At 51.1% G+C, this 57,671-nt stretch carries 52 protein-coding genes (1 of these 52 only partly in view); 8 read left to right on the top strand and 44 right to left on the bottom strand.

Going from position 1 to position 57,671, the window contains the following annotated elements:
* The 3 genes from PsAD5_RS26705 to PsAD5_RS26715 form a co-directional block, all read left to right on the top strand.
* Positions 1–408: the 3' portion of a LysE family translocator gene (locus PsAD5_RS26705; protein ID WP_063294290.1), read on the top strand. Its footprint begins 204 nt before the window's first position; 408 of the gene's 612 nt are visible here — the last part of the coding sequence; its start codon lies off the left edge, out of view; it ends in the stop codon at positions 406–408.
* Positions 409–450: 42 nt separating this feature from the next.
* Positions 451–912 carry a methyltransferase family protein gene (locus tag PsAD5_RS26710; RefSeq protein ID WP_063294291.1) on the top strand — a complete coding sequence of 154 codons (462 nt, stop codon included), beginning with the start codon at positions 451–453 and terminating at the stop codon, positions 910–912.
* Between the two features lie 144 nt (positions 913–1,056).
* The gene (locus PsAD5_RS26715) at positions 1,057–1,389 is read left to right on the top strand and encodes a hypothetical protein (RefSeq protein WP_057463051.1); all 333 of its coding nucleotides are present in this window, start codon (positions 1,057–1,059) and stop codon (positions 1,387–1,389) included.
* Between the two features lie 92 nt (positions 1,390–1,481).
* Here PsAD5_RS26715 and PsAD5_RS26720 read toward each other — a convergent pair whose 3' ends face one another.
* The 6 genes from PsAD5_RS26720 to PsAD5_RS26745 all read right to left on the bottom strand — a co-directional run bounded on the left by PsAD5_RS26720 (position 1,482) and on the right by PsAD5_RS26745 (position 10,011).
* Positions 1,482–3,113 carry an ABC transporter ATP-binding protein gene (locus PsAD5_RS26720; RefSeq protein ID WP_063294292.1) on the bottom strand — a complete coding sequence of 544 codons (1,632 nt, stop codon included), beginning with the start codon at positions 3,111–3,113 and terminating at the stop codon, positions 1,482–1,484.
* A 17-nt stretch (positions 3,114–3,130) separates the two neighbouring features.
* A complete protein-coding gene (locus PsAD5_RS26725; protein ID WP_063294293.1) occupies positions 3,131–4,315 on the bottom strand; it encodes an ABC transporter permease in 1,185 nt (394 codons plus the stop codon).
* Positions 4,316–4,321: 6 nt separating this feature from the next.
* Positions 4,322–5,431 (bottom strand): microcin C ABC transporter permease YejB, encoded by a 1,110-nt coding sequence (locus tag PsAD5_RS26730; RefSeq protein ID WP_063286361.1) that lies wholly within the window; start codon positions 5,429–5,431, stop codon positions 4,322–4,324.
* Positions 5,432–5,446: 15 nt separating this feature from the next.
* Positions 5,447–7,318, bottom strand: a complete 1,872-nt coding sequence (locus PsAD5_RS26735) for an ABC transporter substrate-binding protein (protein WP_063294294.1) — start codon at positions 7,316–7,318, stop codon at positions 5,447–5,449.
* The gene (locus tag PsAD5_RS26740) at positions 7,318–9,183 is read right to left on the bottom strand and encodes an extracellular solute-binding protein (RefSeq protein ID WP_063294295.1); all 1,866 of its coding nucleotides are present in this window, start codon (positions 9,181–9,183) and stop codon (positions 7,318–7,320) included. The genes PsAD5_RS26735 and PsAD5_RS26740 overlap by 1 nt, the downstream gene beginning before the upstream one ends.
* A 279-nt stretch (positions 9,184–9,462) precedes the next feature.
* Positions 9,463–10,011 (bottom strand): c-type cytochrome, encoded by a 549-nt coding sequence (locus tag PsAD5_RS26745; RefSeq protein WP_063294296.1) that lies wholly within the window; start codon positions 10,009–10,011, stop codon positions 9,463–9,465.
* A 557-nt stretch (positions 10,012–10,568) separates the two neighbouring features.
* Here PsAD5_RS26745 and PsAD5_RS26750 point away from each other — a divergent pair.
* On the top strand, positions 10,569–11,459 hold the full coding sequence (locus PsAD5_RS26750; RefSeq protein WP_057463058.1) for a prephenate dehydratase: 891 nt from the start codon (positions 10,569–10,571) through the stop codon (positions 11,457–11,459).
* 83 nt (positions 11,460–11,542) lie between these two features.
* Entirely contained in the window at positions 11,543–12,553 is a 1,011-nt protein-coding gene (locus PsAD5_RS26755; protein ID WP_063294297.1) for an adenosine kinase, read from the top strand.
* A 106-nt stretch (positions 12,554–12,659) separates the two neighbouring features.
* Here the strand turns inward: PsAD5_RS26755 and PsAD5_RS26760 are convergent, their stop codons facing one another.
* From PsAD5_RS26760 to dapB, 5 genes are all read right to left on the bottom strand, one after another.
* Positions 12,660–13,268 (bottom strand): 2,3-bisphosphoglycerate-dependent phosphoglycerate mutase, encoded by a 609-nt coding sequence (locus PsAD5_RS26760; RefSeq protein ID WP_063294298.1) that lies wholly within the window; start codon positions 13,266–13,268, stop codon positions 12,660–12,662.
* A gap of 95 nt (positions 13,269–13,363) precedes the next feature.
* On the bottom strand, positions 13,364–13,915 hold the full coding sequence (locus PsAD5_RS26765; protein ID WP_063294299.1) for a pyridoxamine 5'-phosphate oxidase family protein: 552 nt from the start codon (positions 13,913–13,915) through the stop codon (positions 13,364–13,366).
* 28 nt (positions 13,916–13,943) lie between these two features.
* Positions 13,944–14,657, bottom strand: coding sequence for a DUF6065 family protein (locus PsAD5_RS26770; RefSeq protein WP_063294300.1), 714 nt, complete (start codon positions 14,655–14,657; stop codon positions 13,944–13,946).
* A 490-nt stretch (positions 14,658–15,147) separates the two neighbouring features.
* Complete coding sequence (locus PsAD5_RS26775) at positions 15,148–15,771, bottom strand: 2,3-bisphosphoglycerate-dependent phosphoglycerate mutase (RefSeq protein WP_057463063.1); 624 nt, start codon at positions 15,769–15,771, stop codon at positions 15,148–15,150.
* 215 nt (positions 15,772–15,986) lie between these two features.
* On the bottom strand, positions 15,987–16,802 hold the full coding sequence (gene dapB / locus PsAD5_RS26780) for a 4-hydroxy-tetrahydrodipicolinate reductase (protein WP_063286353.1): 816 nt from the start codon (positions 16,800–16,802) through the stop codon (positions 15,987–15,989).
* Between the two features lie 914 nt (positions 16,803–17,716).
* On the opposite strand from dapB, the gene PsAD5_RS26785 reads away from it, so the two are divergent.
* The gene (locus PsAD5_RS26785) at positions 17,717–18,601 is read left to right on the top strand and encodes a DMT family transporter (RefSeq protein ID WP_063294301.1); all 885 of its coding nucleotides are present in this window, start codon (positions 17,717–17,719) and stop codon (positions 18,599–18,601) included.
* Between the two features lie 66 nt (positions 18,602–18,667).
* On the opposite strand, the gene pnp is transcribed toward PsAD5_RS26785, so the two are convergent.
* From pnp to PsAD5_RS26935, 30 genes are all read right to left on the bottom strand, one after another.
* The gene (gene pnp / locus PsAD5_RS26790; RefSeq protein WP_063294302.1) at positions 18,668–20,806 is read right to left on the bottom strand and encodes a polyribonucleotide nucleotidyltransferase; all 2,139 of its coding nucleotides are present in this window, start codon (positions 20,804–20,806) and stop codon (positions 18,668–18,670) included.
* Positions 20,807–21,180: 374 nt separating this feature from the next.
* Entirely contained in the window at positions 21,181–21,450 is a 270-nt protein-coding gene (gene rpsO / locus PsAD5_RS26795) for a 30S ribosomal protein S15 (RefSeq protein WP_057463067.1), read from the bottom strand.
* Between the two features lie 309 nt (positions 21,451–21,759).
* On the bottom strand, positions 21,760–22,737 hold the full coding sequence (gene truB, locus PsAD5_RS26800; RefSeq protein ID WP_063294303.1) for a tRNA pseudouridine(55) synthase TruB: 978 nt from the start codon (positions 22,735–22,737) through the stop codon (positions 21,760–21,762).
* A gap of 98 nt (positions 22,738–22,835) precedes the next feature.
* Positions 22,836–23,273 (bottom strand): 30S ribosome-binding factor RbfA, encoded by a 438-nt coding sequence (rbfA, locus tag PsAD5_RS26805; RefSeq protein ID WP_063294304.1) that lies wholly within the window; start codon positions 23,271–23,273, stop codon positions 22,836–22,838.
* 107 nt (positions 23,274–23,380) lie between these two features.
* Positions 23,381–26,401 (bottom strand): translation initiation factor IF-2, encoded by a 3,021-nt coding sequence (gene infB / locus PsAD5_RS26810; RefSeq protein ID WP_063286348.1) that lies wholly within the window; start codon positions 26,399–26,401, stop codon positions 23,381–23,383.
* 7 nt (positions 26,402–26,408) lie between these two features.
* Positions 26,409–27,056: an RNA-binding protein gene (locus PsAD5_RS26815; protein ID WP_082596804.1), complete on the bottom strand. Its 648-nt coding sequence runs from the start codon at positions 27,054–27,056 to the stop codon at positions 26,409–26,411.
* A gap of 130 nt (positions 27,057–27,186) precedes the next feature.
* Positions 27,187–28,884: a transcription termination factor NusA gene (gene nusA, locus PsAD5_RS26820; RefSeq protein WP_063294305.1), complete on the bottom strand. Its 1,698-nt coding sequence runs from the start codon at positions 28,882–28,884 to the stop codon at positions 27,187–27,189.
* A gap of 118 nt (positions 28,885–29,002) precedes the next feature.
* Positions 29,003–29,593 (bottom strand): ribosome maturation factor RimP, encoded by a 591-nt coding sequence (rimP, locus tag PsAD5_RS26825; RefSeq protein WP_063294306.1) that lies wholly within the window; start codon positions 29,591–29,593, stop codon positions 29,003–29,005.
* Positions 29,594–29,836: 243 nt separating this feature from the next.
* A complete protein-coding gene (gene trmB, locus PsAD5_RS26830; protein WP_057463072.1) occupies positions 29,837–30,538 on the bottom strand; it encodes a tRNA (guanosine(46)-N7)-methyltransferase TrmB in 702 nt (233 codons plus the stop codon).
* A 66-nt stretch (positions 30,539–30,604) separates the two neighbouring features.
* Positions 30,605–31,789 carry a methionine adenosyltransferase gene (metK, locus tag PsAD5_RS26835; RefSeq protein ID WP_063294307.1) on the bottom strand — a complete coding sequence of 395 codons (1,185 nt, stop codon included), beginning with the start codon at positions 31,787–31,789 and terminating at the stop codon, positions 30,605–30,607.
* A gap of 148 nt (positions 31,790–31,937) precedes the next feature.
* A complete protein-coding gene (locus PsAD5_RS26840) occupies positions 31,938–32,345 on the bottom strand; it encodes a helix-turn-helix domain-containing protein (RefSeq protein ID WP_082596806.1) in 408 nt (135 codons plus the stop codon).
* A 240-nt stretch (positions 32,346–32,585) separates the two neighbouring features.
* On the bottom strand, positions 32,586–34,196 hold the full coding sequence (lnt, locus tag PsAD5_RS26845) for an apolipoprotein N-acyltransferase (protein ID WP_063294308.1): 1,611 nt from the start codon (positions 34,194–34,196) through the stop codon (positions 32,586–32,588).
* Positions 34,197–34,241: 45 nt separating this feature from the next.
* The gene (locus PsAD5_RS26850) at positions 34,242–35,393 is read right to left on the bottom strand and encodes a hemolysin family protein (RefSeq protein ID WP_082830462.1); all 1,152 of its coding nucleotides are present in this window, start codon (positions 35,391–35,393) and stop codon (positions 34,242–34,244) included.
* Positions 35,394–35,435: 42 nt separating this feature from the next.
* Entirely contained in the window at positions 35,436–35,942 is a 507-nt protein-coding gene (gene ybeY, locus PsAD5_RS26855) for an rRNA maturation RNase YbeY (RefSeq protein ID WP_063294309.1), read from the bottom strand.
* A complete protein-coding gene (locus PsAD5_RS26860) occupies positions 35,939–37,003 on the bottom strand; it encodes a PhoH family protein (protein WP_193778175.1) in 1,065 nt (354 codons plus the stop codon). The genes ybeY and PsAD5_RS26860 overlap by 4 nt, the downstream gene beginning before the upstream one ends.
* 90 nt (positions 37,004–37,093) lie before the next feature.
* The gene (gene miaB / locus PsAD5_RS26865) at positions 37,094–38,506 is read right to left on the bottom strand and encodes a tRNA (N6-isopentenyl adenosine(37)-C2)-methylthiotransferase MiaB (protein ID WP_063294310.1); all 1,413 of its coding nucleotides are present in this window, start codon (positions 38,504–38,506) and stop codon (positions 37,094–37,096) included.
* 157 nt (positions 38,507–38,663) lie between these two features.
* Positions 38,664–39,398 (bottom strand): lysophospholipid acyltransferase family protein, encoded by a 735-nt coding sequence (locus tag PsAD5_RS26870; protein ID WP_082831053.1) that lies wholly within the window; start codon positions 39,396–39,398, stop codon positions 38,664–38,666.
* Positions 39,399–39,488: 90 nt separating this feature from the next.
* Positions 39,489–39,914, bottom strand: coding sequence for a Fur family transcriptional regulator (locus PsAD5_RS26875; protein WP_057463079.1), 426 nt, complete (start codon positions 39,912–39,914; stop codon positions 39,489–39,491).
* A gap of 149 nt (positions 39,915–40,063) precedes the next feature.
* Positions 40,064–40,549, bottom strand: a complete 486-nt coding sequence (gene rimI, locus PsAD5_RS26880; RefSeq protein ID WP_063294312.1) for a ribosomal protein S18-alanine N-acetyltransferase — start codon at positions 40,547–40,549, stop codon at positions 40,064–40,066.
* Positions 40,546–41,226 carry a tRNA (adenosine(37)-N6)-threonylcarbamoyltransferase complex dimerization subunit type 1 TsaB gene (gene tsaB, locus PsAD5_RS26885; RefSeq protein ID WP_063294313.1) on the bottom strand — a complete coding sequence of 227 codons (681 nt, stop codon included), beginning with the start codon at positions 41,224–41,226 and terminating at the stop codon, positions 40,546–40,548. The genes rimI and tsaB overlap by 4 nt, the downstream gene beginning before the upstream one ends.
* Positions 41,227–41,357: 131 nt before the next feature.
* Positions 41,358–41,918: a NifU family protein gene (locus tag PsAD5_RS26890; protein WP_057463082.1), complete on the bottom strand. Its 561-nt coding sequence runs from the start codon at positions 41,916–41,918 to the stop codon at positions 41,358–41,360.
* A 116-nt stretch (positions 41,919–42,034) separates the two neighbouring features.
* A complete protein-coding gene (locus PsAD5_RS26895; RefSeq protein ID WP_057463249.1) occupies positions 42,035–42,529 on the bottom strand; it encodes a universal stress protein in 495 nt (164 codons plus the stop codon).
* Between the two features lie 93 nt (positions 42,530–42,622).
* Positions 42,623–43,927 (bottom strand): ATP-dependent protease ATPase subunit HslU, encoded by a 1,305-nt coding sequence (hslU, locus tag PsAD5_RS26900; protein WP_063286338.1) that lies wholly within the window; start codon positions 43,925–43,927, stop codon positions 42,623–42,625.
* An 11-nt stretch (positions 43,928–43,938) separates the two neighbouring features.
* Positions 43,939–45,000, bottom strand: coding sequence for a hypothetical protein (locus tag PsAD5_RS26905; protein ID WP_063294314.1), 1,062 nt, complete (start codon positions 44,998–45,000; stop codon positions 43,939–43,941).
* A 140-nt stretch (positions 45,001–45,140) separates the two neighbouring features.
* Positions 45,141–45,689, bottom strand: coding sequence for an ATP-dependent protease subunit HslV (gene hslV / locus PsAD5_RS26910; RefSeq protein ID WP_057463084.1), 549 nt, complete (start codon positions 45,687–45,689; stop codon positions 45,141–45,143).
* 124 nt (positions 45,690–45,813) lie between these two features.
* Positions 45,814–46,404, bottom strand: coding sequence for an NADPH-dependent FMN reductase (locus PsAD5_RS26915; RefSeq protein WP_063294315.1), 591 nt, complete (start codon positions 46,402–46,404; stop codon positions 45,814–45,816).
* A 159-nt stretch (positions 46,405–46,563) separates the two neighbouring features.
* Positions 46,564–47,169: a class I SAM-dependent methyltransferase gene (locus tag PsAD5_RS26920; RefSeq protein WP_208988855.1), complete on the bottom strand. Its 606-nt coding sequence runs from the start codon at positions 47,167–47,169 to the stop codon at positions 46,564–46,566.
* Positions 47,170–47,235: 66 nt separating this feature from the next.
* The gene (dnaJ, locus tag PsAD5_RS26925) at positions 47,236–48,363 is read right to left on the bottom strand and encodes a molecular chaperone DnaJ (protein ID WP_063294316.1); all 1,128 of its coding nucleotides are present in this window, start codon (positions 48,361–48,363) and stop codon (positions 47,236–47,238) included.
* Positions 48,364–48,716: 353 nt separating this feature from the next.
* On the bottom strand, positions 48,717–50,633 hold the full coding sequence (gene dnaK / locus PsAD5_RS26930; protein WP_057463251.1) for a molecular chaperone DnaK: 1,917 nt from the start codon (positions 50,631–50,633) through the stop codon (positions 48,717–48,719).
* Between the two features lie 292 nt (positions 50,634–50,925).
* The gene (locus PsAD5_RS26935; RefSeq protein WP_063294317.1) at positions 50,926–52,419 is read right to left on the bottom strand and encodes an FMN-binding glutamate synthase family protein; all 1,494 of its coding nucleotides are present in this window, start codon (positions 52,417–52,419) and stop codon (positions 50,926–50,928) included.
* Positions 52,420–52,555: 136 nt separating this feature from the next.
* On the opposite strand from PsAD5_RS26935, the gene PsAD5_RS26940 reads away from it, so the two are divergent.
* Complete coding sequence (locus PsAD5_RS26940) at positions 52,556–53,176, top strand: alpha-ketoglutarate-dependent dioxygenase AlkB family protein (protein WP_063294318.1); 621 nt, start codon at positions 52,556–52,558, stop codon at positions 53,174–53,176.
* Between the two features lie 8 nt (positions 53,177–53,184).
* Here the strand turns inward: PsAD5_RS26940 and PsAD5_RS26945 are convergent, their stop codons facing one another.
* The 3 genes from PsAD5_RS26945 to ubiE all read right to left on the bottom strand — a co-directional run bounded on the left by PsAD5_RS26945 (position 53,185) and on the right by ubiE (position 56,540).
* Positions 53,185–53,847 (bottom strand): TetR/AcrR family transcriptional regulator, encoded by a 663-nt coding sequence (locus PsAD5_RS26945; protein ID WP_057463089.1) that lies wholly within the window; start codon positions 53,845–53,847, stop codon positions 53,185–53,187.
* Between the two features lie 299 nt (positions 53,848–54,146).
* Positions 54,147–55,730 carry a 2-polyprenylphenol 6-hydroxylase gene (gene ubiB / locus PsAD5_RS26950; protein ID WP_057463090.1) on the bottom strand — a complete coding sequence of 528 codons (1,584 nt, stop codon included), beginning with the start codon at positions 55,728–55,730 and terminating at the stop codon, positions 54,147–54,149.
* 6 nt (positions 55,731–55,736) lie between these two features.
* A complete protein-coding gene (gene ubiE, locus PsAD5_RS26955; RefSeq protein WP_057463091.1) occupies positions 55,737–56,540 on the bottom strand; it encodes a bifunctional demethylmenaquinone methyltransferase/2-methoxy-6-polyprenyl-1,4-benzoquinol methylase UbiE in 804 nt (267 codons plus the stop codon).
* A 108-nt stretch (positions 56,541–56,648) separates the two neighbouring features.
* On the opposite strand from ubiE, the gene mutM reads away from it, so the two are divergent.
* Positions 56,649–57,551 (top strand): bifunctional DNA-formamidopyrimidine glycosylase/DNA-(apurinic or apyrimidinic site) lyase, encoded by a 903-nt coding sequence (gene mutM / locus PsAD5_RS26960; protein WP_063294319.1) that lies wholly within the window; start codon positions 56,649–56,651, stop codon positions 57,549–57,551.
* Positions 57,552–57,671 lie beyond the last annotated feature (120 nt).

Genomic DNA, 57,671 nt, shown 5'->3' on the forward strand with positions numbered 1-57,671 from the left:
CAGATCCTGAAGTATCTTGGTGTTGCTTATCTGCTTTACATGTCATGGAGCATCCTGCGCAGTGGTGGTGCGCTGGAAGTGAGTGGAGAGAAGCGCGAGAGAACTCTTTATCGCACTGCACTCGACGGTATTCTGCTTAATGTGCTGAACCCAAAGCTGTCTCTGTTTTTCCTCGCTTTCCTCCCTCAGTTCGTTTCTCCTGACAGTGAAAATGCAACATCTGCTCTACTCTTCCATGCCTTTGTTTTTATGGCACTTACATTTGTTGTTTTCATCGGGTACGGCGCAATGGCGTCGCTGGCCCGCGATTATGTGATCAACCGCCCAAAAGTTATGGCTTGGCTCAAACGAGGTTTTGCAGCTACGTTTGGTGCGCTTGGTGTTAAGCTGGCACTCTCAGAGAACTGATAGGCTTCCTGCATTTCTGGAACAACAAACTACTGGAACACAATGGAAAATTTAAAACTCAGGTTCCCGCCTGTGGCTGTCTTCTTTAGCTTTGCAATTATCATCTGGATGGTTGCAACACTGCTTCCCGGAGATATCAATCTGCATGGTGCAGAGACAGCATTTCTTGTGATTGGCATCGGAGCTGGCAGTTATTTTGGAGTGACCGGGCTCTCTGAGTTCCGCAGAGCGCGGACAACAACAAGCCCTACACACCCTGAAAATGCGAGTGCTATTGTTTCTGACGGAATTTACTCCAAAACACGTAATCCGATGTATCTGGGTTTGCAGTTCATCCTGTTGGGATGGGCCATCTTTCAGGGAAACCTGTTTGCTATTCCAGTTGCTCTGGGTTTTGCTGTCTATATCACCCTGTTCCAGATCAAACCTGAAGAAGACCTTCTGGAAGAGAATTTTGGTCAAGAGTACCTTGCCTACAAAGCACGCGTCCGGCGCTGGATGTAAGTTCTCCGCACGATGCACAAGCGCTTTGCCTTGAATGCTTCAACCTCCACTTCCTTTTGTTACCCTATGGTAAGAATGCACAAGTAGTGTCCCTAGCGTGATACTGGTCGTTGATCCAAAAGAAACAACAAAAGGGAGATCCTGATGGCCGTGCTTATGAAGTTTGATGATATCGATCAGGTTTACAAAGAAACCAGCAAAATCAAAGCAAGCCTGAAGAAAGCCAAGGTTGACGAAAAGACCGAGGATGCTTTCATGAAAGAGCTGAACCAAAAGAAGAAACGCGCGGAAGGCAAATTTTTGGATGAAGTGAACAACGATTCCAAAATTAAGAACTTCAAGGCTGAATCTTTAAAAGGGGACGGTGGCTTCACAAAAGCACTGAAGGAAGCTGCAAAGCGGACGCCAATCCAGCTGATGGAAGCGAGTGGTAAGGTTACGCTAAAAGTCGGCAAGGATGTTGTTGTCGGAACCTAGTTCCTTACTTCCACCGTAGATTTGCTATGACCATGGCCGAATGTTCGGCCATGGGTAAGTTCTTATTGCTCATTGAGCAGAGCAGCAGCACATCAAGAGCTGATGACGCCCTCAATTGCTTCCAGACGGAATGCAGCAGCCATCAGGGCCTTGGTGTACTCGGTCTGCGGATTGTCAAAGACTTCATCTGACGTCCCCGCTTCCATCACCTTGCCATGCTGCATAACGACCACATCATTGGCGAGTGCACGGACGACCTTGAGGTCGTGCGAGATGAACAGATACGCCAAGCCATGAGCCTTTTGCAGATCGCGAAGCAGGTCGACCACCTGTGCCTGAACGCTCATATCCAATGCTGACGTTGGTTCATCCAGCATCACAAACTTTGGCTCAAGCACCATTGCCCGTGCAATAGAGATACGCTGACGCTGCCCGCCTGAGAATTCATGCGGATAACGGAACCTTGTAGCTGCATCCAGTCCCACTTCTTCCAGCGCACCTGCAACCTTGGCTTCCCGTTCTTTGGCCGTGAGGTTGGGCATGTGGATCTTGAGGCCTTCGCCAACAATCTCCGAGACTGACATACGCGGCGACAGGGAGCCGAATGGATCCTGAAACACGATTTGCATATCCCGGCGCAGCGGACGCATCTGTTTCCAGGAGTGTTCCTGAATATCAGAGCCATTGAAGCTGATCTGACCGTTTGAGGAGATCATACGCAGGATCGCAAGGCCCAGCGTGGTCTTGCCTGACCCACTTTCGCCCACAATGCCCAGTGTCTGCCCAGCGCGAACGGTCACATCAATGCCATCAACTGCTTTGATGTGGCTGACTGTTTTACGCAGGAAGCCGCGTTTGACGGGAAACCAGACCTTGAGGTCTTTGGCTTCCATGACAATTGGCTGACTGGTATCGCCGGCAGGTGGATGCCCTTTAGGTTCTGCTGCCAGCAGATGCTGGGTGTATTCGTGCTGAGGGCTTTCGAAAATATCTTCGGTATCGCCGTGTTCGACAATTTTGCCTTGTGTCATCACACAAACACGATCAGAGATCCGGCGAACAATGCCGAGATCGTGCGTGATGAAGAGCATGGCCATGCCTGTGCTCTTCTGCAGGTCTTTCAGCAGCTGCAGGATTTGCGCCTGAACCGTGACATCGAGTGCTGTTGTCGGTTCATCCGCAATCAACAAGTCCGGCTCGTTTGCCAATGCCATGGCGATCATGACACGTTGACGCTGACCACCGGAGAGCTGGTGCGGATAGGACTTCAGGCGTTCTTCCGGATTTGGAATACCGACCTGATCCAAAAGTTCCAGTACCCGCTTTCGGGCATTCGTCTCACCGAGGCCACGGTGGATCTTCAGAATCTCCGCGATCTGCTGTTCGATGGTGTGTAGCGGGTTCAGTGAGCTCATAGGCTCCTGAAAGATCATAGAGATCTTGTTGCCACGCACACGGCGCATTTCACCTTCGGTCGCAGCTATCAGGTCTTCGCCCTGATAGACGATCTTGCCAGTTGGATGACTTGCAGCCGGATAGGGCAAAAGCTTGAGCACGGACAGTGCTGAAACAGATTTGCCTGAGCCACTTTCGCCCACAAGTGCGACGGTCTCGCCTTCCTTGATGTCGAAAGAGATCTGGTCAACGGCGAGATTTTCCTTTTCGCCTTGCTGGAAGGCGATGGAAAGGTCCTCAACAGAGAGGAGCGTTTGATTATCAGTCATATGCGATCCTCCCTTCTTCAGTTCATCGTTTTACGTGGATCAAAGGCATCGCGAACCGCTTCACCGATGAAGATCAACAGGCTGAGCATAATCGACAGGACGAAGAAGCCTGTCATGCCAAGCCATGGCGCTTGAAGGTTGTTCTTGCCCTGCTTGAGCAGCTCACCCAGCGAAGCGGAGCCCGGAGGCAAGCCGAAGCCGAGGAAGTCCAGCGCTGTCAGCGTGGAGATGGACCCATTCAGGATAAACGGCATGAATGTAAGCGTTGCGACCATTGCGTTTGGCAGCAGGTGACGGCGCATGATCGTACCATTGGACACGCCCAACGCTCGCGCGGCAGAGATGTACTCAAAGTTCCTGCCTCTCAGGAACTCCGCCCGGACTACGCCAACCAAGGCCACCCACGAGAAGGCGAGCAGGATTGAGAACAGGATCCAGAATCCCGGCGTCAGCACCGACGAGATAATCAAGATGAGGTAGAGCGTCGGCATTGCCGTCCAGATTTCAATGAAGCGCTGTAAGCCAAGGTCAACCCAACCACCGTAGAAGCCCTGTACGGCGCCGGCACCAATGCCGATGACGGAGGATGCCAGTGTTAGCGCCAGACCGAAGAGCACCGAGATGCGGAAACCGTAGACAAGACGAGCGAGGACATCACGGCCTTGATCGTCAGTGCCGAGCCAGTTCCAGTTGCCGATTGTACAATTGGGATCGTTCACACCCTCTGCATAACGCTCGCAGCGCAGTTCCTTATCCATCATCCAGCTTGGAGGAGCTGGTGCGGGGACCGGGATTTCGTTGTTTACCGTCTGGTAGGAATAACGGATCGGAGGCCAGAGTATCCAGCCGTTGGCGTCGATCTCTTCCTGAATGAATGGATCACGATAGTCCGTCGTTGCAAGGAAACCGCCAAACTTTTCCTCCGGGTAATCCGTAAAGACCGGCATGAGCAGCTCGCCCTTATAGGAAACCAGGATTGGGCGGTCGTTGGTGATGAATTCTGCGCCCAGTGCGAGCACAAACAGGACGAGGAATATCCAAAGGGACCAGTATCCACGCTTGTTGGCTTTGAAGTTTTGCAGGCGGCGCTGGTTAAGCGGTGACAGCTTTTGCCGCTTTTCTGGCGGTTGCGTCTGCTCTGGCAGCGGATTGATTGTTTCGTAGCCCTGATCCTGAAGGCGTTTTTCGAGTTGTGTGTCCATTGCTCGTTACACCTCCCGGCTTTCGAAATCGATCCGGGGATCAATCCAGGTGTAGGTGAGGTCTGAAACCAGATTCACAATCAAACCCATCAACGAGAAGATATAAAGCGTGGCGAACATAACTGCATAGTCGCGGTTGAGCGCTGACTCGAAACCTAGCAAGCCAAGGCCATCAAGCGAGAAGATCGTCTCAATGAGGAGTGAGCCTGCAAAGAACGCCGAGATGAACGCACCCGGAAAGCCAGCGACAACGATAAGCATCGCATTGCGGAAGACGTGACCGTAAAGCACCTGACGCTCTGTCAGGCCTTTGGCGCGGGCAGTCTGAACGTACTGCTTTCGGATCTCATCGAGGAAAGAGTTCTTCGTCAAAAGCGTTGTTGTTGCAAACGCGGAGAGTGCCATTGCAGTCAGCGGCAGAACCAGATGCCAGAAATAGTCGAGGATCCGTTGTGGCCATGACATATCGCTCCAGCCCTCTGAGGTGAGACCTCGGAGCGGGAAGAAGTCCCAGAAGGAGCCCCCGGCAAAGAGAACAATCAGCATGATTGCAAACAGGAAGCCCGGGATTGCATAGCCAACAATGATGATGCTGGAGGTCCAGACATCGAACGAGGTGCCATCTTTTACTGCTTTGCGAATACCAAGGGGGATCGAGATGCCATAGGAGATGAGCGTCATCCATAGGCCTAGCGAGATAGATACCGGCAGCTTTTCGACGATCAGATCAACAACAGCAATGTCACGGAAATAGCTTTCGCCGAAATTGAAGGTCGCGTAGTCCAAGATCAAGCGCCCGAAACGCTCCAGAGGAGGTTTATCGAAGCCAAACTGGACCTCGAGTTCCTTGATGAACTCCGGATCAAGGCCCTGTGCTCCTCGATATTTCGATCCTGCACTGTCTCCGCCGCCCTGATTGGCTGCGGCAGAACTTCCAAAATCACTTCCACCACCCGAAATGCGGCTGGTTGCGGATACACTATCCCCTTGCAATTGAGCGATAACTTGCTCAATCGGTCCGCCTGGTGCGAACTGAATAATGACAAAGTTGATTGCCATGATGCCGATAAGGGTCGGGATCATCAAAAGCAATCTACGCAGAATATAGGCGCCCATGGGCTTCTTTTGTCCCTAATTTTCCTTGCCGATGCGAGCGGCTTTTTCTGAATCCACCCACCACGTCGCTTCTACGGGGAAGGCATATGCCGGCATATCATTCGGAATGCCGAACATGTCCCAGACAGCTACTGTGTGGAAGGCTTTGAACCACTGCGGCACCCAGTAATAGCCTGCGCGCAGAACTCTATCCAATGCTCTGGCAGCGGTTATCATTTCCTCACGCGAGGATGCATTCAGCGCCTTATCCACCAAATCGTCGACAGCAGGCACCTTGATGCCCGAGAGATTGTAAGATCCGAAGGTTTCAGCAGAGGCCGATGTCCAGAAGTTACGGATGCTCGGCCCAAGTGTTGGTGTCAGAGAAAAACGATGCCCGACAATGTCATAATCGAAATCATCTACACGCTTCTGGAACTGTGCCGGATCAACGACACGGAAGCTTGCTTCAATGCCTAACAGTCTGAGATTCTTGACATATGGCAGCACAATTCGTTCGAAAGCAGGCGAGTTGGAAAGGAATTCCATTTGCAGCTGCTTTCCGTCAGGCCCGATCAATTGCTCGCCGCGTCTGTAGTAGCCTGCCTCCTTTAGCAGAAGCGAGGCTTCTCTGAGGAGTTTGCGATCCTGACCAGAGCCATTGGAAACCGGTTGTGTGATCGCTTCGCCAAAGACCCCTTCTGGCAGGTCTTTCTTGTAGGGCTCAAGCAGGGCCAGTTCGGCATCGCTTGGCAGACCAACAGCCTTCATCTCCGAGTTTTCGAAGAACGACTGGGTTCGGGTGTACAGATCATAAAACAGCGCAGAATTTGACCACTCAAAATCGAAGGCATAGCCGAGCGCTTCACGGACCTTGGGATTGGAGAACTTTTCTTTTCGCGTGTTGAGGAACCAGCCTTGCGCTCCTGATGGGAGGCGGATGGCAAATTCCTTCTTGGCAACACGTCCCTCTGTCAATGCAGGGAAGTTGTATTCCGTCGCCCAAGTCTTGGAGGAAAATTCCTCATGGAACGTTAAACGGCCTTTCTTGAAGGCTTCAAATGTTGCTTGTCGATCGCGGAAGAAGTCGAGACGAATGATCTCGAAATTGTGGTGGCCATTGGTTACTGGCAGGTCTTTTGCCCAGTAATTCGCTACCTTTTTGTACTCAATATACCGGCCAATCTCATAGCGTCCGACCATATATGGCCCCGAGGACAACGGCGGTGTCAGTGTTGACGCCTCGAAGTTGTAGCGGGTGTAGTACGCTTTTGAGAGGATAGGGAGAGTTGCTATCAATAAGGGAAGTTGCCTGCTGTGATTGCCTGAAAAAGCGACCGTGACAGTGTGTTCATCAGGTGCGGTCGCGGAGACCATTTCCTTGATGGACTGGCTGATAATCGGGTGCCCTTTTTCCTTCAGAAGGTTCAGGCTGAAAGCAACATCTTCTGCATTGAGCATTGATCCGTCATGGAACCGGGCTTCCGGCCTAATTTTGAAGGTGACGAAGTTGCCGTCTTCCGAGACCAGAGCGCTCTCGGCCACCAGACCATATACGGCATCCGGTTCGTCATAGGCACGCACCATCAGGCTATCAAAACAGAGCTCCATACGCGGTGGGGCATCTCCTTTGAGGATGAAGGTGTTGAACGTGTTGAAGGTCTGCGGGTTCTGATTGTAGCCCCAGCTCGGCGCAGTCATGGCGATTTTGCCACCAACCGGAGCTTCCGGATTGACGTAGTCAAACGCCGTGAAATCCTTTGGGTACTTCAGATCACCAAAGACAGAGAGGCCGTGGCTTAAGGTTCCCGCCTGAACCGGCAGGGCTCCACCGGGCACCAGAAAGGCTGCTGCAGTGGCCGCGCTGAAGTGCAGGAAGCTACGTCTACTGATTTGGCTAAGCGTCATCAATTGGCCTCCTCTATCTTCTTGGCTTTTTCTTCATCCCACCACCAAACGGTTGGGAAACCTATGGAGAATTCAGGAAGCTGTTTTGGGTGTGCGAAACGATCCCACCGCGCAACGCGGCTGAATGGAGATGTCCAACCAGGAACAACGTATTGCTCCCACATCAGGATACGGTCCAAAGCCTTGGTTGCTGCAACCAGCTCGTCACGATCATCAGAGTTGATGATGATATCAATCAGCTCGTCGATGGCAGGGTTTTTGATACCCGCATAGTTTTGAGAGGCTTCGCTGTCTGCTGCATTTGAGCCCCAATACTCTCTCTGCTCGTTGCCCGGAGAGAGAGACTGCGCCCAGCCGGTGTAAATCATACCGAAATCACGGCTGCGGACGCGGTTGACATATTGTGAGCTGTCGACGACGCGCAGCTGCAGGTCAATACCAAGCTTCTTCAGCGAGGCCTGATAACGAAGAGCTACACGCTCAAAGCGGCCGCCATTCATCAGATATTCGATTGTAAATGGTTCGCCAGTCTCTTTGTTGACGAGCTTACCTTGCTTTTGCACGTAGCCAGCGTCTTTAAGAAGGCCGATTGCCTTTCTCAGGTTGACACGCTCCTGACGGGAATCTTCGGATACCGGATTCTCGTAGGGCTCTGTAAAGACGGCTTCTGGCACTGGTGATTTCAATGACTTCAGAACTTCCAGCTCGCGCCCTTCTGGCAAGCCTGCAGATGCGAGCTTTGTTCCGTCGAAGTAGCTGGTGAAACGGCTGTATTGATCAAAGAAGATCGTGCGGTTCATTTCCTGAAAATTCAAGGCATAGTTCAGTGCCCGGCGCACGCGGCGATCCTGAAACTTCTCTTTGCGGGTGTTGAGAATAAAGCCCAGCATCAAGCCACTACCACGATACGTCTGCGGGAACTTTTCCAGCACCACATGGTTGGCTTTAACAGCAGGAATATCGTAGGCGGTTGCCCAGTTCTTTGCCGTGGTTTCCGTGCGCCAGTCAAAACGGTCAGCCTTAAAGGCTTCAAGCTGCACGGTTTCGTCGCGGTAGTAATCGTAGGCGATTGTGTCGAAGTTGTTGGAACCAACATTCACATTCAGATTTTGCCCCCAATAGTCGTCAACGCGCTCAAATGAGATTGAACGCCCAGGTACGACTTCTCCAATGCGGTATGGACCAGAGCCGAGAGGCACTTCCAAAGTGCTTCTGGAAATGTCACGCACATTTCCAGAGGCATCTTTCTCATTCCACCAATGCTTTGGCATGATGTAGAGCGAACCAAGGATTTGCGGGGCTTCTCTGTTACCCGGTTTATCGAAGTTGAAGCGTATCTCTGTCGGGCTCAAAATGTCATAGCCCGTAACATGACGATAATAGTATTTTCGGGAAGGATCTTGCGTGGTCCATTGATCGAATGACCATCCCACATCTTCTGTGGTGATTGGTTTGCCATCGTGCCAGCGTGCATCAGGGCGCAAGCGATAGACCACCCACGCAAAGTCTTCGGGATATTTCATCGCATCAGCGATCAAGCCATATTCAGTCGAGGACTCGCTCATTGATGGGGTCATCAGGGTATCGTAGATGAGGCCCAGTCCACCTGCACGAATGCCCTTTGATGCCACAAGGTTCAAACTGTCAAAGGTGCCCGTTGCCGAGAGCCGCACCCTGCCCCCTTTGGGAGCGTCCGGATTGACATAGGGGAAGTGCGCGAAACCTTCCGGCATCTGAGGAGCACTGATGAGGGAGTCTGCATACCGCCATTCAGGCTCACTGGTTTCAGCAATTGCTGCGGAGGATGTCAGACTTGCAATGGCAAGCGCCAAACCTGTCAGTGAGCTATATAGTCTGGTACGCACAGCATTCCTCCATAAATACAATCAGTAGTTCTAGCGTAGAAAAAACACCACGCGCTGAAAATTGAACTTTTCTTGCAGCTTTCAGCCAAACTTAAACTAAGATTACGGCTGAAAACACTTCCGCTACAACGTCTTTTGCCAAGATGACAAAAATTTAACTGGAAGAAACGAGGAAAAGGTTAGCATTCACGCAAATTCAGACAATAAAAAAGCCGGGATCAAATCCCGGCTCTTTAACAATTCTACCCTCACATATGTGGGAGGGATATCAATTCAATATTAATTGATCGGTACTGGGTTGTCTGAAAGTGAACGCAGGTAAGCGATCAGGTCAGCGCGTGGCTTGTCTTTCTTCAGACCAGCGTAGCCCATGGATGTACCAGAAACATGTTTCTTAGGTGCTTTGATGAACTCGTTGAGCTGCTCAAAGGACCACTCAGGATTGTTTGCCGCAAATTCCTGCATCGCTGAGGAATAAGAGAAGCCATCATGAGATGCAGGTGCGCGACCTACAACACCCCAGAGGCCCGGGCCAACTTTATTTTTTCCACCCTGATCGAAGGTGTGACAAGCTGCACATTTTTTAGCTTGTTTCGCACCAGCATCCGCAGAAGCAGTGGTGAGCAGCTCTTCAATTGAGACGACCTTGACTTCTTCCGCAGCTTCATCACCTGCGCCGTTGTCGGCACCAGCGACTTCAATCTCAAAACCGCGTTTCTCGTTTCCATGAGGCGCAAAGATGACTTCCGTCAAAACATTCAGGCCCATGAATACAACCAAGGCGAACAGAATTGCGCCGGCAATTTTGTTCAGTTCAAACGAATTCATAGCTCACACGCTCCGAATATTTGGTTAGGCTAGCCTTCATGCAGCAGGCACGGCACCTAACTCGATATGTGTATTTTGCTGGGAAACTACAGTTATTTTCGGGCACTTGTCCATAATTTAATTAGTGTTTTTCCTAGGTCTTTTGCAGTGATGTGGACCACAGGTTGATGTTTGAGAGCTCAAAAAACCAAGGAACACAACAACTCTCGCCGGTCAGCAGTTTAAAATGGCTATAAACTACTGATTTATTCGAGGATATCCCGCTCAGGCCAATTCAGATTGCAGTGAAGGCGCAGCGCAACCAATTTACCTGAACTCAAGAGAATGCGACAAAATATCACACCAGAGCGCTTTTAGATCTGGGGATTTCATTGCAGAGCACTCAACAGGACCGTAAACGCGTTCATTCTTGAGGTCTTTTCACCTTAAGTTTCGCCTCTGAGTATTATTAAGGTTTGCAATCCCTCACATCTAGGGCAATTTGTGCGAGGGGCTGTTTCGCGACTGTTGGCGAAGCCTCAAATGTATCAGGTTTCTAAATTGCCGTGAGTATAGTGATGTCAGATCAGCGCAAAGTCGTGTTTCAAGGAGAAGTGGGAGCTAACTCCCATATGGCGTGCAACGCCGTTTACCCAGAGTACCAAGCTATCCCTTGCGCGACTTTTGAAGACTGCTTCCACGCGATCGAGACCGGAGAAGCAGAACTTGGCATGATCCCGATCGAAAATTCGGTTGCGGGACGCGTTGCAGACATTCACCACCTGCTTCCTCGCAGCAATCTGCACATTATCGGCGAATACTTCATGCCGATTCGGTTTCAGCTGATGGGCATCAAAGGCACCAAGCTGGAAGAGCTGAAGAGTGTTCAAAGCCATATCATGGGGCTTGGACAATGCCGAAACTTCATTCGCGATCATAACCTTAAGCCGATTATTGGCGCTGACACAGCTGGATCCGCACGCCAGGTTGTTGAAGGTGGCGACAAAACAATCGGGGCCTTTGCTCCAGAGCTTGCGGCTGATGTTTATGGTCTGGATATCCTCGCACGTGATTGTGAAGACGCTGCCCATAACACGACCCGTTTCGTGATCCTCTCTCGCGAGAAAAAGCAGACTGCGAACACTGGCCAACCGATCATCACGACCTTCATTTTCCGCGTTCGAAACGTTTCTGCTGCTCTTTACAAAGGGTTAGGCGGTTTTGCGACCAACAACGTCAACATGACGAAGCTGGAATCCTATCAGCTTGAAGGTCAGTTTTTCGCCTCCATGTTTTACGCAGATATTGAAGGACACCCAGAAGAACCCAACGTAGCCCTTGCACTTGAGGAGCTGGCGTTTTATTCGACTGAACTGAATATTCTTGGGGTGTACAACGCTAGCCCGTTCCGCGAAAAAATTCGGGAACCTGAGGCTAACCGTGCTTTGCGTCCTACACCAGGGAAATAACAGTTGTAGGCCTTGCTCCAACGGTGAGTCACCTATGTATCGTTCCGGGCGCTTGTGATCCGGGCTAGTTACAAGGACTTTACATGTCTGAATTCAAGTTTGATGCATTGTGCATCGGCAATGCAATCACTGACGTCTTCTCTCATGTAGAAGATAGCTTTCTCGTTGAGCAGTCTTTGGTAAAGGGTTCCATGCGCCTGGTCGATACAGACGAAGCGCTGCGCCTCTATGACCTGATGGGTCAAACAACCCGCATCTCCGGTGGCAGTGCAGGCAATACTGCTGCTGGTATCGCTTCGCTTGGTGGTGCGCCTGCCTTTATCGGCAAGGTCGCAGCTGACGAAGTTGGAGACGTTTATCGCCATGACATGAACAGCATTGGCGCCCACTTCAACACAGGCCCGCTGCGTGATGATCTTGCGTCTGGCCGCTCCATGATCCTGATCACCCCGGACGGTGAGCGGACCATGAACACCTATCTGGGTGCAGCGACCAAGCTGACTGCGTTTGATATCGACCGCGACGTGGTTGCCAATTCTGCGATCACTTACATGGAAGGTTATCTCTGGGACGAAGAAGCGGCGAAAAATGCGTTTCTTGAAGCTTCCAAGGTTGCCCATGAAGCAGGGCAGCTGGTGTCGCTTTCGTTGTCAGACAGCTTCTGCGTTGATCGTTTCCGGGATGAGTTCCTGGAACTGATCCGCGATGACAAAGTCGACATTCTGTTTGCCAATGAGCATGAGCTCAAAGCGCTCTACCAGACCTCTGACATTGAAACTGCGATTGCGATGGTGCGCGAGGATTGCACACTGACCGCGCTGACATTGGGCTCAGAAGGCGCTATGGCGATTTCTCGCGAGGAAACTGTACATGTGCCAGCTTCCGCTATTATTGGCGGTGTGCGTGACCTGACAGGCGCTGGAGACCTGTTTGCGTCTGGCTTCCTCTTTGGTCTGGCGCGTGATTTCAGCCTGAGCGACTGTGCCGAGCTGGGTTGCCTTTGTGCTGGTGAGGTTATCAGCCACGTTGGTGCGCGCCCTGAAAAGCCGCTTAACCAGATTGCAGAGCAGACTGGCTTCACGCTCAAGGTCTAGCCCTTTATTTTCATGCGTATTCTTATCCGAAAACCGGGACCACTTTTCGGGAATACGCTCGAGCGAACTGAAAATATTAATTCAGGCGGCTTGCGGGCCGCCTTTTTTATTTGCTGATTTGCTGAATATCTTCTGCGCTGTTTATCTGAAAGAAGAGCGGCTGTGCGGTGCTGATGTGCATGCGCTCGGTCTCTTTTTGATTAAGCTTGCAAATCTTCGAGATCAGTCCTCGAATTGTGTTCCGGTGCGAGGAGATGATGACGTTTTTTCCATTCATCAGCTGAGGCAGAACACGGTGCTTGAACACACCATGGGCTCTGTTGGCCGTCATCTCCACACTTTCACCACCGGGCGGTACGGCGTGCAATGAGTGGCGCCATTGGTGCACTTGCTCCACGCCGTGTTCCTGAACCGCGCTTTCGATAGGAAGGCCTGTGAGATCACCATAGGCCCTTTCATTGAAGAGCTTGTCCTCAATGACATGCAGATGAGATTGCTCAGCTTCTTCGAGAATGAGATCCAGCGTTTTGCGGGCGCGCCTAAGGCCTGATGAATAGGCCAGATCGAACTGGATCGCCTGAGAGTGGAGAGTACGACCTGCGTTTCGGGCTTCTTCAATGCCTTTGGCACTCAGCTCAGGATTGGCTTGTCCTGAGAAAACCTTCAGCGCATTCCATTCGCTTTGCCCGTGGCGCACCAACACCAACAATCCCATAAAACACGCCTCTCAGATCTTCTTTGTGTGCGTGTCTTATATAGGTTCAATTGCAGCTCTAAACCCGACTTTCGTTAAAACATCCAATGATGATTTCAGGCAGGCTCCAGAATGTTGGTGGGCAGACCATCCAGACTTGTGGCGTTGTGCTTGCGCCAGTAGTTCTCCAACTCCTCACGATCCATCGTCTCGTAGTAGGGCAGGAATTCTTTTTCAACGCGCGTATCAACCAAATCCATGCGCGGGACTGTTGAGCCGCATGAGGTCTGAATGAGTTCGATATCAAGGTCGAAGATTTGTCTGCACCCCGGCAGGTCGGGGAACTGAGCGACCAGTTTGGCCCAGTCCTCATCTCTGGGATGAATGGCCTTTGCCGTTCCGAACACCCGAAGCGTGAGGCGCTGCTCGCCGAACGAACAGAACATGAGGGTCATGCGGCCATCATCTTGCACGTGGGTGGCTGTCTCATTGCCAATACCAGTCAGGTTCAGCCAGATGATGCGCTCGTCACTTAAAACCCTGAGGGTATCCATGCCTTTGGGGGACAGGTTGATATGCCCTGTGGCAGCAGCTGTTGCGACGAAGAACATTGATTGCTCTTCAATATGCTGACGAAATCTGCGGTTCAGTTTTTTGGCTACGATCATCGGCTTTCTGATGCCTTTTCAGGAGCGACTAGTCGGCGACTGCATATTGGGTGTTAATGCGGCGCTGTTCGCTGGCGTAGCTGCCAGAACGCTCCCCATTGCGTTTGTCGTAACTTCTTGCCCATGCCTGCCAGAACTCTTGGGAGCTGCTATCCATCTCAGCGATTTCCGGTTGGACAATCGGTGTCTTCGGCAGGATCGTGTTGGGCAACTGCACGACCTGCAACAAAGGCCGGTGGCGTGGGAAGCTGATTGGCACATCCTGTTTACGCAGCTTTATATTGATGAACAGCGGTGAACAGAACCAGCTGGAGTCAATCATCGCTTCAAAACAATCATAACCTGCATTGGACGGCAGGTTGATTGGGCCGCGGACCCAATGACACTGGCCTTCATCGCCGATCAGGCTGTAGCCAGCGCCGATCTGAACGATGTCACCTTCAGGGAACACATCCAGAAATGGGGGGTAGTAGTCCTCTAGCCCTTCCGGACAGGAGTTTTGGTAGTCTTCCACGAAGTCTGTAAGATACAACCGATCCAGCAGGGTCCACTCGCCGTCGGCGCCAAGCCGATAGAGGACCTCAGATCCGGTCCACATCAGATAAAAATCTACTGGCGGGTAAACATAGTAGCCCTGACGAGAAGCAGTAAGGAGGGGTTCACAATACTTCATTGCCCGGGCTGGCATCATGCCAAGGTTCGTTCCATCTGCCTTAACAACGTCCGGGGCAGATTTGACCATTCTTACAAACTTCACAGGAATTCCCTCGCAGATAAAACACTCTGCAAAAATGAAGCGAGGCAGCCTAAACTGCCTCACACATTAAATTATTTTGGTTTTTTCTCTTCATCTTTTGGAGCAAGGCCACCATTCAATTTTGCTGGCTTTGCTTGAGCAGATGCTGGGCGACCGTCGTTTGCTACTGAAAACTTCATAGGTTGTCCTCTCAATTAATATATTAATGCGGTCATACATTTTCTGTATGCATGGAGAGGCTTGCATCGAATCTTACGTAGCGCAAGGTAAATAATAATGACGCATGCATTATCTATTATTGATAATTTTAAGTGTATTTAATTTCACATACTTAGTATTTTAACAAAGACTATTTGTGTGAATAATATTTATATTTTTACAATTCTAATTCAGCCATTACAGAGCAGCTCAACTCAGCCAAATAAAAAAGCGGCCCGAAGAGCCGCTTTTTATGATTCTGAATTTTGAGGGTGGCTTAAACTTCTGCCAAGTCCTCAACAGAAAGAACCTTACCTTCTTCATCAAGGCGATAAACAACAGGCTTGCCTGTGCCGAGCTCGCGCTTGAGGATTTCTTCAGGTGAAAGTCCTTCAAGTTCCATGATGAGGGAACGCAGGGAGTTGCCGTGTGCAGCAACAATCACGCGATTACCTTCGAGAACTTTAGGAAGAATGTCAGAACGGTAGTAAGGCAGGGTGCGCTCTGCAGTCATCTTCAGGCTTTCACCGCCTGGAGGAGGAACGTCGAAAGAACGACGCCAGATGTGAACCTGCTCTTCACCAAATTTCTGACGAGCTTCGTCTTTGTTCATGCCGGTGATGTCACCGTAGTCACGCTCGTTCAGAGCCTGATCTTTTGATGTTGGCAGGTCTTCCTGACCAAGCTCACCAAGGATCAGCTTAAGAGTGTGTTGAGCGCGCAGCAGGTCAGAAGTGAACGCCAGATCAAATGTCAGGTTCATTTCTTTGAGTTTTTTGCCGGCTGTTGTTGCTTCTTCAACACCCTGTTCTGTCAGGTCTGGGTTTTTCCAGCCAGTGAACAGGTTTTTCAAATTCCATTCGCTTTGTCCGTGACGGACGAGAACCAAAAGGCGTTCCATTAAGCTCTCCTAAGGAGGTTATGTTTGCTTGAAAACAGTTGTCTTGGAAGGACTGTTTCAAGTCTCATTTCACATGTCTTGCTCATCGCTCATCAGAGCACGTCGCGTTCATGTACGTTTGCGCATCGCGCTCCAACATCTTTGTTGGAGCGAAGTCTTGTCATTTGATTGGACCCAATCAAATAGAACACGCTCTAGCAAGCATGCATTGTGTGTCACTCATCATTCAGGCCGAGAACATCAGCCATTGAGTACAGGCCCGGTTGCTGATTGTGCGCCCAGAGGGCTGCTTTCACGGCACCGCGAGCAAACAGTTGTCTATCCGTTGCGATATGTGAGAGATCTATACGCTCTCCCTCGCTCGCAAACATCACCGTATGTTCACCTACGACAGATCCACCTCGCAATGTTGCAAAGCCGATGTCGCCTCTTTTCCGTTCACCCGTAATGCCGTCTCGTGTGCGAACACTATGGGTTTCAAGATCAATCCCCCGGCCTTCAGCTGCTGCCTCACCCAACAGCAATGCTGTTCCTGATGGGGCATCAACTTTATGCCGATGATGCATTTCCAGGACTTCGATATCGAAATCTTCATCCAGAGCTGCAGCGGCCTTTTTAATGAGGCATGCGAGCAGGTTAACACCTAGGCTCATATTGCCTGATTTTACAATGCGGGCTGATGTCGCGGCGTGAGCAAGTTCGGTAGATTGGGCAGACGTCATTCCCGTTGTGCCGATAATGTGCGCAATAGAATGACGCGCTGCAGCTTCTGCAAATTCAACCGTTGCCTCTGGCACGGTGAAGTCCAGCACGCCATCAGCATCAGCAAATGCAGCCTCAAGATCATCGGTGATTGCAACGCCGAGTTTACCGCATTCTGCGAGTTCGCCAGCATCTGTGCCCAGAAACTGGGAGTGTTTGCGCTCGATCGCGGCTGACACCACAACTCCGTCCATTTCGGTCACTGTGCGTACCAGTGCACGCCCCATTCGGCCTGCTGCGCCTACAACAACCAGTCGCATGTCACTCATCACGTCCCCCAAGCCTACGAAAGCCCCTCAAATTATAGTGTGGAGGGGTATAGCAGGCGCACTAAAGAGTTTCAAACTCATATGGCAGTTGGTGTCCCAGAGTTTGCTCTATCTCGTGCAACTGGCGCTCGTTTCATGCTTGGTCATGTACGGCCTGTCCTGCGAAAAATCTGATAAAACTTATCCCCCTGCCCTGAACCACGCTTATTCTCAGTTTTGTGCTCACGTATTCGGGCAGCTGATGGACCGTCCATCAGTGCGGCGTGGGCTGGGCGGGGCTACCGGGTGAAGTAACGCATCACCCGGCGGGTTCGTTGAAACACCCCTTGAAAGTCTTTAGTGCAGGGACCAAGCGGAAGCTAGTCACCCGATGGGCGTCTACACTGGCAGGCGTTTAGCTATCACCGACAATCACATTTGCCTCTGGCCGGTGTGCTTGTTGCTGACAGTGCCTGCTCCCAATGCCTTTCGGAGGAGATCTTGTTTCATACAAAAACGCCCGGGCAAGGCGAGCAGCCAATGCCGAAGAAACTAATTTACTTACAATGCGCAGGCACTGCCTGCTCGCCTTGCTCACTCCCGAACTTTCGGGGTTCAACTCAACACCGCCGGCAAAGCCGCGCGGTGCTAAAACCGCTCCAGCTATGAGGAATTCTCAAGTCCACCGGAATAGAAACCCGCGTGAAACTCATATTCTTGCGCTAAGATAGCGGATAGCTTACTCAGAGTACGGTGTGTTCACACCATGCACGCATCAGACTCTAAATCTTTGTTTTAACGCGTACTCCTGCTCGAAAACCAAGATCTTTTTTCGAGAATGCGCTTTCATCTTTACAGAACTTAAAAATGCAGCAGGGTTGCGTTTTCACGCGTTTCCGAGACCCAGGCAGCTGCTCCCGCAAGGGGATACTATTATGGATAATATACGCGGCAGCGCCTGGATGGTGCTTGCAATGCTGGGGTTTGCCATTGAGGATACGCTGCTTAAGACGGCGACGGCTTCAGTGCCCGTTGGGCAAACACTGATGTTGTTTGGTATCGGCGGCACATTCGGCTTTTTGCTGTTGACCTGGAGACGCGGTGAACGGGCTTTTACGCCGGAAGCGTTGAAGGCAACACTTTACGCGCGTGCGATTTTTGAGATTACGGGGCGGCTGTTTTTCCTGCTGTCACTGGCGCTGAACACGCTTTCCAGCACCTCTGCCATTCTTCAAGCCACTCCAATTACAGTCACTCTAGGCGCTGCCGTGTTGTTTGGCGAGCGCGTGAACTGGCAGCGGTGGCTTGCGATCCTGATCGGTTTCATTGGCGTGCTGATGATTATCCAACCGAGTTCGGAAAGTTTTCAGGTGACTTCGATTCTTGCCATCATCGGTATGATTGGCTTTGCTGGTCGTGATTTGGCAACGCGAGCGGCTCCCCCAGCCCTTTCCAACATGCAGCTTGGTGTTTACGGCTTTGCGGTGCTTATCCCAACTGGTGCAGCTTACTCATTCTGGTCTGGCGGGTTTGTCTGGCCGGATCTCTTCAGCGGGTTGGTCATCGCAGCAGGCACACTCGTGGGCATCGGGGCTTATTACTCGCTTACGGTTGCCATGCGCACCGGGCTGGTGTCCGTCGTCACCCCTTTTCGGTACTCCCGATTGCTTTTTGGCCTCCTGCTCGGCTTCCTGATTTTTGACGAGACCGCAGACGCCATGACACTGGCAGGCTCCGCGATTATTGTACTGAGCGGGCTGTATATTTTGGCAGGTCATTCACGACTTAAGGGGCAGACCTCTAAGAGCGCCGCAGAGTGAGCTTGAAACAAGAAAAAGGCCGGTCCATTTCTGAACCGGCCTTTTTTTGAATTTAGCTAGAAAAGCTTAGTCTTTTGCAGGAGCTGGAGCAGCTTCTTCGCGAGGAATTTCCTTGCCAGTTTCCTGATCGACAACTTTCATGGAAAGGCGAACTTTACCGCGCTCATCAAAGCCCATCAGCTTAACGAAGACTTTGTCGCCTTCTTTGATCACGTCAGTTACTTTCGCAACTTTGCGTGGAGCCAGCTGGGAGATGTGAACCAGACCGTCGCGTGCGCCGAAGAAGTTTACGAATGCGCCGAAGTCAACAGTCTTAACAACTGTGCCTTCGTAGATTACGCCAACTTCTGGCTCAGCAGCGATGGAGTTGATCCAGTTGAGAGCAGCTTTAATCGCTTTACCGTCAGAAGAAGCCACCTTAACGGTGCCGTCGTCTTCGATGTTCACTTTCGCGCCGGTCTTTTCAACGATCTCGCGGATAACTTTACCGCCAGAACCGATCACTTCACGGATCTTGTCTACTGGGATCTTGATCACTTCGATGCGTGGAGCATGCTCACCCAGCTCAGAACGAGCTTCGGTGATTGCATTTGCCATCTCGTCAAGAATGTGAACGCGACCGCCTTTAGCCTGCTCCAGAGCGACTTTCATGATCTCTTCGGTGATACCGTCGATCTTGATGTCCATCTGCAGTGCAGTGATGCCGTTTGCAGAACCTGCAACTTTAAAGTCCATATCGCCGAGGTGATCTTCGTCGCCAAGGATATCGGAGAGAACTGCGAAGCGCTCGCCTTCCTTGATGAGACCCATTGCGATACCAGCCACAGGAGCCTTCAGAGGAACACCAGCGTCCATCAGGGACAGGGATGCACCACAAACGGAAGCCATGGAGGAAGAACCATTAGACTCAGTGATTTCGGAAACAACACGCAGGGTGTATGGGAAATCATGGTGTGCAGGCAGCATTGGGTTAACAGCGCGCCATGCCAGTTTACCGTGACCGATTTCACGACGTCCTGGGGAACCCATGCGACCAGCTTCACCTACAGAGTATGGAGGGAAGTTGTAGTGCAGCATGAATGCAGATTTGGTGGTGCCTTCGAGCTTGTCAACGAACTGCTCGTCTTCACCTGTACCCAATGTTGCAACAACCATTGCCTGAGTTTCACCGCGTGTGAACAGGGCAGAACCGTGTGCACGTGGCAGCATGCCAACTTCAGAAACGATAGAGCGAACAGTGGAAAGGTCACGGCCATCGATACGGGAACCAGTATCCAGGATACGGCCACGAACGATAGCAGCTTCTGCCTTTTTGAACAGGTCGGAGATGACAGTCGCGTCAGGAGCGCCTTCTTCACCAGTTACAAGAGCTTCAACAACTTTCGCCTTCACAGCATCAACAGCGTTTTTACGCTCTGTTTTAACAGTGATGGAGTAAGCAGCGCCGAGTTCTTCAGCAGCCAGCTCCTGAACTTTACCGAACAGCTCAGAATGATCTGGCAGGTTCAGTTCACGTGGCTCTTTAGCAGCTTTTTCAGCCAGCTGAATGATAGCGTCGATCACTGGCTGGAAGCCTTTGTGACCGAACATCACAGCGCCGAGCATTACTTCTTCGGTCAGTTCCTGAGCTTCGGACTCAACCATCAGAACAGCGTCATTCGTACCTGCAACAATCAGGTCCAGATCGGTTTCTTCCATCTGGTCAACTGTTGGGTTCAGAACGTATTCGCCGTTGATGTAACCAACACGAGCGCCACCGATTGGGCCCATGAATGGAACGCCGGAGATGGTGAGTGCTGCGGATGCGCCAACCATTGCCAGAATGTCTGGAGCGTTCTCGAGGTCATGAGACAGAACAGTAAGAACAACCTGAGTTTCGTTCTTGTAACCATCTACGAACAACGGACGGATCGGACGGTCAATCAGACGGGATGTCAGGGTCTCGTGCTCGGAAGGACGGCCTTCGCGCTTGAAGAAGCCACCTGGAATGCGGCCAGCAGCGTATGCCTTTTCCTGATAATTTACGGTAAGTGGGAAGAAATCCTGACCTGGCTTTGCGGTCTTCGCGGACACGACTGTCGCGAGAACTTTTGTCTCGCCGTATGTTGCGATGACTGCGCCGTCTGCCTGACGGGCAACCTTGCCGGTTTCAAGGATGAGCGGACGTCCGCCCCAATCTACTTCCACGCGATGTATATCAAACATATCTTTATCCTAACGTTCGCCTCAGTGCCTGATGGTCGTCATCAAACTTGAGGCTGTCATTTGCCGGCAATGCGCGCACCAACTCCTTGAGTACCAAGGGCGCGATGCCTTTTCAGGTCGAACGATTGCAGGCAAGACAGCGAGAAGCTTTTGTTTGATTGTGCGTACCTTTGACCAAAAACCGGCCTCCACTTTTGGGAGATACGCTGTAAGCTTCTGGCAATCCTGCCAGGTCTTCATTCGCCTGCGTTCATTCTGGAAGAGAACGATCTGATCCAGAATATACCTCTCGCAATTTCCCGAAATACCTTGGAAATAGGAGAGGGTAAGGAAAACGCGGCGAGCTTTCGCTGCCGCGCTTTGAATTCTTCGTCTTAGCGACGAATGCCCAGACGCTCGATCAGGGACTGGTAACGAGCAACGTCTTTACCCTTAACGTAGTCAAGGAGCTTACGACGAAGTGCAACCATTTTAAGAAGACCACGACGTGAGTGGTTGTCTTTCTTATGACCCTTGAAGTGGTCAGTCAGAACTGTAATGCGGTGCGTAAGGATAGCAACCTGTACTTCCGGAGAGCCAGTGTCACCTTCTTTGATCGCAAATTCTTTGATCAGTTCAGCTTTTTTTTCAGGCGTAATCGACATCGATTTTTCCTTATCTAATGGCAGTCATACTGCCTCTTATTAAATGCCCAGAAGGCATGCGCTCTTTTACAGAGCTATGTGTTGAGCTCGGGCCGTGCCAAGATGTCGTCTAGCAGGGTCAGGCCAACACATAATAACCGGGTAAGCAGTAGCTTCCCAGCGGCGGGACTATGACTGAAAAACTCTCAAAAAACCAGAAGAATCTTAAGGGGCTTGCAGCCATAAATCCCCTTAGAACAGTTTGCCTTTCAGCGATTGCGCCCCGCGATGATTTACATTCACGTGTGGCGCTCCACTTTCAGAAAGGCTTCAGAGATTGAAAACTCGCTTTGGCTTGAACTGACCTTTTGAGACTTCACCAAAAGCAATCAGCTTGCCTCCAGAAACCACATAGATTTCCTCGGGGCCTATCGGTGCATTTGCGCCACGTAGTAAAACAGGATTACCACGCTTTACCTTCGCCGCAGCATCAGAGGTGATTGGCACCTCTGCAAACTGGTGGAGTGCGACTTCAACTGGCTTGATGTGTCCGATCAGTTCTGAGTTTTCGTGGGGGTCGAGAACAGGTGGCTCTTCACCTTCTTCAACTTCTACCGCCATAGTTTCTTTAGCAGCACGAAGTTCATCCAGGGTAACCATCTGCTCTTCACCGAAGGGTCCTACCAGCAACCGGCGCAAGTCAGTGACATAGCCACATGTACCAAGGCGTTCACCAAGGTCACGGGCCAGTGAGCGAACATAGGTTCCCTTGCCGCATTCAGCTTCAAAAACCGCACGGTTTTCATCTGGACACTCGACCAGATCCAAGCGATGCACCACAATCGTACGTGCATCCAGCTTTACGTCTTCGCCTTCCCGGGCAAGATCGTAAGCGCGGTTTCCGTCAACTTTGATTGCGGAGAAAATTGGCGGAACCTGTTCAATGGCGCCACGGAACTCAGGCAGAACCACGAGGATCTCATCGTGTGTTGGGCGCACATCGGAGGTCTTGACCGGTTCGCCTTCAGCATCATCAGAGGTGGTTTGCGTGCCCCAGGTCACCTCAAAGCGGTAAACCTTTCGTCCATCCATGATGTATGGAACTGTTTTGGTGGCCTCCCCAAAGGCGATCGGCAGACAGCCGGTCGCAAGCGGATCAAGCGTTCCTGCGTGTCCGACTTTTTCAGGATGAAAAATCCTCTTCAACTGCCCCAATGCATCATTGGAGGTCAGGTTTAGAGGTTTATCCAACACAAGCCATCCGTTTACAGGGAAACGGGGTCTACGTCGCTGCTGTTTGCGCGCCATACTTCTCAGCTCTTAATTCTTTGCATGCGTTGCGCTTCTGAGCGCGTACTCTGGTCTGAAACCCACGACTTCATCTTTGGCATTATGCTCTGTAAAGCTTAGTCGCGGTCATCACCTTGATCATCATCGTCATCGATGCCGCCATCAGCAAAATCCTTACGGATGCCAGGCTCATGCAGCAGTCGAGTAATCAGATCATCATCGTCAAAACGCGTATCGGCTACAAAACGTAGATCACAAGTGTATTTCATTGTGACGCGTCGAGCGACCTGCCCACGAAGGTACTTCGCGTTGCGTTTAAGTGCAGCGAGGACAACATCAATATCGCGACCACCCATAGGCATGACGAGAACGTCAGCCCATCTCAGATCAGGCGACATGCGTACTTCCGGGACCGTGATAATAACACCGTCAAGTTCAGGATCGGTGATCCGACCACGTGTCAGAATGTCTGACAGTTCTTTGCGGACAATCTCACCTACACGCAACTGGCGCTGAGACGGCTGACCTGCAAATTCATCGCGTGCTTTTGCCATTTTTATCTCTCAATTTGCTTTGAGTTTGGAACAACAGAGCGCCGACGGGGATAAATCCGCGCCGGCGCTGCTGAATGTTCATTTCGCTCGTTTAGCTCTTCACTCTGTTAGAGGGAGCGAGCGATCTCTTCTACCTGGAAGCACTCGATGACATCACCGACGCGCATATCCTTGTAGTTTGTGAAGTTCATGCCGCATTCAACACCGGATTCAACTTCTTTGACTTCGTCTTTGAAGCGCTTAAGTGTACCCAGCTCACCTTCGTGGATGACGACGTTGTCACGCAGCAAGCGAACCTGTGCGCCACGCTGAACGACACCTTCGGTGACCAGACAACCTGCAACACGACCGATTTTGGTGATGTTGAAGATTTCTTTGATGTCTGCGTAACCGAGGAAGGTTTCGCGACGTTCTGGAGCAAGCATACCAGACATAGTGGACTTCACATCGTCGATGAGGTCGTAAATCACGCTGTAGTAGCGGATCTCGACGCCTTCGCGACGCGCAGCTTCCTGAGCCTGTTTGTTTGCACGAACGTTGAACGCCATGATTGGTGCTTTGGACGCAATCGCCAGAGTGATGTCGCTCTCGGTGATACCACCAACGGAAGCTGCCACAACACGCGCGCCAACTTCGTCGTTGCCAAGTTCTTCAAGCGCACCCTGGATTGCTTCGGCGGAACCCTGCACATCGGATTTGATGATGAGCGGGAATTCTTTTTTGCCTTCTTCCTGCAAGCCCTTCATCATCGCTTCCAGAGAACCACGAGACCCAGCAATACGTGCTGCCATCTTGTCGCGCTTCTGGCGGTGACGATATTCGGAAATCTCGCGAGCACGGCCTTCGTTTTCTACAACTGCAACCATGTCACCAGCGGATGGTGTCGCCTGGAAGCCAAGAACTTCAACCGGTTTGGAAGGACCAGCTTCCTTAACTGGCTTGCCATTCTCATCAAGCATCGCACGAACACGACCCCATTCGGAACCAGCAATGACAACATCACCAACCCGGAGTGTACCCTTCTGAACCAGAACGGTAGCAACTGGACCGCGACCTACGTCAAGCTTAGCTTCGATAACGGTACCTTCAGCGGCACGGTTAGGGTTAGCTTTCAGCTCAAGAACCTCAGCCTGCAGCAGGATCATTTCGATCAGCTTATCAAGGTTAGTGCCTTCTTTAGCAGAGACCTCAACATCGATAACGTCACCACCCATGGTTTCTACAACCAGATCTTCACGAAGAAGGTCGTTGCGAACGCGGGAAGGGTCAGCGCCTGGCTTATCCATTTTGTTGATCGCGATGATGAGCGGAACGCCAGCAGCTTTTGCGTGAACAATAGCTTCTTTGGTTTGTGGCATCACACCATCATCAGCAGCAACCACGAGGATCACAACATCAGTGGACTTAGCACCACGAGCACGCATCTGAGTAAACGCTGCGTGACCAGGAGTATCGATGAAGGTGACCTTCTGGCCATTCTGCTCGACCTGGTATGCACCGATATGCTGTGTAATGCCGCCAGCTTCACCGGAAGCAACGTTTTCCTTGCGGAGCGCATCGAGAAGGGACGTCTTACCATGATCAACGTGACCCATGATTGTAACAACCGGTGGACGGTTGGACAGATCAGTGTCGTTGTCTTCAACGGTGAAGAGACCTTCTTCCACGTCAGCTTCAGACACACGTTTTACGGTGTGACCCATCTCTGCGGCGATCAGTTCAGCGGAATCAGCATCGATCACGTCGTTGATTTTCATCATCTGGCCCTGCTTCATCAGCAGTTTGATGACGTCAACAGCACGTTCAGACATACGCTGAGCAAGGTCCTGAATGGTGATCACTTCCGGAAGCACAACTTCACGCGCTACCTTCTCACGAACAACCTTTTGACCCTTACGTTTTTCTTTCTCACGACGACGGCGCATGGATGCCAGTGAACGATTACGACTTTCATCACCACCAGTGGCGCGGGTAATCGTTAGTTTTGACTTACGGCGGTCATCGTTGCCTTTAGGTGTTGGCTTAGCAGCCACAACAGGCTTTTTAGGACGTAGCGCAGGCTTTAGAGCCTTTTTGCTCACTTCCTTACCAGTTTCCATGCTTTCTGCCGGAGCTGCAGAAATTCCACCTGGACGCCCGCCACCTGGACGAGGACCATTAAGGTTTGGCGGCTTGCCATCACGCATTGGTGGACGACCACCACGATCACCACCTGGACGAGGACCTCGATCCCCTGCCGGGCGTGGACCACGGTCACCTGCCGGGCGTGGACCACGGTCACCACCTGGACGAGGGCCACGGTCACCTGCCGGGCGTGGACCACGATCACCTGCTGGGCGAGGACCACGGTCGCCACCTGGGCGAGGGCCACGATCGCCACTGCGCTGAGGGCGATCACCAGAACGTGCCGGACGCTCTTCGCGTTGTGCTGGCTTTGGAGCTTCAGCAGCTTTTGCAGCCGCTTCAGCTTCACGCTTCGCTTTCGCTTCAGCTTCGGCCTTAGCACGTACAGCAGCTTCTTCAGCTTCACGCTTAGCGCGAGCTTCGTCTTCTACACGTTGTTTTTCTGCTTCTACAGCGCGCTGTGCAGCCAAGATTTCCTGACGCTTTGCTTCTTCAGCGCGGCGTTTAGCATCTTCGACTTCACGAACCTTAGCCATTTTAAGCGCTGCGAGACGTGCGTCTGCTTCACCCTTGGTCAAGGTTTTCAGAACGGCACCACCGCCCTGACCGCCACCACCACCGCGACGCTGACCGCCACGCTGGTTGTTATTGTTGTTACGGTTGCCACCGCGACCGCCGCCTTCACCGCGCTTCTGAGCATCACCCGCACCACGGCGAGCTTGCTGAGGACCGCGCTCTTGCTGCTGTCCCTGACGCTTTTCCGGGCGTGACTGGGAGGCTGCAGGAGTTGAAGAGGAAGCTGCAGCAGGTGCAGGTGCCGCGGAGCCTTCCTGGCCCGGCACAACTACACGGCGCTTCTTCTTTTCCACGACGACTGCCTTGGAGCGGCCGTGGGAGAAGCTCTGCTTAACAGTGCCCTTCTCAACACTGCCTCCGCGTTTGAGGCCCAGCGTTTTCTTTTCCCCGCCGGTGGGATTGTCGTGGTTGTCTTTGGTATCGCTCATATTGCCTTCAGTCCTGCGCCACTGCACCCTTTGTACCGTCGTCGTCAGCCATGACAGAAACTTCCCGGAATTGCGCAAGGCGTTGCGCGTGCTTCACGAAGTTTCTGCCTGCCTCGCCGGCCAGCAGTACAGCATGTATAACGTTATCCCGATCCAGATGCGTACTCATCTGTTCCGAGTTAAACAGGCGGATCACGCTGAGACGATCCACCTTGCCAAATCTAGAAGCGGCTAGGGCCGCCAACTTACGCACACCATCTTCAGAGGCTTCAGTGGCGTGCACCAGAGCAAGAACACTCTCCTTTTTGAGAGCTGCCTCGACTTTCGAAAAGCCAACATGTAGGTTGCCAGCTTTTCGGCTCATGGACAGTGCGCCCAGAGCTGCCTGCTCCAGCAGTTTGTCGGTGTGGTCGGCCAAACCGTCTTCAGCGTTTACCTGCTCCTTAAAGCCTCTCGAGAAAGCGCGCCTTTTTATCGCTTCCTGCAAAACAGACTTCTTTGCCGACACCCAAACCCCACGTCCCGGGAGGGTGCCTTTCACATCAACTACAACAGTTTTGTCAGGAGCCATAACGAATCTGAGAAGGTCTGTCACCGGTAGAACTTCACGCGTGACCGCGCAGGTTCGTTCTGTCGGCTCATTTTTTCTCGGCACTTCGTATTCCCAACCCTACTATTGTTGTTATTTTTCATTCAGTTACGGGGATGTAGAAACCCGCAGCCTTTTGCTGCAACTTCAACACACCCCCGTATAAAACTTTTTTCTGCAGTCAAGCGGCTACAGATTATTCAGAGGACTGCTCGCCTTTTGCGTCTTCTGCACCGTTCTCTTGCGCCAATTCCTCGTCGGCGTCAACCACAGTCTCTTCAAATGTTTCGCCTTCGAAGTCTTCTTCTTCGACTTCCAGCTCTTCTTCAGAGACTTCCACAAGGTCTTCCGCAGAGATCCATCCAGCAGCAACACGCGCTGACATCACGACAGCTTCCGCATCAGCACGAGACAGATCGAAACTGCTCAGAGTACCTTCCACGCGAATGGTTTCTTTATCCTTGCGTTCCGTCCAGCCAACAAGGTCGTCAGCTGCACAGCCTGCGAGGTCTTCCATGGTTTTGATTTCGTCTTTACCCAATGCAACAAGCATTGCGGATGTAAGACCTGGGACCTGAACCAGCTCATCAGAAACACCAAGCTGACGACGCTCTTCTGCGAGTTTCGCTTCCTGCTCTTCCAGGTACTCACGTGCACGAGCTTGGATTTCGTCGGCTGTTTCTTCGTCGAAGCCTTCAATGGACGAGATTTCGTCGAGGTCAACGTACGCGACTTCTTCCACAGAAGTAAAGCCTTCTGATGCGAGAAGCTGAGAAACCATCTCGTCAACATTCAAGGTATTCTGGAAGAGATCGGAACGAACCTGGAATTCCTTCTGGCGACGCTCGGACTCTTCCGCTTCTGTCATAATGTCGATGCCCCAGCCGGTGAGCTGAGAAGCAAGACGTACGTTCTGACCGCGGCGACCAATTGCCAGAGACAGCTGATCGTTAGGAACAACAACTTCGATGCGCTCGGAGTCTTCGTCGAGAACAACCTTAGCAACTTCAGCAGGCTGAAGTGCATTTACGATGAAGGTTGCCGCATCATCATTCCAAGGAATGATGTCGATTTTCTCACCCTGAAGCTCACCAACAACTGCCTGAACACGGGAACCACGCATACCAACACACGCGCCAACCGGATCAATAGAACTGTCGTTAGACAGGACTGCGATCTTAGCGCGGGAGCCTGGATCACGGGCAACAGCCTTGATCTCGATAACGCCGTCATAGATTTCCGGCACTTCCTGCGCGAACAGTTTTGCCATGAACTGAGGGTGTGTACGAGACAGGAAGACCTGTGGACCACGCTGTTCGCGGCGCACATCAAAGATCAGCGCACGAATACGATCACCATTGCGGAAGATTTCGCGCGGGATCAGTTCGTCACGACGAACGATTGCTTCACCCTTACCGGTGTCGACAACAACATTGCCATATTCAACGCGCTTCACAACAGCGTTGAGCACTTCACCAATACGGTCTTTAAACTCATCGTACTGCTGATCACGCTCAGCTTCGCGGACCTTCTGAACGATGACCTGCTTAGCGGACTGAGCAGCGATACGTCCGAAGTCGAGCGGTGGCAATGGATCTGCCATGAAATCGCCGACTGTTGCATCCGGGTTGCGCTCCTGCGCATCAACCAGAGCAATTTCAGTTGAGATGTTCTCGACAACATCAACGACCTGCAGCAAACGCTGAAGGCGGATTTCACCGGTTTTCGGATTAATCTCGGCACGAACTTCAGTCTCGGTGCCATAACGGGAGCGAGCGGCTTTTTGGATTGCATCCTCAAGAGCAGCAATCACAATGCTACGGTCGATCGACTTTTCGCGGGCGACCGCTTCAGCGATCTGCAGCAGCTCCAAACGGTTTGCGCTGATAGCCATTCCTCGTCAACTCCTTCCACGCCCTGCCTTCCTTCACACCAGCAGGAACATCAAAACAAAAGGGTGGCTCTTTAAAACCGGAACCGCCCATAACCCATTGCGCAACAAGAACAGCTAATCAGTGATTGAGGTAACTGTCGTCGTCCGTAGGCTCCCCACGGGCTGCTTTTGCGGCTTTATCGGCTTTCAATGCCGCATCGACCAGTTCATCAGTCAAAACCAATACGGCTGACCCAATCTCATCCAACGGAAGACGAGCTGCCTCATCCTGACCTTCCTGTACATCGGTCATTCTGATAAGCGCGCATCCATCTTCCACACCGATGATGTGTCCACGATATCTCTTACGCCCAGCTTGCGGCACAGACATTTCGATTTTCGCAACATGTCCGACCCAGCGCTCGAAGTCACCTGCGCGAACGAGCGGGCGGTCAATACCTGGAGATGAAATTTCGAGATGGTAGGCACCAGAGATTGGATCGTCCACATCCAGCGCCGGGGAAACTGCGTGGCTGATTTCTTCACAATCTTCAACAGCCATCGTCCCATCCGGGCGCTCTGCCATGATTTGAAGGGTGCAGCCATTGTTTCCGTTTACACGGATGCGCACCAGCCGATAGCCCAGATCAGCAACGACCGGCTCGACAATTTCAGCTACGCGGGCTTCTAGGCCCTTTTCCTTTATAATCCGGGGATCGGTTTCGTCCACTTGGTACCTATCGTCTTAATGCAAAGACATGCTTAGTGTCTTTGGCAGTTATTTCGGATACCTGAATTTCGACAGTCAGGCATCACTACCGACTTAGCTAATAAAAAAGAGCGGGTCCTTTCGGGGCCCACTCCTCAATGCTCTTAACTGAGCCGATAGAGAACTCTTGCTCTGCAATATAGTCATTTGACCACTGTATGCAACAGAAAATCAAAGATGAGCGCAGACAAAAGCGAGTCCCCTTTAGGTTTTCGTCTCTTGAACCCGTAAAAATGTCAGGTAACGGCCAATTCTACCTTCACGGTGTGCCTTGCGTTCGTACCGCGTACCTGGCCAATTGCTCCATGGTGTACGCCAGTCAGAAGCACATTCGGCACTCCACTCAAAAGCCGGATGCCTGCGACAATGGGACAGCGTCCAATCCACATAGGTGTCGATATCGCTGGCAAATCGATATTCACAGCCCGGCTTTAGAGCACGTGCAATGCGCGTCAGATTGATCTGGTTCACAAAGCGACGCTTCCAATGCTTCTTCTTTGGCCATGGATCTGGGTAAAGCTGATAAGCCATATCCAATGATGCAGCCGGAAGCCAGTCGAGCAACTTACCCGCGTCATCATCAAACAAACGGATATTCTTGAGACCATGCTCTTCAATGCTGGAGACAGCCTTGATAATGCCAGAGCTAAACGGCTCACACCCGATAAATCCGATTTCAGGATTTTCTCTGGCGCGATGAATTAGGTGCTCAGATCCCCCAAAGCCAATTTCAAGACAAACGCTCTTTACTGGGACGGGGAATAACTCTGCCAGATTTTCTGGAGGTGTTTGTGTCAGGTCCAACGCCACTTGTGGCATAACATCCTGAAGCAGCTGCGATTGTCGCGGACTTGCTGGTTTTCCGACGCGGCGGCCGAAAAAAGAGCCTTTGTAGTGATCTACCATCGTTCTCATAAACACAAGCTGGCCAGAGGTCGCCCCGGCCAGCTGTTCATTCTCTAGCGTTAGAGGTTAAGCGTAGGCTTTCTCTACAGCATCACGTAGGTTATGGACAAGGTCGATTTTCTCCCAAGAGAAACCACCATCACCTTCAGCTTCGCGGCCAAAGTGGCCGTAGGCTGCTGTACGTGCGTAGATTGGCTTGTTCAAATTGAGGTGCTCGCGAATACCGCGTGGGGTCAAGCTCATGACTTCACGGATTGCAGCTTCAACGCGCTCGCCTTCAACACGGCCTGTACCATGCAGATTGACGAAGACAGATTGCGGTTCAGCGATACCAATCGCATAAGCCAGCTGAATGGTACACTTGTCTGCCAAATCAGCGGCCACAACGTTTTTCGCGAGATAGCGAGCAGCATATGCGGCAGAGCGGTCAACCTTGGTTGGATCTTTACCCGAGAACGCACCGCCACCGTGTGGAGCTGCGCCACCGTATGTATCCACGATGATCTTACGACCTGTGAGACCACAATCGCCATCAGGACCACCGATAACGAACTTGCCGGTTGGGTTGATGTGCCAGATGGTGTTGCTGGTCACCCAGTCACCCGGCAATGCTGCGCGGATGTACGGTTCGACAACAGCACGCACATCGTCAGAGGTCATGGTTTCATCCAGATGCTGAGTGGACAGCACGATGGACGTTGCCTCTACCGGCTTACCATCCTCATAGCGAATGGAAACCTGGCTCTTCGCATCTGGACCAAGCATCGGCTCGTTGCCAGATTTGCGAGCATCTGCCAGCAAACGCAGGATCTTATGGGAGTATAAGATTGGAGCAGGCATCAACTCTTCAGTTTCGCGACATGCGTAACCAAACATAATGCCCTGATCGCCGGCGCCTTCGTCCTTATTGTCAGCAGCGTCTACGCCCTGAGCAATATCAGCGGACTGGCCATGCAAAAGAACCTGAACCTCCAGGTCTTTCCAATTAAAGCCGGCTTGCTCATACCCGATATCCTTTACAGCAAGGCGGGCAATGTGAGCCAAATATTCTTTTGTGAGAGAGGCCGGGCCGCGGGTCTCACCTGCAATAACAAGCTTATTTGTTGTTGCAAGCGTTTCACACGCTACACGGGCTTCTGGCATTTCCTTTAGAAATGCGTCTACGATCGTATCTGAAACGCGATCGCAGACTTTGTCGGGATGGCCTTCTGAAACCGATTCCGACGTGAACACGTAGTTCTGACGAGCCATTGGCAAACGTCCTTCTGGGAAGAAAAATATAATTGAAGCGACGGCATATCCGTCGCTTCTGGTGTTACATCAAACAAGGAATGTCGATTACGTCAAGAGATTTAGATCAAAATTGCCGGAGAATTGCGAAATTTTACGGATCACAAACTTAATCTTCATCCCCAGCAAGACTCTTGACGAGCTCTACAACCTTTTTGCGAACTTTCGGGTTTTCTATGCGAACGAAAGCCTTGTTGAGAGCTAAACCATCAGAAGATGACAAAAAGTCGACGACGTATGTGGTTTGTGGATTATCACCAACACCAGGCGTCTCATCCGGGGTTCCCGGAGCATCTTCGAAGAAAAAGGCGACAGGCACTTTCAGAATGGTCGCAATGTGCTGCAAGCGGCTTGCACCAATCCGGTTGGTCCCTTTTTCATACTTCTGGATTTGCTGGAATGTAATACCAAGGCTTTCGCCAAGTTTTTCCTGACTCATGCCAAGCATCATGCGGCGCAAACGTACACGGCTGCCGACATGAATATCGATAGGGTTTGGTGCTTTTTTGCTGGGCATTATCAAAGGCCCTCTTCTTTGGTTTTTTACGGTGCCTTACCGTGGGTTTTTATTTAAACGAGAGCGCATTTCAGCAACTCTCGCAAGAACGCAATTCATCAAACCTGCATTTCGACTATTGCCAAAACAACCTCTGACAGAGGCATCGGTGGCAGGCCCATAAGGTTTTTTTGAGGCCAAATCTGACGATCCAGACGAAAACCTTTACGTGTATTAGATGACGACATTTGCGTGCATTCGTCAATCTCTACGGGTAGGTAATAATTTCTCCATCACCAATAGGAGACTAACAACTACTAGAATAATTCCCCAAAAAATTGAATCACCCACCCTCACGTAAGGCGTGGGTCTTAGTATTTTAGGCAATTCACCATTGAAACTACCTTTTTTATTTAGAACAACTTCTGCGAGTATTCTACCATTGGAATCTACTAGACTGGAAATACCAGTATTTGCAGCTCGCACCAACGGCACGCCTTGTTCAACTGCTCTAACTCTTGCCTGTGCCAAATGTTGGTATGGACCTGCTGTTTCGCCAAACCATCCGTCATTCGTTAGATTTACGAGCAAGTTAGGTCGCTCAGATACAGGCAGAACAGTTTGCGGGAAGATTGCCTCATAACAAATCAGGGGCTGGAAACTAAGTGAATTTTTTAAATCTATTTTTTTGTGCCGCGTCCCTGCAGTAAAATCTGCTGGAGCCGGAACAAGGCGCTCCACACCAATGGATTGTAGAAGCCAGCGCTTTGGCAAATATTCCCCGAACGGAACCAGCCGCACTTTGTCATAGATATCTATGAGTGCACCTTCGTCCGACACAACAAAAGTACTGTTAAAAAAGAGATTCCCGTTCTCGGACAGTTCGCGGCGAATACCACCTGTAATCAACATAGTATTTTGGGGAAGCGTGGCTCCGATGGCCTCCAGAGCCCCTGGTTCCTCATCCAGCAGGAATGGAAAAGCTGATTCAGGCCAGAAGATGAGGGTCTCGGTATCCAGTTTCAGCTCGGAAAGCGCCTGCTGTGTTTGCTGAAGATAGAGCGGTAGAAGTCTTTGTCTGTTCTCGGGCTTCCACTTGTCCGCTTGAGGTACATTGGGTTGTATTACCAGCACCTGAAGCCCTTCAACCGCCTGTTGAGGAGCCTGCAACCTATTCGTTCCGTATGCAACCACGCCGGCCCATACCAGCACACACGCGGAGATATAGGCAGCAGCAACCTTACGCCTCTGGTCAATCAGCGCAACAGGCATCGAAAACAGGAACAACACAAGAAAACCGACACCGTAAATTCCCAAGGCAGAGAAGCTCTGCATCAGCGTCAGGTTTTCGGCAAAGGCATAGCCCCACACATTCCATGGAAAGCCTGTGAGCATGTGTCCACGCAGCCAGTTGGAAAGAGCCAAAGCAATCACAAAAAGCAGAATACGAGAGACCCCATGCGTCCAGAATAAGGAAGCCCCGCTCAGCACCAATGACGGGATCAATGCAAGACCACCGGGCAGTATGACCAGCGCGAAAGGGATCATCCAAGCGTAGCTCTTAGCGTCGACGAGAAACGCTTCGGCAATCCAGAACAATCCGATCAGGAAGAACCCGAAGAAAAACGCCCAGGAAACACGAAAGAACGCAAAAAAGCGGGTTTTACGGTGATCTACGGTCTGGTCCTTTGCTCCATCAAGCAGAAGGATCAATAGTGGCAGCGTCACCCAAAGGATGGGAAAGGCACCGTAGGGAGGGAACGCAAAGGCAGATGCTATTCCCCCTGCAAAAGCAAGAAGTCCGCGTCTCCACCCTGATAATTCCCGAAGACTGCTTATCAGAGTTCGAGACTTATCAATGGCAGAGACCATTCCCCACTCCCGAATGTCATAGGTAAAAATTCAATTTTGTACTGCTTATTCTGCAGCTTCCGGCCTGCGTGGGCGTATTCTCTGAACTGCCGCGCGCTGATCAACCCGGCGCTTGGAAATACGAAGGCGCTTGATGCGGCGCAAGTCAGCATCAATTACTTCGAACTCGAAAGCTGGCAAGGTCTTATCTATGATCAACTCACCACGAACCGGAACCCTGTCCAGAATAGAGAACAGCAGACCACCAAGCGTGTCCACTTCTTCCGTCTGCTCTTCGACGAGCTTGAAATCCGCTCCGAGCTCTTTTTGAAGGTCTTCCAGATCAATTCGAGGGTCAACTACCCAAACACCTGGGCTGACATTCATGATAAGTTCTTCTTCGTCCTTATCATGCTCATCTTCAATGTCGCCGACCACTGTCTCAACGATGTCCTCAAGTGACACGAGGCCGTCAGTTCCGCCGTATTCATCGATCACAAGCGCCATCTGCACACGGGTTACCTGCATCTTCTTCATCAAGTCAGAGGAAGACATGGATGGAGGCACAAAGTGCAGAGGCCGGATCAGGCCTGTCGCGTTCAACGGTGTTGAGAGATCAACACAAGACAAATCGAGCAGCGACTTTTCTTCTGTCGATTTCTCGGAGGAGTTCTTTTCTGGTTTCACCAAGGTCAAAGGCACATCGGTCTTCTTGGCTTTTACAGCCAGCTCGACGAAGTAGGACATCAAGTCCTTGATGTGGACCATGCCTCGCGGATCATCCAGATTGTCGTGATAAACAGGCATGCGAGAGTGGCCGGACGCCCTAAACAAGGCCATCACCTGACCAATTGTCGTTGTATCTTCCACGGCCTCAATATCAGCACGTGGGATCATGACATCTTCAACTCGAGATTCGCGCATTTGGAGGATGTTTGTCAGCAACTCGCGCTCTTCCTTCGTGAAAGCAGCATCAGCACCTTCACTATCGCGGGCGAGTTCATCTTCCAAATCTTCGCGCAATGAAACAGCCGCGCTTCTTCGGAAACCTCTAAACGGGTTCAGTTTTGATTTCAGCCTGGTCAGGACACCAGGCTTCATCGCTTGTGGCTCAGAGGTATCTTCGGCAACAGCTGTGCCGGTACTACTTGCAGGCTCTGCAGTTTCGGCCTGAGCGGAGGTGCTTGCACCTTCTGTACTTCGAGGTTCCGGGCTCATCTCTCTCTCGTTGTTCCCTGTACTCACCGTGAATACCAGGGGTTATTTATCTGCCGATAATGGCGCATCTTTGTATGGATCGGGGATTTGTAGGCTCGCCAAAATCAGGCGTTCTTCCGCTTCCATTTCTTCCGCTTCCTCATCTATCTGGTGATCATATCCAAAAAGATGAAGGGTTCCATGAACAATAAGATGAATCAGATGGTGTTCAAATGGAATTTCAAGCTCTATAGCTTCGCGCTTTACCGTCTCTTTTGCAATAATAATATCACCTAATAGCGGGCCGAATGGCGGCTCTTCGCTATCGTCTCCCGGAAAAGACAAGACGTTCGTTGGCTTGTCCTTCTCGCGCCACATCTTATTCAGTTCCTGAATATGGGCATCATCGGTGAAGACAAGAGAAACTTCTGTGTTTTCTATTACACTCAGCTCACTTGTTTCAAAAGCGGCGGCGATTGCTTTTTCAGCAATCGCTTCCAATAGTTCTTCACTCTCCCAATCGCCTGCTTCAATCAGCAGGTCGATGTGTACCGGGCAAGCTGTGTTCATTCCTGGGAGCCTTGCTCTTCATTTGCCTTGGCAGCCTCTTCAGCTTGCCTACGTTCTTTGGCTTCCAACCGGCGGCGACTATCATTGTCGTAAGCGCCTACGATACGTGCCACCAGCTCATGACGAACAACATCGCTCTCTGTGAAATCCACGCGAGAGATACCTTCGACGCCACTCAGAATTTTCAAGGCTTCACGTAAGCCGGACATCTGGCCCGGAGGCAAGTCGACCTGACTCGGATCTCCTGTCACGATCATCTTGGAGTTTTCACCCAAGCGCGTCAGGAACATCTTCATCTGCATCGTCGTCGTATTCTGGGCTTCATCGAGAATAACGATCGCGTTGGAGAGCGTACGACCACGCATGAATGCGAGGGGTGCGACTTCAATCATGCCACTTTCCAAGCCGCGTTCCAGCTTTTCCGGTGCCATCATCTCATTGAGACCATCGTAAAGCGGGCGCAAATACGGGTCGACCTTATCCTTCATGTCGCCCGGCAAGAAACCGAGACGTTCGCCAGCTTCAACAGCTGGGCGGGACAGGATCATCCGATCAATCTCACCACGCTCCAGCAATGCAGCTGCGTATGCAACCGCAAGGAAGGTTTTACCTGTACCAGCAGGGCCAACGCCAAAGGTAAGGTCAGAACGGTCCATTGCCCGGACATAAGCATCCTGAGCGGCTGTTCTGGCGACCAATGTTTTGCGGCGCGTGGCGATCTGCGCAAATGCCATACGAGACTTGGGTTCCATCGTTGGCAGAGAAAGCTGCGCTTCAGCGACTTCTGCCAGACGGATTGCGCCATCAACATCGCCAGGTGTGATGTCGTGACCACCCTGAAGACGCGTATAAAGCGACTCCAGAGCAAGCTTAGCCTGCTCTGTTGACGTTTTATTGCCGCGAATGGTGACCTGATTGCCGTGTGCAACTGCCTCAACACCCAACCGCTGTTCAATCAGCGCAAGGTTCTGGTCGAACTGACCGAACAGATCGCTCACAAGCCTATTGTCTCCGAATGCCAATACCACATGCATCATATCTGATGCCGCTATGGGGCGCATGGCCGTCCTTGAAGCGGACGTTGTCTGGGCTCTGCCCTTCAAATAATGCCTCCGTTCGCTTTTACGCGAGAATCTGGGAGCATCATGCACCTAAACAAGGCGGCCTTCCAGACTATTTGCGCTGGCAGCGACAATTTCTACTGATCTAATTTCACCATACAGGTCCAACGGCGCATTTACATGAACTGGCTGGAGCCAAGGTGAACGACCTGCAAGTTGACCTTCTCTGCGGCCTTCCTTCTCAAACAGTACATCAATTGTTTTGCCAATCAATGACGCATTGAAGTCTTTTTGCTGGGTGCTAAGCAGGTCTTGCAACTCAGCCAGACGCTCGGACTTCACCTGCTCGTCGATCTGCTCTTCCAGTGTTGCACCCGGAGTACCCGGACGCGGGCTGTATTTGAAGGAGAATGCAGAGCCATAGGTGACGCGGCGGATCAGATCCAGAGTGTCTTTGTGATCCTGATCAGTCTCACCCGGGAAACCAACGATAAAGTCGCCGGAGAGTGCGATATCATCACGCGCTTCGCGAATGCGGTCGATCAGACGGAAGTAGTCATCACGGGTGTGTTTGCGGTTCATTGCCTTCAGGATCGCATCAGATCCAGACTGAACTGGCAAATGCAGATAAGGCATTAGAATATCAAGATCGCGATGAGCTGCAATCAGGCTGTCTTCCATATCCCTTGGATGGGACGTGGTGTAGCGCAGACGTTCAATGCCGTCGATCTTTGCCAAGCGGAACAGAAGTTCACCAAGGCCCCATTCACGGCCATCTGGACCTTCACCGTGCCATGCGTTGACGTTCTGGCCGAGCAAGGTCACTTCACGGACACCAGCAGCTGCCAAGCGCTCGGTTTCCATGACAATCTGCTCTACCTTACGGGAGACTTCAGCACCGCGAGTGTAAGGCACCACACAGAAGGTACAGAACTTATCGCAGCCTTCCTGAACGGTCACAAATGCTGTGACACCACGCTTGCGTACTGCTTCCTTGGAAGGTGTCGCGAGGTGCTTGAATTTTTCCTGAATATCAAACTCTGTCTCAACGACCTTTGATCCGTTCGATGCACGGTTCAACAGCTCTGGAAGGCGGTGGTAAGACTGCGGGCCAACAACAAGGTCAACAATAGGCGCTCGGCGGGAAATCTCCGCACCTTCAGCCTGAGCGACACAGCCAGCGACAGACACCATCATCTGCTTGCCGTCTTTAGCTTTCGCTTCTTTCAACTTACGGATTCGGCCAAGTTCAGAGTAGACCTTTTCTGCCGCCTTCTCGCGAATGTGGCAGGTGTTCAGGATAACCAGATCCGCATCATCCGGATTTTCTGTTTTAACGTAACCATCGTTGCTCAGCGCGTCGTTCATACGATCGGAGTCGTAGACGTTCATCTGACAGCCATAGGTCTTGATGAAAACCTTACGGGTCGCTTCGGTTTTGTCGAGCGCCTCCGCAGTGTTTTCGGATTGGCTCTGGTTTTCGTTTTCTACTAGGTTATCCATTAAATCCTCAAGTGGATCTGCTGCCGGAGTATCTTCTTTTTCTAATGCCCAGCAATTCGAGCGCACCTGCCTGTTTCATCAGCAACGCCAGCTCGTCATTTTCAGAATTTTGGAGAGCTTTACTCTGTTTTACGCCGAAAGAGAAGCCTTGTCTTGATCAGGTTTGAGCCCGCTCTTCTTGTTTGGGACCATTTCCCTGCAATGCTTCTATGGTCATCCCTCTGACCTGCTCTTCCAAATCGCGCGTTAAGCGTTTGCGATTAGTTGCTTTTTCGATAGGAACGGGAGTTCCCCATGTCAAATCAACATCTAATCCGCCTTCTTTGATGACAGACCAGAGATGGCCAGCGAGTTCCATATCGCCGTACCAGGCAACATGAGCGCGCCAGAAACGTCCCATTGGCATGCCTTGCAGGCGCGTATAGGCAATTGAGAGTGGCTGCACATAAGCAACATCTTTTTCACCGACATTCATTGCGTGATGAACGGCACCAACCAGTGCAGATCTGAATGGCAGTACTTCATTGCCATTGCTGGATGTGCCTTCGGCAAACAACACCATCGCATCGCCTTGAGCCATGCGCTTAGCGACTTCTTTAGCGACACGACCGGTATCAGTTCTGCGCTGTCGATTGACAAAGACTGTCCGTTGAAGCTTAGCAAACTGACCAAATATCGGCCATCCAGCAACTTCAGACTTAGCGATAAAGCTCAGTGGCTTGGTGCATCCGATAACGACAATATCCAGCCAGGAGCAATGATTGGACGCTACAAGAAGAGGGCGTTCCAACGCCATTTCCCCATGCTGCTGGATGCGCAGTCCAATCAGACGAGACGCGATTTTATGCCAGAGCAGAGGGATTTGCCGCTGAATGGGCCAACCTAACTTCATTGCGACCCACTGAGGGGGAACGAGGGTTAGCGTTAAGAGTATTAGTGCGGCAAGTATGCAAATTGCTCTGACAGTTGCCATGCACGGCCCCTATTTTTCGTCTAACGGAATACCGTAGAGCTCCAGGCGATGATCAACCAGTTTGAAGCCCAGCTTACGCGCGACTTCTTCCTGCATTTTTTCGATTTCTTCGCTGCGGAACTCAATCACGTCGCCCGTGCGCAAATCAATCAGGTGATCGTGGTGTTCATCAGAAACGGTTTCGTATCTGGAGCGGCCATCGCGGAAATCGTGGCGTTCAATGATACCGGAATCTTCGAAAAGCTTCACTGTGCGGTAAACAGTTGAGATAGAGATCTTCGGATCGATCTTGGAGGCTCTTCTGTAAAGCTCTTCCACATCTGGGTGGTCTTCAGCAGACTGAATTACATCAGCAATCACGCGGCGCTGTTCTGTCATCCGCATACCCTTATGAGCACACATTTCAATCAGCGTCATTTTTTCTTCTGCCGTCATTTGCCCCAATTCCTCAAAATCACACAGGCACCACAGTTCCAGTCTGCGTTGGTATCCTAGCCCTCAAAACTGTGAGAGAAAAGAACCAGTTTCACTGTTACGCGGTTTGAGCGTGAGCTAAAAGCCTCATCTCACATGCGTAGTGTCGCTTAAACGAGATCGCAACGCATAACAAGCGCTGTTCCACTGCCTTCGCTAGCCGCATAATACGCTTTTCTTTCTCCAACCTGCTTGAAGCCCAAGTTTTTATAAAGCTTCAGTGCGGAGCTGTTCGTATCATCCACTTCCAAGAACAGTGCTTCGGTACGATCAGAGTAAAGCTGGAAGATGGCGGCTTCCATAAGTTTCCGCCCTATCCCCTTTTTTTGATGCTTCGGGGAGACTGCAATAGTCAAAACTTCGGCCTCACCTGCAATCGAACGGATCACGACAAAGCCCAGATCGGCTATTCCAGTCACACCAGATGTGCGGGCAGACAGGAAGAAAACGCCTTTTTGCTCAAAGATTGCGGCAAGTTCTGCTGTACCCCAATTCAGCTTGAAGCACTCGGCATGAAGTTTCGCCAGTTTAGGCAGGTCGTCTTTCTCAGCGCGCTCGATAACCGGCGGCTTTTCTGATGTCCACCAGGACTTCATTGACGACGAACCTTTCCTTTCTCACCCGGAATAGCATCAGGAGCCCGAAGGTAGAGTGGCATCGGAGCTTTATCCTGACGCTTTGCACCTTTACCGAGCTTTGCGATGTAGTCAATCGATGCAGCAGCGGCATCATTGCAAACGCGAGACTTATCTACGCCTGCAGCATTGGCGACAGCCTGTGCAGCAGAGCCTGCCAGAATGGTCTCAGCATCGAGACTGTGTGCTAGGTCCTTGACGGTTGAAACGCGGGCCTCTCCAATCGGAGCGCCAGCTTCATCAAACTTTTGGCAGTAGACTTCATTACGACGCGCATCGAGAACCACCAGAATTGGTTTTCTGACGGGAGCAGCGTCCAAAGACTCGTGTGCGATTGCAGCCAATGTTGTGACCGAGACAACAGGCTTTTCGAGAACGAGACCAAACCCACGCGCAATGGAAAGACCGACACGCAGACCTGTAAAACTACCCGGACCAACATTCACAACAATGCGGTCCAGTGAGTTAAACGTTGTCGAGGAGTCCGTCATGACACTCGCAACCATGCCCATAATGCGTTCGGCATGACCCCGTCCGAGATCTTCGCATTGGGAGACAATATCCGGCGTACCGCCTTCATCGGTTAAAACGGCGGCAGCACAGGTACTTAGTGCGGTATCAATAGCAAGCAACTTCATAAGTTCGGCTTATCGTTAGGGCAGCTGGTTGTCGAGCAACCAATTCGTTTAACACCCGGAGTATTTTTTGGCCTTGCAGCAAAAAGGGCAGCTGGTGCTGCCCTGTTTCAGAAGATTTACATTAGCAGAAACTACATCTGTCTAACTTCTTGAACTTCTGGGATGAAATGCCGCATCAGGTTCTGAATGCCATGGCTCAGTGTCGCTGTTGAGGATGGGCAACCTGCACAGGCGCCGCGCATGCTCAAATAAACGATACCCTCACGATATCCCCTGAATGTTATGTCACCACCATCTTGAGCAACTGCAGGGCGTACGCGGGTCTCGAGGAGCTCTTTGATCATGGTTACGGTTTCTTCGTCTTCTGCGTCGAAGAACTCTTCTCCTGTATCGCCATCACCAGCTTCCTCACCTTTCAGGATCGGGGTGTTGGCCATGAAGTTTTCCATGATCGCACCAAGAATGGCCGGGCGCATATGCTGCCAGTCAGTCTCATCCTTGGTTACGGTGATAAAGTCATGACCAAAAAAGATGCCAACAACGCCTGGAATAGTAAAAAGCTTCTCCGCCAGCGGCGATATTGTGGCTTCTCCTGCCGAGCGAAAATCGCGTGTGCCTTCCGACAAGACTACGCGGCCAGGCAAAAACTTGAGAGTTGCCGGATTTGGTGTCGCTTCGGTCTGAATGAACATGGTTTTGTTTCCGATTTTTATGCCAAAGAGCTTTCGCAAGCAGTCGCAGCACAGTTTACACTACTTAACGCTTCAGCAATGACTGTTTTCAAGTTCTATATGATAGGTAAACCTGATCAGGCAAGAGCATCTAGTGCATCATCGTCCAAATTACCTGGTACGATGGTCGTCGGAATCGGGAATGTTCCTGCCGATTTGCCCGCAATGGATGAAACAAGAGGCCCTGGGCCTTCTTTGCTGGTTCCTGCTGCCAATACAAGAATCGCAATGTCTGCATCTTCTTCAATCAGGTCAATGATCTCATCTGACTGGTGACCTTCGCGCACAACCAGCTCTGGCTCTGTCCGTGCAGCAGCTCTCACCTTTTCGGCAGCTTTGGCTAAAATGGTGTCTGCATTATCACGCGCTTCCTGGCGCATAATATCCTCAACCCCTAGCCAATGCTGGAAGTTTCCGGGTGCAATGACAAAGAGCAAGAGAACGACGCCGCCGGTACGGGCCGCACGCTTTGAGGCATAAACGATGGCTCGACCACATTCTGGAGTGTCATCGACTACAACCAGAAACTTTCGGTCGTGACCTTCTTCATTACTTTTGCGAATAGCTACCATGTCGGCATGCTGCCACTTGAGGTGGTATGCGGCAAGTATTTTTCCTTGCCACATTCCGTTAGGTTTTCTTTTTCCGACTGATTTTTTCGTCAGTTAGAGGATGAACTGAGACAAATCGACATTCTTGGCCAGTTCACTCACATTCGACTTCACGTAGGCTGCATCAATTGTGACCTGCTCACCAGACTTGTCTGGTGCGACGAAGGAAATCTCATCCAGCACGCGCTCCATCACAGTCTGCAAGCGGCGAGCCCCAATGTTTTCGACCGTCGCATTCAAATCAACAGCAACTGTCGCAATCTCGTCGATTGCGTCCTCGGTAAATTCGATGCTCACGCTTTCCGTCGCCATCAATGCAACATATTGCTTGATCAGGCTGGCTTCGGTTTCTGTCAGGATCTTGACAAAATCTTCTTTCGTCAACGCTTTCAGCTCAACACGGATCGGAAGCCGACCCTGAAGTTCAGGCAGAAGGTCTGATGGTTTTGACACATGGAATGCACCAGATGCGATGAACAGAATGTGGTCTGTTTTCACCGGGCCATGTTTTGTTGAAACAACAGTACCCTCGATCAGTGGCAGCAAGTCACGCTGAACGCCTTCACGGGAAACATCGCCACCATTACGGCCATCTTTCCCGCAGATTTTGTCGATCTCATCGAGGAAAACGATGCCGGAGTTTTCAACCAGCTCGATGGCCTCTTGAACAACCTTCTCTTCATCGAGAAGCTTGTCGGACTCCTCTGCCAGAAGAAGCTTGTGGCTATCTTTGACGTTTGTGCGCTTCGGCTTGGTCTGACCGCCAAATGCCTTACCCAGCATGTCAGAGATATTCATGACACCGACGCTGCCCCCTGGCATGCCAGGAATATCGAAGCTTGGCATCTGTGGGTTGGCACGCACCTCAACTTCAATTTCTTTGTCGTCGAGGTCACCTTCGCGCAGCTTCTTGCGGAATGTATCACGGGTGGCCGGGCTTGCATTGTTGCCGACCAATGCATCCAGAACACGCTCTTCAGCAAGAACATGTGCTTTTGCTTCGACTTCTTTGCGGCTTTGCTCACGCACAAGTGCGATGCTGGATTCGACCAGATCACGAACGATCTGCTCTACATCACGGCCAACGTATCCCACCTCGGTAAACTTGGTTGCTTCAACTTTTGTGAAAGGAGCATTCGCAAGCTTAGCAAGGCGACGAGAGATCTCAGTTTTACCAACACCGGTTGGGCCAATCATGAGAATGTTCTTTGGCTGAACTTCTTCGCGCAGCTCTTCATCCAACTGCTGACGACGCCATCTGTTGCGCAGTGCAATTGCCACTGCGCGTTTCGCGTCATGCTGGCCGATGATATAGCGATCGAGTTCACTAACGATTTCCCGAGGAGAGAAATTTGTCATTTTCTTACTTTCTAGTTCCGGATAGGTGGCAGATATGTAGTGAGTGTGGTTCCTGCAAGAGGGCGCATAACGATCCGTCGCGCCACGTTCCAGCCTGAACCGAGTAGCAAAACAAAACTCCCAAGTAATACAAGGGAGATAGCAGTTAGCTGCGATGCAGAAAAGTCGGCAGACTCCAGCAAATAGGCTAATGCGAAGCCTAGGTAACTCAGCGCTGCAACCAGCATTGCACGACGGTCGATGATGAGAGCGACCGCACCAAATGCCAGGACAACAGCAATGGAGACCAAGGCATAAGCTTCTGTCTGCTGTTCAAAGTACATTCCACTCAAGATGGAATGAACGATAAGCGGGGCAGCAAGCAGGTGAAGCCAAAAGGCCTTGTCTGTGTTGAGTGTTTCCCGCTTGGTGTCTTTGGTGTCAAAATACATCGCGCAACCGAATGCAAACAGACCGCAGACCAGCGAAACCCAGGACAGATAATCAAGAATTTTCGTGTCAGTCACTAGTGTCAATGCGCCTACGATCAAGCCCATGATCCCCGCAACAATGACGGTCAGTGTTATTGGCACCTTAAAGCGCCAGTAAAACAACGAAGCGCCCACTAAAGCGAAGATGGAACTCAGAATGACCTGAATGGCTTCGGAGTCGTTGTTCAGAACATCAGGTGTGAACAGGCCAAATCCAACAAGCGCAATTGAACCTCCAAACAATCCTGTCAGTAAAATTGAAGGAAGCGCGAGCTTCTTGATCTTGGTAAACCATTCAGCCAGCACCCATGTGATGATGGCAGCTGCGCCAGCAACAGCAGCTGTAGGAAGCCCGCCTTGAGTGAGCGTGTCCCCAAACCCAACACCGTAGCCAGCAAAAAGAATTAAGATACCAAGGCTAATGAAAATATCATGAAAGCCGCGTGTAAACCGAACTTCTTCCGGATCATGGAGGCTTTCAGATGCTTGTTGGTTCTGAATGTTTTCTGCTTGAAGAGATAAATAGGAGACGAGCTTATCAGCTTGATCTGCGCTGATAATTCCTGCGGAGATGGCTCCGGTAAGAGATGCTCTTGATATCATCAGTTCCTCGTCAAATCCAAATGGAACAATAAAAGCTTCAAGTATCCTTGGCTTAGCAAATTAAGCTGATCTAAAAGTGTCTTGAACGCAGAACTGGAGATCGAAAATTATTGATCTCCAGTCGTATCTTGTCGCTATAGTTACTCTTCGTCGAGCACTTCGACGGTAACGTTGCTGTTTGTGTAGACGCAGATGTCTGCTGCGATTGTCATGGACTTGCGGCAAACCTCTTCTGCGGTCAGGTCCATATCAACCAGCGCACGTGCCGCGGACAGCGCGAAGTTGCCACCGGAACCGATGCCCATGACGCCATTTTCCGGCTCAAGCACGTCGCCGGTACCTGTCAGCACCAGAGAGTGCTTTTTGTCGGCAACCAGCATCATGGCTTCCAGACGGCGAAGGTAGCGGTCTGTACGCCAGTCTTTCGCCATTTCAACGCATGCACGCATCAACTGGTCAGGGTATTGCTCAAGCTTGGCTTCAAGGCGCTCAAACAGCGTGAACGCATCAGCAGTCGCGCCTGCAAAGCCGGCAATAACCTTACCGCCTGCCAGTGGGCGGACCTTACGTGCAGTGCCTTTAATGACCGTTGATCCAAGAGACACCTGACCATCTCCAGCAATTACGACTTTGCCGCCTTTGCGCACGGTCAAGATGGTTGTGCCGTGCCACTGTTCAGGTTCACTCATTCATTTTTCTCCAGAGTTCTATCGGCAACGGAGCAAACTCCCGCGCAACTCAATTTCAAATTTGTGTCTGCGGTATTATGTATGTAGTCCTTGCCGCATTGCCAATGCGGCAAGCCAAAAAAACTCAGTTATCCTGTAGCTTTACGTGACTTGCCTCACTGACGAAGCGGTCAACAAGCTTATGCAATCGCTTGATCTGATGGTCTTTTGTGAGGTCGCCATTTTCATCAAAGGACTTGCCCGCAAAATTAATAGAGACCATTTCTGGCAGGACAAGGCATCCTAAAGACACTTCCATGATCGTTCTCAGGTGCATGAGGCCTCTCAAAGAACCATGCGCACCGGGAGAAGCCCCACCGACGGCATAGATCGACTTGTGGAAGAGCTGAAGCGGCTCTTCCTCTGGCAACTGGATGCGACTGATCCAGTCCAGTGTATTCTTCAGCAATGGGGTGATTGAGGAGTTGTATTCCGGGCTGGCTATGAAGATCCCATGATGGGTCTCAATGAGCTTTCTGAGCTTGAATGCATTTTCAGGGATACCCGTATCATCTTCCAGGTCACCATCGTAAATAGGCAGAGGATAGTCGGCAAGGCTGATTGTAGTTACTTCTGCATTGGCGATCGTCAGGTGTTTCGCCATCAGCTCTGCCAGCATTTTATTGTAGGACCCTTTGCGGGTTGAACCTGAAAAAACGAGTATCTTTGGCTTCATAGGGCTATCCTCACGACATGGCTCTGCAACCTCTCGTTCAAGAGCTGCATGATCTCTGGTAAAGTCGGCACGAAGAGTACCCTATACTACCCAAGCGTAAGGTTTATGGAAGATGTGTGTTTTTAGGTGATTGACCGCTAAACGCCTGCCTTTGAGAAATCAAAAGGGCTTTCGGAAAATCCAGACACGAGCTGGCGGAATATTCTTAACGATCCAGCCGGTTTTCGACCAGCTGAACATTTTGGATTTCAGTGTTACCGGAGACGCGAAGGAATAAGAGAACTGGATGAAGGGAGCACCGGGTCTCATAAGAGCGAAGGCATCACGAATGCACTTTAAACGAAACTCCATCGGTCTGGACACAAGCGGCAAGCTCGAAACCACAGCACACAGTGAGTTTGGCGCGATATGCTCAAGGCTGGGACGCATGTTGTAAGCGTCACCTTGAACCACGTTCAATCCTTCAAACTTGTCACTGAGATGCTCGCAGAAGTCTGTGCTGTACTCCAAGCAGGTAAGACGGTCTTTAGAGATACCTGCTTCAAGAATAGCTTTTGTGACCGGGCCTGTGCCAGGTCCCAACTCTAAAACCGGATTATTCGACTGAACGGGAACGAATTCTGCCATTCTCTGGGCGAGAACAGGGCCTGACGGGGCGACCGCTCCGGTCGTGAGTGGTGCTTCCACCCACGCCCGAAGAAATTTGGAAGGCTCACGAAATTTGTTCAAGGCATTTTCTGCCCGTGACCTCGTTTCGTGAAACATTCAACTCTCCGTAGCATCAACAAAGGGTACTACTGAGATATTACTGATTGGTGGCAATTTAAAGAGCTATGCCTTGAAATTCTCCAAAAAATCTTTTGCCTTTGCAAAAAAGCCAGTAGATTCCGGATGATTGTCTCCAGAGGATTCACCTTCAAATTCTGAAAGAAGCTCTTTCTGCCTCTTCGTAAGATTTGCTGGTGTCTCCACGGCAACTTGAATATACATGTCGCCCTTCTGGCTAGATCGCATAATCGGCATACCTTTACCGCGCAGTCTGAACTGCTTTCCGGTCTGAGTGCTTTCAGGAACTTTCACACGCGCTGTATTGCCATCCAATGCCGGAACTTCGAACTGACCACCCAGAGCAGCAGTTGTCATTGAAATTGGCACGCGGCAGAAGATATCAGCACCGTCACGCTGGAAGAACTCGTGCGGACGAATGGACAGGAAGATGTAAAGATCGCCTGCGGGACCACCGCGAGCACCGGCTTCACCTTCGCCTGACAAGCGAATACGCGTGCCATCTTCGATGCCTGACGGAATATTCACGGAGAGCGTGCGCTCTTTCGTTGTCCGGCCAGTACCGCCACAGCTGTCACATGGATCTGTAATGATCTCACCACGACCCTGACAGGTCGGACAGGTGCGCTCCATGGTGAAGAAGCCCTGCGCCGCTCTGACACGCCCAGCACCGCCACAGGTTGGACAGGTGGACGGACGGGTTCCGGATTTTGCGCCGGAGCCACTGCACGGCTCACATGTTACTGAGGTTGGAACCTCGATCTCGACGGACTTACCTTCGTAAGCTTCTTCAAGAGAGACTTCCAAGTTGTAGCGCAGATCTGCGCCGCGTTCACGACCAGAACCACGACGGCCACCACCGCCACCAAAGAACTCATCGAAGATGTCTGCCATGGAGGAAGCAAAGTCGCCCGGACCTGCTCCGCCGCCACCACCAAAGCCGCCGTTTTCAAAGGCTGCATGGCCAAATCGATCGTAGGCAGCGCGCTTTTGCGGGTCTTTCAGGGTTTCGTAAGCTTCGCTTACTTCCTTAAAATTTGCTTCCGCTTCATCATTACCAGGGTTTCGGTCAGGATGGAATTTCATCGCGAGTTTGCGATAAGCGCTCTTAAGTGCCTTTTCGTCGACCTCCCGTGCTACCCCCAGCACCTCATAGTAGTCGCGTTTAGACATTATGAAATAAGCTCCAAAGACGTGATGTCTATTTGCGTTTTGAAGCCTCAGGAGAACATCAGCTCAGTCTGAGGTCACTGTGGGCAGTCGAGTTTAATTCTTGCTTCGCAACGAACTCACTCGTGAACTGCACTCATCTTCAAAACAAAACTGTTTACTGTTCAGTCGGTGATTGAGGTGCAGCTTTAAGCGCAGCGCACACATTACCAACTACCCATATGTAGGAAGCAGCTCTCTCAAATGCAATTGCACCTAAAAGGTTCTCTTCGACTAAAATCTTCCATACAGTCGGGAAATACTTGAATAAAGTTTACCTCGCAAGCCCATAGGAGCTTGCGAGGTAAAAGTATTAGTTAGCTGGACTTTTTGTCGTCGTCGCGAACTTCTTCGAAGTCTGCGTCAACCACATCGTCAACTGGCTTTGGTTCACCATCGTCTTCAGCACCCTCTCCGGCTTCTTCTGCCTGAGCGTCCTTGTACATAGCTTCGCCAAGTTTCATGGAAACTTCTGCAAGAGACTGGGTTTTCGCAGTGATGTCTTCCAGATCTTCACCTTCCAGAGACACCTTCAATGCAGCCAAAGCGCCTTCGATTGCAGACTTGTCTTCGTCTGAAACCTTATCGCCGTACTCTTTGACGGATTTCTCTGTTGAATGGTGAAGTGCTTCACCCTGGTTTTTGGCTTCCACCAGATCCTTACGCTTCTTATCGTCTTCAGCGTGAGATTCTGCGTCTTTCACCATCTGCTCAATGTCAGCGTCGGACAGACCACCAGATGCCTGAATACGGATCTGCTGCTCTTTCCCTGTGCCTTTATCGGTTGCAGACACGTTCACGATACCGTTGGCATCAATATCAAAAGCTACTTCAACCTGTGGGACGCCGCGAGGTGCTGGTGGGATGCCAACCAGATCGAACTGACCGAGGATCTTGTTGTCCGCAGCCATTTCACGCTCGCCCTGGAAGACGCGGATGGTCACTGCAGTCTGATTGTCTTCAGCTGTAGAGAACACCTGGCCCTTCTTGGTAGGGATTGTGGTGTTGCGGTCGATCAGACGTGTGAACACGCCACCAAGGGTTTCGATGCCGAGGGACAGTGGAGTAACGTCGAGAAGCAGAACGTCTTTAACGTCACCCTGCAGAACGCCAGCCTGAATTGCCGCACCCATTGCAACAACTTCATCAGGGTTTACGCCCTTATGAGGTTCTTTGCCGAAGAACTGCTTAACAATTTCCTGAACCTTAGGCATGCGAGTCATGCCACCGACGAGAACAACCTCATCGAGTTCGCCAGCTGCAAGGCCTGCGTCTTTAAGAGCCGCTTTCATTGGAGCAACAGTACGCTGAACCAGATCGTCAACGAGCTGCTCAAACTTAGCGCGGGTCAGTTTAAGGGTAAGGTGCTTAGGACCAGAAGCATCTGCTGTGATGAACGGCAGGTTGATTTCAGTCTGAGAAGAAGAGGACAGCTCGATCTTTGCTTTTTCAGCAGCTTCTTTCAAGCGCTGCAATGCGAGCTTGTCGTTCTTAAGATCGATGCCCTGCTCTTTTTTGAACTCACCCGCAAGGTAGTCAACCAGACGCATGTCAAAGTCTTCACCACCGAGGAAGGTGTCACCGTTGGTGGACTTCACTTCAAATACGCCATCGCCGATTTCCAATACGGAAACGTCGAAAGTACCACCACCAAGATCGTAAACTGCGATGGTCTTACCATCGTTTTTGTCCATGCCGTATGCAAGGGCAGCTGCAGTTGGTTCGTTGATGATACGCAGAACTTCAAGGCCAGCGATCTTACCGGCATCTTTGGTTGCCTGACGCTGAGCATCGTTGAAGTATGCAGGAACGGTGATAACTGCCTGGGTGACGTTTTCACCAAGGAAACTTTCAGCGGTTTCTTTCATCTTCTGCAGGATGAAAGCAGAAACCTGGGATGGGGAGTACTTCTCACCCTCAGCTTCAACCCATGCGTCGCCGTTATCGGCTTTTACGATTTCGTATGGGACGAGCTTTTTGTCTTTTGCAACGGTCGGATCATCAAAACGGCGACCGATGAGACGCTTAACAGCAAACAAGGTGTCTGTTGGGTTGGTTACAGCCTGGCGTTTCGCTGGCTGACCTACAAGCTTCTCACCATCGTCAGAAAACGCAACCATAGAAGGGGTAGTACGCGCACCTTCTGCGTTCTCGATTACTTTGGCGTCCTTGCCGTCCATTACAGATACGCACGAATTTGTCGTGCCGAGGTCGATACCGATGACCTTTGCCATGTTTTCACTCTCCTTTCGGCAGACCGCCCGAACCCCAAAGGCCTTCGGATAATGTCGGATCAGCATCCGACCGGTCCCCAATACATTGCACTTGCGTGAGTTGTCGCAAACACGCAAGAAAACTTCAATTGGCTATATAAGAGGGGTCCCTTGCCCCTGCAAGGGACAGGACCCGATATATCGACACAAGATCTACCCGAAGCCATTTTCTGAGTTAAGAAAATGAACTTTTCTTTGGAAAACCACAGAAAACACCTCTATTGCATCCCGGTTTTCTGCGTTACCCCCATTTCTAAGAGGGTGTTTGTGGATAGAGCTCTTCAAGAGAGACAGAGTGTCCACTTTCCTGGACGATGCGCACGTGCTCTCGTGAAAGCTGCCTTGCCGCGTCGACACCACATGCATGGGCGATCATATCGACTTCCATTCGCACACTATGGCAATAGGCAGCAACACGGTGGCTCTTCTCTGTTGGATCAAGGCCGGCCTGAAGCGCTTCATTGTGCGTGGTGATACCCGTTGGGCATGTGTTCTTGTTGCATCGCATAGCCTGAATGCAGCCCAACGCGAACATGAAACCGCGAGCTGTAACCGTAAAATCTGCACCTTCACACAGTGACAAAGCAACGGCTGAGGGCGTAATTCGCTTTCCAGAAACAATGATACGGATACGATCACGCAGATCATGCTTTCGCAGAACATGGTCCACGATTGGAAGGGCCTCTGAGATCCTTAGGCCTACGTTGTCCATGAGGGGCATTGGCGCTGCACCAGTACCACCATCTGCCGAATCTATGGTGATAAAATCAGGTGCATGCTCGATTCCACGGTGGTTGATTTCACGACAAAGCTCTTCCACCCAAAGGCTCGATCCAATCACGGTCTTGAAGCCAACGGGCTTCTTGGCAATGCTGCGAACGCGACTGATGAAGTCTAAGAGCTCACCCGTATTGCTGATTTCAGGGTGACGATTTGGGGCATGCGAGGGTTGCCCGACTTTGAGCCCCCGAATTTCGGCGATCTCAGGTGTCACCTTTCCGCCAGGCAAGAGGCCACCTTTCCCAGGTTTGGCACCTTGAGCGAGTTTGATCTCGACCATCTTGACCTGAGCGTTGTCCGTTATTTTTTTCAGCTTGTCTTCATTGAGCGTGGAGTCATCATTCCGACAACCATTTTTTGCCGTTCCGATTTGAAAGACGATGTCGGCGCCACCTTCTAAATGGTAGGGAGACAAGCCGCCTTCTCCGGTGTTCATCCAGCACTTTGCCATCTTTGCACCTCGCGAAAGGGCGAGAACCGCAGGATGGGAAATTGCACCGTAACTCATGCCAGAGATATTAAAATAACTGGGTGGCACATATGGATTTTCGACATAGGGACCAATGAGAAGCGGCTCTGGTTCGTCGATCTCCTTCTCCAGTTTTGCAAAAGGGGCATTCACAAACAGCGCTGTTCCCGGCAAGTTGAGGTTTTTTGTGGACCCGAATGCCATTGTGTTGCCTTCAGCCTTGGATGCGCGATCTATCCAAGTGCGTTCAGCACGGTTGAACGGCATTTCCTCTCTATCCATTGCAAAGAAGTACTGGCGAAAGAATTCACCTAAATACGCGAAGAGTGATCGGAAGCGGCCCACAACAGGGTAATTATGCCGAATCGCGTCTTTGTGTTGGCGTCGATCAACTACATAAAGAACGATGGCTACAATGACCGCGAGCAGAATTAGGAGTGAAACAAATGCTGCAAAAATATTTAGTACAGCCGAAAGCAGTGGAGGTAGAAGGTGCATTTGTGGTTCTCCTTAACCGGGAAACCACTATTTTGAGGAATATGGGTTAAATTCACTTTCGGCAAATCTCTCCAAGTTTTCCGTTTTTATAAGCGGTCTTTTCAGCAGATATGCCCGGCTTAAAAGAGATATCGAGATGCGATTGAGCGATGACTTTCCTAAAGGTTTCAAATACCTGCCCGGATACTTCTTTCTGGAGGAGCAAAAGGAACTTGTCGATACGCTCAGATATCTCGTCAAAGAAGCTCCATTGTTCACTCCCGTGATGCCACGAACAGGAAAGCCATTTTCTGTTCGGATGACCAATCTTGGAACATTGGGTTGGGTATCTGACAGGAGTGGTTATCGCTACCAATCTCAACATCCTGAGACCGGTCAGCCCTGGCCTGTTATCCCTGAGGTCCTGCTGGATCTTTGGAACAAGGTTGGCGACTGCCCGGCAGCGCCAGAAGCCTGCCTCGTGAATTATTATGCTGCAACAGCGAAAATGGGCATGCATCAAGACAGAGATGAAAAAACATTTGAAGCCCCTGTTGTTTCGGTCAGCCTCGGAGACACAGCAATTTTCCGGCTCGGCGGTGTGAAGCGCGGGGGCCCGACGCAATCACTCAAGCTTAATTCAGGAGACGTTGTTGTACTCGGAGGGGAAGCGCGACTGTGCTACCACGGCATTGACCGTATCCAGGGTGGGAGCTCAAGCCTCCTTAAGGACGGAGGCAGGTTAAATCTGACTCTCCGCCGCATCTCGCCATTTTAGCTAGAGCATCAGGCCTCTTCGAGCGCACCAGCCATAAAGAAGGCACGAATGCCGCTGGACACGAAACGAATAGTGCCTTCGACTATCTCGTCCTGATCCATTTCTTCATCGTAAGGGCCTTTGGAAGCTCCGGTCACAACGTAAAGCGCCTCTAACGTTGCGCTGTGCATGAGCATCATCAACAACTGAGCACGAGGTCCTGTTGGGATGTCACTCTTCGTGGCTTTTGCCAGAGCCTTTGTGATGCGAAGGATAATCCTCGGTGGCTCCCATGAGTGCATGATCTTCTGGCCGGACTCTGGATCAGAGAAGACCTGACGAATGAGAACAACAAACGGCACCAGCTTTCCGGTGTCTCTTGAGATCCCTTGTACAATCAAGGGCTCCATAAATGCTCGGGTTATCTCTTCTAGATCGGGTTCGCGCCCGCCAACTTCCAGCGCATCCAGACGCTGCATGCGCATATCGTCAATTTCGCGAAGGCGGCGCATAAAGACTGCCCTGACGAGATCATCTTTGCTGCCAAAGTGATAGTTGACTGCAGCAACATTGGCATCGGCTTTTTCGGTGATCATTCTTACAGAAGTTTCCGCAAGACCATGTTCAGCGAGCAAGCGTTCTGCGGCATCAAGTAACCGTTCACGGGTCCCCAGTTCAGAACTGTCTGGCACAGCGGCACCTCCAGGAAGATAGTTTACAATTGTTTTGAGAACTCTCTAAAGGTTTTGAGTAGACCCTTAGAAATCTCAAATACTTCTCTTAAGCTATCTTGCTTTTAGCACGTTTTGTTGAGCAACAACCCGCCTACAATTCATATCATCAATTGCAATGACTATATAAAACTTAGATAAATTTATGCAGTAACTTAGTATGATCCAATTATTTCTAGATTTATCACATATAGCCGGCTAACCAATAAAAAACGGGAGCGTAACAACTCCCGTTTTTCATAGTTTCAACTCAGAATGTCTTAGAGGTGGATGCCGTAAGCAATTGCTGAAAGAGCGATTGCAATGACCCAAAGTGCGACACGTCCAGACCGGCTATGCTTCGCTTCCGATCTGCCAATCGCATCTGCGGTTGCCTCATCGAATCTCAGGCCGTTGTTTGCCATCGACTCCAGTTGATTGGAAAACTTGCTCGCACGGTCAGCAATAATCGGCAAATCACTTGCCAGACGACCCAAAACAGTCACGCCTGTTGCTAGGTCTGTGATGCGTCCCATAGGGCCAAGGTTTCTCTGAATCCAACCGGTTACAACAGGATCAGCCGTGTTCCACATATCCAGATGCGGGTTCAGCGAGCGGGCGACACCTTCTGCCAGAACCATGTTTTTCTGTAGCAAGATCAACTGAGGCTGAGTGTGCATGTTGAACATCTCAGTCACTTCAAACAACTGTGTCAGCAAACGCGCCATTGAGATTTCACTGGCATCATGCCCATGGATCGGCTCACCAATCGCCCGAATTGCTTGCGCGAATATATTCACGTCCTGATCTGCAGGCACATACCCAGCTTCAAAATGAACTTCGGCAACTCGCAGGTAATTGCGAGTTATGAAGCCATAGAGAATTTCTGCCAGGAAGCGGCGTTCAGACAGGCCCAGGCGTCCTGTGATCCCTAAATCCACCGCTACCAGAGTTCCGTCCGGCTCAATGAAGAGATTGCCCTGATGCATATCCGCGTGGAAAAAGCCGTCACGTACCGCATGGCGCAAGAAAGTCTGGATCACTTTATTGCCTAGTTCAGCTAGGTCATGGCCAGCTTCTTCGATACCTTCGAGATTGGAAAGCTTTACACCGTCAATCCATTCCATGGTGAGTACGGAGCGAGAGGTGCGGGGCCAGTCCACACTGGGAACGCGAAAATCTTTGTCGTCCTTGCTGTTTTCACCCATTTCAGAAAGAGCTGCGGCTTCCATACGCAGGTCCATTTCCAAAATGACAGCGTGCTCATAGGTCTCAACCATCATAAGCGGACGAAGGCGGCGGCTTGCCGGACTAAAGCGTTCAGCAAGGCGCGCTGCAAGGTAAAAGCTCTTCAAGTCGCGCTTAAACCCGCGTTCAACACCCGGGCGCAGGACTTTAACAGCTACTTTTTCCAGTTCGCCATCGCGGTTTCGGAAGTACGCAGGGTGTACCTGTGCAATCGACGCTGCGGCGACTGGTTCACCAAACTCTTCAAAGTGATCTTCGACTGTTTTGCCGAGCTGTTCTTCGACTGTTTTGCGTGCGTACTGCGTCAGAAATGGTGGAACATTGTCCTGAAGTGCAGACAGTTCCTTTGCCGCTTCCTTACCAACCACATCCGGGCGTGTCGCAAGAAACTGCCCCAACTTAATGTAGGAGGGACCAAGGCGGTTCAGCGCATCTGTCAGGCGTGCTGCAGCATCTTTTTTCTCAATGCCACGACGCTCAAGCATACGTGCGACGCCAATAGCCAAGCGCGGTCCGGGAGGGAGATCTGGCAGAGAAACGAGTCCGAACACACCTTCGCGGGCCATAACATAACCCGCGAAAACCAGACGCATAAATGGCACAATATTTGCGATCATAACTGGTTAGATTTTCCAGCCGGAGTGAAGTGCAGCGATACCGCCAGTGTAGTTTCGATAGGTGACACGCTCAAAACCTGCATCACGTATCATCTGCGCAAAACGTTCCTGATTTGGAAACTTGCGGATAGATTCTACAAGATAGCTGTATGGGTCTCCGTCACCTGTCACCGCCTGCCCGATTTTTGGAATGGCGTGGAAGGAAAACAGATCATAGACCTTATCAAGTGCTGGCACGTCTACCTGTGAGAACTCAAGGCACATGAAGCGACCGCCGCGTTTAAGTACACGGTGAGCCTCTTGCAGTGCTTTTTCGATTTGTGGGACGTTACGGATACCGAATGCGATGGTGTAGGCATCGAAGTGTTTGTCCGGGAAAGGCAACTCTTCTGCGTTCCCCTGAATGAACTCGATGTTTTCTGAAAGGCCAGCAGCGCTTGCACGGTCTTTGCCGACACCCAGCATTGATCCGTTGATGTCGCAAACGGTTGATTTGATTGTCCGGTTAGAACGCTCAACAACGCGAGTTGCGATGTCTCCAGTCCCACCAGCCACGTCCAGATGTCGCCATTCACGGGCGCCATTCTTTGGTGGGTTCATGCTGGACACCATCGCATCTTTCCAAAGACGATGCATTCCACCAGACATGAGGTCGTTCATCAGGTCATAGCGGGATGCCACTTTGTGGAAAACATCATCCACCAGATCCTGCTTTTCACCTTCGCGAACTGTGCGAAACCCGAAGCTAGTTGCCATTTCAGTCGGGTCTGTTACGGATGCCTGCTCAGGGGTTGAGAACTCACGCGCCATAATCAAATCACTCCATTTCGCGGGCGAACATAGTACAGCTTGTTACAAAGCGCTATTGTTGAACGTAATCTTTGCCCAGCAGCAAACCACTGTACCAACGGATATCTTATGCCTGAATTACCGGAGGTTGAAACAGTCCGTCGTGGACTAGCACCTTTTTTTGACAATGCAACAATTTGCAGAGTTGAACAACGCCGCCCTGATCTTCGTTTTCCTTTTGGCGATGATTTCGTAGATCGCCTGGAAAGTCGCAGAGTTGTTTCCTTCAGCCGCCGTGCGAAATATCTACTGCTTGATCTGGACAGCGGTGATGTTTTAGTGATGCACCTTGGCATGTCGGGTTCGTTCCGCTGGATCGAGACTGATGACCAAGAACCAACACAAACCGTTGAAATGTATCATGCAAAAGGCAAACACCCTCAGCATGACCATGTGATTTTCCATGTTCGTCCAGCTGATCAGGAGACGATCGTAAAGATCATATATAATGATCCGCGGCGCTTTGGATTTATGGTGCTCATTCCACGCAGCGAGCTGGCGACACACCCAATGTTTGTCGATATGGGGATCGAACCACTCGGCAATGAGCTGGATGGAGCCTACCTCGCCAAGCTGTTTGAGAACCGGAAGACCTCTCTGAAAGCAGCTTTGCTCAATCAGAAGTTCATTGCAGGACTGGGTAACATTTATGTGTGTGAAGCACTCTGGAGAACGGGGTTAAGTCCTTTCAACAGCGCATCCACACTTGCAGGCAAATCCGGTAAGCCGCTTAAAAAAGCCGAAGAGCTTTCCAATCACATTCGGGAAGTCTTGCAGGAAGCGATAAAATCCGGCGGTTCGTCCCTGAAGGACCACCGGCAAGCGGATGGTTCTCTCGGATATTTCCAGCACAACTTCTCTGTCTATGATCGCGAGGGGGAAGCTTGCCGAACTCCCAAGTGTGCTGGCGTCATTGAGCGGAAGGTCCAGAATGGGCGCTCAACATTCTTTTGTCCGAAATGCCAGAAGTAGACATGCGAGCTGATATGTCACGCTTGAGGGAATTGCATTCCCTAGAGCAACTGTCTAGGAGACAGGCATAATATTATAAAAGCCAGCAGGATGCCCTGCAAACGGCGAGAAAAGGATGGC

The organism is Pseudovibrio sp. Ad5, assembly GCF_001623095.1.
Taxonomy (GTDB): Bacteria; Pseudomonadota; Alphaproteobacteria; order Rhizobiales; family Stappiaceae; genus Pseudovibrio.

Bases quoted from the DNA above. Each gene is read 5' to 3' on its own strand.
- PsAD5_RS26710 (WP_063294291.1), top strand. From the start codon at position 451: ATGGAAAATTTAAAACTCAGGTTCCCGCCTGTGGCTGTCTTCTTTAGC.
- PsAD5_RS26715 (WP_057463051.1), top strand. From the start codon at position 1,057: ATGGCCGTGCTTATGAAGTTTGATGATATCGATCAGGTTTACAAAGAA.
- PsAD5_RS26720 (WP_063294292.1), bottom strand. From the start codon at position 3,113: ATGACTGATAATCAAACGCTCCTCTCTGTTGAGGACCTTTCCATCGCC.
- PsAD5_RS26725 (WP_063294293.1), bottom strand. From the start codon at position 4,315: ATGGACACACAACTCGAAAAACGCCTTCAGGATCAGGGCTACGAAACA.
- PsAD5_RS26730 (WP_063286361.1), bottom strand. From the start codon at position 5,431: ATGGGCGCCTATATTCTGCGTAGATTGCTTTTGATGATCCCGACCCTT.
- PsAD5_RS26735 (WP_063294294.1), bottom strand. From the start codon at position 7,318: ATGACGCTTAGCCAAATCAGTAGACGTAGCTTCCTGCACTTCAGCGCG.
- PsAD5_RS26745 (WP_063294296.1), bottom strand. From the start codon at position 10,011: ATGAATTCGTTTGAACTGAACAAAATTGCCGGCGCAATTCTGTTCGCC.
- PsAD5_RS26750 (WP_057463058.1), top strand. From the start codon at position 10,569: ATGTCAGATCAGCGCAAAGTCGTGTTTCAAGGAGAAGTGGGAGCTAAC.
- PsAD5_RS26755 (WP_063294297.1), top strand. From the start codon at position 11,543: ATGTCTGAATTCAAGTTTGATGCATTGTGCATCGGCAATGCAATCACT.
- PsAD5_RS26760 (WP_063294298.1), bottom strand. From the start codon at position 13,268: ATGGGATTGTTGGTGTTGGTGCGCCACGGGCAAAGCGAATGGAATGCG.
- PsAD5_RS26765 (WP_063294299.1), bottom strand. From the start codon at position 13,915: ATGATCGTAGCCAAAAAACTGAACCGCAGATTTCGTCAGCATATTGAA.
- PsAD5_RS26770 (WP_063294300.1), bottom strand. From the start codon at position 14,657: ATGGTCAAATCTGCCCCGGACGTTGTTAAGGCAGATGGAACGAACCTT.
- PsAD5_RS26775 (WP_057463063.1), bottom strand. From the start codon at position 15,771: ATGGAACGCCTTTTGGTTCTCGTCCGTCACGGACAAAGCGAATGGAAT.
- dapB (WP_063286353.1), bottom strand. From the start codon at position 16,802: ATGAGTGACATGCGACTGGTTGTTGTAGGCGCAGCAGGCCGAATGGGG.
- PsAD5_RS26785 (WP_063294301.1), top strand. From the start codon at position 17,717: ATGGATAATATACGCGGCAGCGCCTGGATGGTGCTTGCAATGCTGGGG.
- pnp (WP_063294302.1), bottom strand. From the start codon at position 20,806: ATGTTTGATATACATCGCGTGGAAGTAGATTGGGGCGGACGTCCGCTC.
- rpsO (WP_057463067.1), bottom strand. From the start codon at position 21,450: ATGTCGATTACGCCTGAAAAAAAAGCTGAACTGATCAAAGAATTTGCG.
- truB (WP_063294303.1), bottom strand. From the start codon at position 22,737: ATGGCGCGCAAACAGCAGCGACGTAGACCCCGTTTCCCTGTAAACGGA.
- rbfA (WP_063294304.1), bottom strand. From the start codon at position 23,273: ATGGCAAAAGCACGCGATGAATTTGCAGGTCAGCCGTCTCAGCGCCAG.
- infB (WP_063286348.1), bottom strand. From the start codon at position 26,401: ATGAGCGATACCAAAGACAACCACGACAATCCCACCGGCGGGGAAAAG.
- nusA (WP_063294305.1), bottom strand. From the start codon at position 28,884: ATGGCTATCAGCGCAAACCGTTTGGAGCTGCTGCAGATCGCTGAAGCG.
- trmB (WP_057463072.1), bottom strand. From the start codon at position 30,538: ATGGTAGATCACTACAAAGGCTCTTTTTTCGGCCGCCGCGTCGGAAAA.
- metK (WP_063294307.1), bottom strand. From the start codon at position 31,789: ATGGCTCGTCAGAACTACGTGTTCACGTCGGAATCGGTTTCAGAAGGC.
- PsAD5_RS26840 (WP_082596806.1), bottom strand. From the start codon at position 32,345: ATGCCCAGCAAAAAAGCACCAAACCCTATCGATATTCATGTCGGCAGC.
- lnt (WP_063294308.1), bottom strand. From the start codon at position 34,196: ATGGTCTCTGCCATTGATAAGTCTCGAACTCTGATAAGCAGTCTTCGG.
- PsAD5_RS26850 (WP_082830462.1), bottom strand. From the start codon at position 35,393: ATGAGCCCGGAACCTCGAAGTACAGAAGGTGCAAGCACCTCCGCTCAG.
- ybeY (WP_063294309.1), bottom strand. From the start codon at position 35,942: ATGAACACAGCTTGCCCGGTACACATCGACCTGCTGATTGAAGCAGGC.
- PsAD5_RS26860 (WP_193778175.1), bottom strand. From the start codon at position 37,003: ATGCGCCCCATAGCGGCATCAGATATGATGCATGTGGTATTGGCATTC.
- miaB (WP_063294310.1), bottom strand. From the start codon at position 38,506: ATGGATAACCTAGTAGAAAACGAAAACCAGAGCCAATCCGAAAACACT.
- PsAD5_RS26870 (WP_082831053.1), bottom strand. From the start codon at position 39,398: ATGAAGTTAGGTTGGCCCATTCAGCGGCAAATCCCTCTGCTCTGGCAT.
- PsAD5_RS26875 (WP_057463079.1), bottom strand. From the start codon at position 39,914: ATGACGGCAGAAGAAAAAATGACGCTGATTGAAATGTGTGCTCATAAG.
- rimI (WP_063294312.1), bottom strand. From the start codon at position 40,549: ATGAAGTCCTGGTGGACATCAGAAAAGCCGCCGGTTATCGAGCGCGCT.
- tsaB (WP_063294313.1), bottom strand. From the start codon at position 41,226: ATGAAGTTGCTTGCTATTGATACCGCACTAAGTACCTGTGCTGCCGCC.
- PsAD5_RS26890 (WP_057463082.1), bottom strand. From the start codon at position 41,918: ATGTTCATTCAGACCGAAGCGACACCAAATCCGGCAACTCTCAAGTTT.
- PsAD5_RS26895 (WP_057463249.1), bottom strand. From the start codon at position 42,529: ATGGTAGCTATTCGCAAAAGTAATGAAGAAGGTCACGACCGAAAGTTT.
- hslU (WP_063286338.1), bottom strand. From the start codon at position 43,927: ATGACAAATTTCTCTCCTCGGGAAATCGTTAGTGAACTCGATCGCTAT.
- PsAD5_RS26905 (WP_063294314.1), bottom strand. From the start codon at position 45,000: ATGATATCAAGAGCATCTCTTACCGGAGCCATCTCCGCAGGAATTATC.
- hslV (WP_057463084.1), bottom strand. From the start codon at position 45,689: ATGAGTGAACCTGAACAGTGGCACGGCACAACCATCTTGACCGTGCGC.
- PsAD5_RS26915 (WP_063294315.1), bottom strand. From the start codon at position 46,404: ATGAAGCCAAAGATACTCGTTTTTTCAGGTTCAACCCGCAAAGGGTCC.
- PsAD5_RS26920 (WP_208988855.1), bottom strand. From the start codon at position 47,169: ATGTTTCACGAAACGAGGTCACGGGCAGAAAATGCCTTGAACAAATTT.
- dnaJ (WP_063294316.1), bottom strand. From the start codon at position 48,363: ATGTCTAAACGCGACTACTATGAGGTGCTGGGGGTAGCACGGGAGGTC.
- dnaK (WP_057463251.1), bottom strand. From the start codon at position 50,633: ATGGCAAAGGTCATCGGTATCGACCTCGGCACGACAAATTCGTGCGTA.
- PsAD5_RS26935 (WP_063294317.1), bottom strand. From the start codon at position 52,419: ATGCACCTTCTACCTCCACTGCTTTCGGCTGTACTAAATATTTTTGCA.
- PsAD5_RS26940 (WP_063294318.1), top strand. From the start codon at position 52,556: ATGCGATTGAGCGATGACTTTCCTAAAGGTTTCAAATACCTGCCCGGA.
- ubiB (WP_057463090.1), bottom strand. From the start codon at position 55,730: ATGATCGCAAATATTGTGCCATTTATGCGTCTGGTTTTCGCGGGTTAT.
- ubiE (WP_057463091.1), bottom strand. From the start codon at position 56,540: ATGGCGCGTGAGTTCTCAACCCCTGAGCAGGCATCCGTAACAGACCCG.
- mutM (WP_063294319.1), top strand. From the start codon at position 56,649: ATGCCTGAATTACCGGAGGTTGAAACAGTCCGTCGTGGACTAGCACCT.